Annotated in this window: 56 protein-coding genes and 1 other RNA gene (2 of these 57 cut by a window edge); 41 read left to right on the top strand and 16 right to left on the bottom strand. The window is 55.5% G+C overall.

The features are described from left to right. The 20 genes from K1718_RS27030 to truB all read left to right on the top strand — a co-directional run. Positions 1 to 22 carry the final stretch of a universal stress protein gene (locus tag K1718_RS27030; protein WP_152504023.1) on the top strand. Its footprint begins 473 nt before the window's first position, so only the last 22 of its 495 coding nucleotides appear in the window; the start codon falls outside the window, past its left edge; the stop codon is at positions 20 to 22. A gap of 210 nt (positions 23 to 232) precedes the next feature. Next, positions 233 to 790, top strand: coding sequence for a NifU family protein (locus tag K1718_RS27025; protein WP_152504022.1), 558 nt, complete (start codon positions 233 to 235; stop codon positions 788 to 790). A gap of 175 nt (positions 791 to 965) precedes the next feature. Next, on the top strand, positions 966 to 1,643 hold the full coding sequence (gene tsaB / locus K1718_RS27020) for a tRNA (adenosine(37)-N6)-threonylcarbamoyltransferase complex dimerization subunit type 1 TsaB (RefSeq protein ID WP_265680205.1): 678 nt from the start codon (positions 966 to 968) through the stop codon (positions 1,641 to 1,643). Further along, positions 1,640 to 2,128 (top strand): ribosomal protein S18-alanine N-acetyltransferase, encoded by a 489-nt coding sequence (rimI, locus tag K1718_RS27015; protein WP_152504020.1) that lies wholly within the window; start codon positions 1,640 to 1,642, stop codon positions 2,126 to 2,128. The genes tsaB and rimI overlap by 4 nt, the downstream gene beginning before the upstream one ends. Before the next feature lie 43 nt (positions 2,129 to 2,171). Further along, positions 2,172 to 2,621, top strand: a complete 450-nt coding sequence (locus tag K1718_RS27010; RefSeq protein WP_152504019.1) for a Fur family transcriptional regulator — start codon at positions 2,172 to 2,174, stop codon at positions 2,619 to 2,621. Next, complete coding sequence (gene olsA, locus K1718_RS27005) at positions 2,614 to 3,480, top strand: lyso-ornithine lipid O-acyltransferase (RefSeq protein ID WP_265680206.1); 867 nt, start codon at positions 2,614 to 2,616, stop codon at positions 3,478 to 3,480. The genes K1718_RS27010 and olsA overlap by 8 nt, the downstream gene beginning before the upstream one ends. A 127-nt stretch (positions 3,481 to 3,607) precedes the next feature. Next, on the top strand, positions 3,608 to 5,083 hold the full coding sequence (miaB, locus tag K1718_RS27000; protein ID WP_265680207.1) for a tRNA (N6-isopentenyl adenosine(37)-C2)-methylthiotransferase MiaB: 1,476 nt from the start codon (positions 3,608 to 3,610) through the stop codon (positions 5,081 to 5,083). Then, positions 5,052 to 6,233, top strand: a complete 1,182-nt coding sequence (locus tag K1718_RS26995; RefSeq protein WP_418068151.1) for a PhoH family protein — start codon at positions 5,052 to 5,054, stop codon at positions 6,231 to 6,233. Before miaB ends, K1718_RS26995 begins: the two co-directional genes overlap by 32 nt. 15 nt (positions 6,234 to 6,248) lie before the next feature. Then, positions 6,249 to 6,764 carry an rRNA maturation RNase YbeY gene (gene ybeY, locus K1718_RS26990; RefSeq protein WP_265680208.1) on the top strand — a complete coding sequence of 172 codons (516 nt, stop codon included), beginning with the start codon at positions 6,249 to 6,251 and terminating at the stop codon, positions 6,762 to 6,764. A 36-nt stretch (positions 6,765 to 6,800) separates the two neighbouring features. Further along, positions 6,801 to 8,030: a CBS domain-containing protein gene (locus tag K1718_RS26985; protein ID WP_265680209.1), complete on the top strand. Its 1,230-nt coding sequence runs from the start codon at positions 6,801 to 6,803 to the stop codon at positions 8,028 to 8,030. 94 nt (positions 8,031 to 8,124) lie between these two features. Next, positions 8,125 to 9,741, top strand: coding sequence for an apolipoprotein N-acyltransferase (gene lnt / locus K1718_RS26980; protein WP_173006208.1), 1,617 nt, complete (start codon positions 8,125 to 8,127; stop codon positions 9,739 to 9,741). Between the two features lie 192 nt (positions 9,742 to 9,933). Further along, positions 9,934 to 10,338, top strand: a complete 405-nt coding sequence (locus tag K1718_RS26975; RefSeq protein ID WP_023014432.1) for a helix-turn-helix domain-containing protein — start codon at positions 9,934 to 9,936, stop codon at positions 10,336 to 10,338. Between the two features lie 112 nt (positions 10,339 to 10,450). Continuing rightward, positions 10,451 to 11,623 carry a methionine adenosyltransferase gene (gene metK, locus K1718_RS26970; protein WP_152504014.1) on the top strand — a complete coding sequence of 391 codons (1,173 nt, stop codon included), beginning with the start codon at positions 10,451 to 10,453 and terminating at the stop codon, positions 11,621 to 11,623. Between the two features lie 69 nt (positions 11,624 to 11,692). After that, positions 11,693 to 12,379, top strand: coding sequence for a tRNA (guanine(46)-N(7))-methyltransferase TrmB (gene trmB / locus K1718_RS26965; RefSeq protein ID WP_152504013.1), 687 nt, complete (start codon positions 11,693 to 11,695; stop codon positions 12,377 to 12,379). A gap of 282 nt (positions 12,380 to 12,661) precedes the next feature. Then, entirely contained in the window at positions 12,662 to 13,255 is a 594-nt protein-coding gene (gene rimP / locus K1718_RS26960; RefSeq protein ID WP_152504012.1) for a ribosome maturation factor RimP, read from the top strand. Positions 13,256 to 13,330: 75 nt separating this feature from the next. After that, entirely contained in the window at positions 13,331 to 14,986 is a 1,656-nt protein-coding gene (nusA, locus tag K1718_RS26955; RefSeq protein WP_265680210.1) for a transcription termination factor NusA, read from the top strand. Positions 14,987 to 15,142: 156 nt separating this feature from the next. Further along, positions 15,143 to 15,778: an RNA-binding protein gene (locus K1718_RS26950; protein ID WP_265680211.1), complete on the top strand. Its 636-nt coding sequence runs from the start codon at positions 15,143 to 15,145 to the stop codon at positions 15,776 to 15,778. A gap of 29 nt (positions 15,779 to 15,807) precedes the next feature. After that, positions 15,808 to 18,537 carry a translation initiation factor IF-2 gene (gene infB, locus K1718_RS26945; RefSeq protein ID WP_265680212.1) on the top strand — a complete coding sequence of 910 codons (2,730 nt, stop codon included), beginning with the start codon at positions 15,808 to 15,810 and terminating at the stop codon, positions 18,535 to 18,537. 195 nt (positions 18,538 to 18,732) lie between these two features. Then, positions 18,733 to 19,137: a 30S ribosome-binding factor RbfA gene (rbfA, locus tag K1718_RS26940; RefSeq protein ID WP_152504008.1), complete on the top strand. Its 405-nt coding sequence runs from the start codon at positions 18,733 to 18,735 to the stop codon at positions 19,135 to 19,137. Between the two features lie 104 nt (positions 19,138 to 19,241). After that, on the top strand, positions 19,242 to 20,186 hold the full coding sequence (truB, locus tag K1718_RS26935) for a tRNA pseudouridine(55) synthase TruB (protein ID WP_265680213.1): 945 nt from the start codon (positions 19,242 to 19,244) through the stop codon (positions 20,184 to 20,186). 28 nt (positions 20,187 to 20,214) lie between these two features. Here truB and K1718_RS26930 read toward each other — a convergent pair whose 3' ends face one another. Next, positions 20,215 to 20,889 (bottom strand): phosphatase PAP2 family protein, encoded by a 675-nt coding sequence (locus tag K1718_RS26930; protein WP_152504006.1) that lies wholly within the window; start codon positions 20,887 to 20,889, stop codon positions 20,215 to 20,217. After that, positions 20,886 to 21,548 (bottom strand): hypothetical protein, encoded by a 663-nt coding sequence (locus tag K1718_RS26925; RefSeq protein WP_265680214.1) that lies wholly within the window; start codon positions 21,546 to 21,548, stop codon positions 20,886 to 20,888. The genes K1718_RS26930 and K1718_RS26925 overlap by 4 nt, the downstream gene beginning before the upstream one ends. Positions 21,549 to 21,632: 84 nt before the next feature. On the opposite strand from K1718_RS26925, the gene K1718_RS26920 reads away from it, so the two are divergent. The 3 genes from K1718_RS26920 to pnp all read left to right on the top strand — a co-directional run bounded on the left by K1718_RS26920 (position 21,633) and on the right by pnp (position 25,002). After that, positions 21,633 to 21,965: a winged helix-turn-helix transcriptional regulator gene (locus K1718_RS26920; protein ID WP_265680215.1), complete on the top strand. Its 333-nt coding sequence runs from the start codon at positions 21,633 to 21,635 to the stop codon at positions 21,963 to 21,965. Positions 21,966 to 22,266: 301 nt separating this feature from the next. Beyond that, entirely contained in the window at positions 22,267 to 22,536 is a 270-nt protein-coding gene (gene rpsO / locus K1718_RS26915; RefSeq protein WP_152504003.1) for a 30S ribosomal protein S15, read from the top strand. A gap of 336 nt (positions 22,537 to 22,872) precedes the next feature. Next, positions 22,873 to 25,002: a polyribonucleotide nucleotidyltransferase gene (gene pnp / locus K1718_RS26910; RefSeq protein WP_265682456.1), complete on the top strand. Its 2,130-nt coding sequence runs from the start codon at positions 22,873 to 22,875 to the stop codon at positions 25,000 to 25,002. An 84-nt stretch (positions 25,003 to 25,086) separates the two neighbouring features. On the opposite strand, the gene K1718_RS26905 is transcribed toward pnp, so the two are convergent. Continuing rightward, complete coding sequence (locus tag K1718_RS26905) at positions 25,087 to 27,840, bottom strand: putative bifunctional diguanylate cyclase/phosphodiesterase (RefSeq protein ID WP_265680216.1); 2,754 nt, start codon at positions 27,838 to 27,840, stop codon at positions 25,087 to 25,089. Then, positions 27,837 to 27,986: a hypothetical protein gene (locus K1718_RS26900; protein WP_265680217.1), complete on the bottom strand. Its 150-nt coding sequence runs from the start codon at positions 27,984 to 27,986 to the stop codon at positions 27,837 to 27,839. The genes K1718_RS26905 and K1718_RS26900 overlap by 4 nt, the downstream gene beginning before the upstream one ends. A gap of 317 nt (positions 27,987 to 28,303) precedes the next feature. On the opposite strand from K1718_RS26900, the gene dapB reads away from it, so the two are divergent. Next, positions 28,304 to 29,116, top strand: a complete 813-nt coding sequence (dapB, locus tag K1718_RS26895; protein WP_152504000.1) for a 4-hydroxy-tetrahydrodipicolinate reductase — start codon at positions 28,304 to 28,306, stop codon at positions 29,114 to 29,116. A gap of 29 nt (positions 29,117 to 29,145) precedes the next feature. Continuing rightward, positions 29,146 to 29,766, top strand: coding sequence for a 2,3-bisphosphoglycerate-dependent phosphoglycerate mutase (locus K1718_RS26890; protein WP_152503999.1), 621 nt, complete (start codon positions 29,146 to 29,148; stop codon positions 29,764 to 29,766). A 71-nt stretch (positions 29,767 to 29,837) separates the two neighbouring features. Here the strand turns inward: K1718_RS26890 and K1718_RS26885 are convergent, their stop codons facing one another. The 3 genes from K1718_RS26885 to K1718_RS26875 are packed head-to-tail and all read right to left on the bottom strand — an operon-like array spanning position 29,838 to position 32,526. After that, positions 29,838 to 30,839: an adenosine kinase gene (locus tag K1718_RS26885; protein WP_152503998.1), complete on the bottom strand. Its 1,002-nt coding sequence runs from the start codon at positions 30,837 to 30,839 to the stop codon at positions 29,838 to 29,840. A gap of 29 nt (positions 30,840 to 30,868) precedes the next feature. Next, entirely contained in the window at positions 30,869 to 31,759 is an 891-nt protein-coding gene (locus K1718_RS26880) for a prephenate dehydratase (protein ID WP_152503997.1), read from the bottom strand. Between the two features lie 20 nt (positions 31,760 to 31,779). Further along, a complete protein-coding gene (locus K1718_RS26875) occupies positions 31,780 to 32,526 on the bottom strand; it encodes a 3-deoxy-manno-octulosonate cytidylyltransferase (RefSeq protein ID WP_265680218.1) in 747 nt (248 codons plus the stop codon). A gap of 184 nt (positions 32,527 to 32,710) precedes the next feature. On the opposite strand from K1718_RS26875, the gene K1718_RS26870 reads away from it, so the two are divergent. The 7 genes from K1718_RS26870 to K1718_RS26840 all read left to right on the top strand — a co-directional run bounded on the left by K1718_RS26870 (position 32,711) and on the right by K1718_RS26840 (position 42,818). Continuing rightward, a complete protein-coding gene (locus tag K1718_RS26870) occupies positions 32,711 to 33,262 on the top strand; it encodes a c-type cytochrome (RefSeq protein ID WP_152503995.1) in 552 nt (183 codons plus the stop codon). A gap of 144 nt (positions 33,263 to 33,406) precedes the next feature. Continuing rightward, the gene (locus K1718_RS26865; RefSeq protein ID WP_152503994.1) at positions 33,407 to 34,843 is read left to right on the top strand and encodes a diguanylate cyclase; all 1,437 of its coding nucleotides are present in this window, start codon (positions 33,407 to 33,409) and stop codon (positions 34,841 to 34,843) included. 112 nt (positions 34,844 to 34,955) lie between these two features. After that, positions 34,956 to 36,836: an extracellular solute-binding protein gene (locus K1718_RS26860; protein WP_152503993.1), complete on the top strand. Its 1,881-nt coding sequence runs from the start codon at positions 34,956 to 34,958 to the stop codon at positions 36,834 to 36,836. Continuing rightward, positions 36,836 to 38,719, top strand: coding sequence for an extracellular solute-binding protein (locus K1718_RS26855; protein WP_265680219.1), 1,884 nt, complete (start codon positions 36,836 to 36,838; stop codon positions 38,717 to 38,719). Before K1718_RS26860 ends, K1718_RS26855 begins: the two co-directional genes overlap by 1 nt. 66 nt (positions 38,720 to 38,785) lie before the next feature. After that, a complete protein-coding gene (locus K1718_RS26850) occupies positions 38,786 to 39,910 on the top strand; it encodes a microcin C ABC transporter permease YejB (RefSeq protein WP_152503991.1) in 1,125 nt (374 codons plus the stop codon). 3 nt (positions 39,911 to 39,913) lie between these two features. Next, complete coding sequence (locus tag K1718_RS26845) at positions 39,914 to 41,173, top strand: ABC transporter permease (RefSeq protein ID WP_265680220.1); 1,260 nt, start codon at positions 39,914 to 39,916, stop codon at positions 41,171 to 41,173. Between the two features lie 13 nt (positions 41,174 to 41,186). Further along, positions 41,187 to 42,818 (top strand): ABC transporter ATP-binding protein, encoded by a 1,632-nt coding sequence (locus K1718_RS26840; RefSeq protein WP_152503990.1) that lies wholly within the window; start codon positions 41,187 to 41,189, stop codon positions 42,816 to 42,818. Between the two features lie 23 nt (positions 42,819 to 42,841). Here the strand turns inward: K1718_RS26840 and K1718_RS26835 are convergent, their stop codons facing one another. The 5 genes from K1718_RS26835 to K1718_RS26815 form a co-directional block, all read right to left on the bottom strand. Continuing rightward, positions 42,842 to 43,456, bottom strand: coding sequence for a hypothetical protein (locus K1718_RS26835; protein ID WP_265680221.1), 615 nt, complete (start codon positions 43,454 to 43,456; stop codon positions 42,842 to 42,844). 185 nt (positions 43,457 to 43,641) lie between these two features. After that, on the bottom strand, positions 43,642 to 44,850 hold the full coding sequence (locus K1718_RS26830) for a lytic murein transglycosylase (RefSeq protein WP_209007118.1): 1,209 nt from the start codon (positions 44,848 to 44,850) through the stop codon (positions 43,642 to 43,644). A gap of 70 nt (positions 44,851 to 44,920) precedes the next feature. Continuing rightward, positions 44,921 to 45,499, bottom strand: a complete 579-nt coding sequence (locus K1718_RS26825) for a histidine phosphatase family protein (protein WP_152503987.1) — start codon at positions 45,497 to 45,499, stop codon at positions 44,921 to 44,923. Next, a complete protein-coding gene (gene nudC / locus K1718_RS26820; RefSeq protein ID WP_152503986.1) occupies positions 45,499 to 46,443 on the bottom strand; it encodes an NAD(+) diphosphatase in 945 nt (314 codons plus the stop codon). Before nudC ends, K1718_RS26825 begins: the two co-directional genes overlap by 1 nt. Before the next feature lie 101 nt (positions 46,444 to 46,544). After that, the gene (locus K1718_RS26815) at positions 46,545 to 46,964 is read right to left on the bottom strand and encodes an HIT domain-containing protein (RefSeq protein WP_265680222.1); all 420 of its coding nucleotides are present in this window, start codon (positions 46,962 to 46,964) and stop codon (positions 46,545 to 46,547) included. Between the two features lie 159 nt (positions 46,965 to 47,123). Between K1718_RS26815 and K1718_RS26810 the strand changes: the two genes are divergently transcribed. The 9 genes from K1718_RS26810 to K1718_RS26770 all read left to right on the top strand — a co-directional run bounded on the left by K1718_RS26810 (position 47,124) and on the right by K1718_RS26770 (position 53,729). Beyond that, complete coding sequence (locus K1718_RS26810; protein ID WP_265680223.1) at positions 47,124 to 47,756, top strand: LysE family translocator; 633 nt, start codon at positions 47,124 to 47,126, stop codon at positions 47,754 to 47,756. Positions 47,757 to 47,842: 86 nt separating this feature from the next. Continuing rightward, an RNA gene (gene ffs / locus K1718_RS26805) (signal recognition particle sRNA small type) lies at positions 47,843 to 47,940 on the top strand. A 158-nt stretch (positions 47,941 to 48,098) separates the two neighbouring features. Beyond that, positions 48,099 to 48,359, top strand: a complete 261-nt coding sequence (locus K1718_RS26800) for a hypothetical protein (protein ID WP_265680224.1) — start codon at positions 48,099 to 48,101, stop codon at positions 48,357 to 48,359. Continuing rightward, the gene (locus K1718_RS26795; protein WP_173006206.1) at positions 48,346 to 48,744 is read left to right on the top strand and encodes a hypothetical protein; all 399 of its coding nucleotides are present in this window, start codon (positions 48,346 to 48,348) and stop codon (positions 48,742 to 48,744) included. Before K1718_RS26800 ends, K1718_RS26795 begins: the two co-directional genes overlap by 14 nt. 101 nt (positions 48,745 to 48,845) lie before the next feature. Continuing rightward, positions 48,846 to 50,789 (top strand): DNA polymerase III subunit gamma/tau, encoded by a 1,944-nt coding sequence (locus tag K1718_RS26790; protein WP_265680225.1) that lies wholly within the window; start codon positions 48,846 to 48,848, stop codon positions 50,787 to 50,789. Beyond that, the gene (locus K1718_RS26785) at positions 50,773 to 51,021 is read left to right on the top strand and encodes a hypothetical protein (protein WP_152503980.1); all 249 of its coding nucleotides are present in this window, start codon (positions 50,773 to 50,775) and stop codon (positions 51,019 to 51,021) included. Before K1718_RS26790 ends, K1718_RS26785 begins: the two co-directional genes overlap by 17 nt. Before the next feature lie 206 nt (positions 51,022 to 51,227). After that, on the top strand, positions 51,228 to 51,533 hold the full coding sequence (locus K1718_RS26780; protein ID WP_265682458.1) for a YbaB/EbfC family nucleoid-associated protein: 306 nt from the start codon (positions 51,228 to 51,230) through the stop codon (positions 51,531 to 51,533). 18 nt (positions 51,534 to 51,551) lie between these two features. Then, a complete protein-coding gene (recR, locus tag K1718_RS26775) occupies positions 51,552 to 52,160 on the top strand; it encodes a recombination mediator RecR (RefSeq protein ID WP_152503978.1) in 609 nt (202 codons plus the stop codon). 408 nt (positions 52,161 to 52,568) lie between these two features. Continuing rightward, on the top strand, positions 52,569 to 53,729 hold the full coding sequence (locus K1718_RS26770) for a hypothetical protein (RefSeq protein WP_152503977.1): 1,161 nt from the start codon (positions 52,569 to 52,571) through the stop codon (positions 53,727 to 53,729). A gap of 16 nt (positions 53,730 to 53,745) precedes the next feature. Here the strand turns inward: K1718_RS26770 and K1718_RS26765 are convergent, their stop codons facing one another. The 4 genes from K1718_RS26765 to sdhA all read right to left on the bottom strand — a co-directional run. Next, positions 53,746 to 54,579, bottom strand: coding sequence for a hypothetical protein (locus K1718_RS26765; protein ID WP_265680226.1), 834 nt, complete (start codon positions 54,577 to 54,579; stop codon positions 53,746 to 53,748). A gap of 322 nt (positions 54,580 to 54,901) precedes the next feature. Next, positions 54,902 to 55,684: a succinate dehydrogenase iron-sulfur subunit gene (locus tag K1718_RS26760; RefSeq protein WP_152503975.1), complete on the bottom strand. Its 783-nt coding sequence runs from the start codon at positions 55,682 to 55,684 to the stop codon at positions 54,902 to 54,904. Between the two features lie 50 nt (positions 55,685 to 55,734). Further along, a complete protein-coding gene (locus tag K1718_RS26755) occupies positions 55,735 to 56,586 on the bottom strand; it encodes an FkbM family methyltransferase (RefSeq protein WP_265680227.1) in 852 nt (283 codons plus the stop codon). A 12-nt stretch (positions 56,587 to 56,598) separates the two neighbouring features. Next, on the bottom strand, positions 56,599 to 57,047 hold the 3' end of the coding sequence (sdhA, locus tag K1718_RS26750) for a succinate dehydrogenase flavoprotein subunit (protein ID WP_152503974.1). 1,378 nt of this gene lie beyond the right edge of the window; the window shows 449 of its 1,827 coding nt (coding positions 1,379-1,827); the start codon falls outside the window, past its right edge — the gene reads right to left on this strand; the stop codon is at positions 56,599 to 56,601.

Raw genomic sequence — 57,047 nt, 5'->3', positions numbered from 1 at the left:
TTCCATTTCTGCCCTGGCTTGAGGCTTAGAGCGCTTGGCAGATTTTACGCCTGGAAACAGCAGCTCCCTCAGGACGTCTGCTTGACCGCGGCGTTCGAGCACCTATCTAGTTTTTAACGGTTCCAAACTGCTACGAGATGGTCTAAAAGAACTCATCGGTGTTTTGCGATATGGAGAGGCGCAGGACACCCGTTTAATTCGGGCGCGTTTCAGAAACGCAAGGACGACGATCATGTTCATTCAAACGGAAGCTACCCCCAATCCGGCCACGTTGAAATTCTTGCCGGGCAAGGTCGTTTTGCCAGAGGGCACATATGACTTCCGCTCAAGGGCAGATGCGGGCGCTTCGCCTCTGGCGGAAAAACTTTTTGATGTCCCCGGAGTTGTGGCTGTCTTCTTCGGTCACGACTTCGTCACGGTGACAAAGGACCAAACCGACTGGCAGCACATGAAGCCGGCGATCCTTGGTGTCATCATGGAACAATTCATGTCGGGCCAACCGGTCATGACGGCCGGCCAGGCAGAAGACACCGAAGAAGGTGAATTCTTCGAAGAAGGTGACACGGACACAGTGAAAACGATCAAGGAACTCCTTGAAACGCGCGTTCGTCCGGCCGTTGCCCAGGATGGTGGAGACATCACCTTCAAGGGTTTCAAGGAAGGAATTGTCTATCTTTCCATGCGCGGCGCGTGCGCCGGCTGCCCTTCTTCAACGGCAACATTGCAGCACGGTATCCAAAATCTACTGCGCCACTTTGTTCCCGAGGTTGAGGAAGTTCGACCGATCTGAACGAAATTCTCTTTCGATTTCAACGGCCCGGCCTTATCGCCGGGCCGTTTTTATTTCCGACTCGCTTTCTTTGTGGAACGCAAGCCCCCCATTGGACTTAGGCCCAAAGCTTGGCTCGACATATCTCAGGTCACGGGGTAGTGGCATAAGCAGCGAGACTTATGGTTGATCCGGTATGCGCGTTCTAGCGATAGACACTGCCCTTGCAAATTGCGCGGCCGCTGTCCTTGATGACGGCGCTGAAACCGCATGCTTTGAGGCATGTATGGAAGAAATCGGCCGTGGCCACGCAGAAGCATTGATGGACATGATTGGTGAGGTCATGGCCGAGACATCGACTGCATTTGCAGACCTGGACCGGGTCGTGGTGACTGTTGGTCCCGGCAGTTTTACAGGTCTTCGCGTTGGACTTTCCGTTGCTCGTGGTTTTGGGCTTGTGCTTGGAAAACCCGTTGTCGGGATCACGACCCTGGCCGCGATTGCGCGGGCAGCGGCACCTCAAGATGGCGGGGCGCCGATCCTGGTCGCACTGACCGGAAAGGGTGACGAAGTCTATTGTCAGGAGTTTGACGCAGACGGATTTCCTGCAGGTCAGGCCGCCGTGCGCTCCTTGCAGGATCTTGCAGGTGACTTGCCTGACCAAGTAAGGTTGGCGGGCTCGGCAGCTGACAAAATCGCCGATGGATTGGGATTGCCTCGTGAGCGTGTCTTGTCCGTGAGTGGATTTCCGGGTATCCGGGATGTTGCTGAGCTCGGGTTGACTGCGGATCCCGTTGTTTCGTCTCCTTCGCCGCTGTATTTGCGGCCCCCGGACGCAAAACCGCAAACCAGGGGAAGGATTGAGCGGCAATGAGTTTTTGGTGGTTCTGGACCCAGCCGCCGGTCGTTGAAGAGGCGCTGGACGAGGATCTGCCCAAGATTGCCGAGATTCACGCCGCATCTTTCGCACACAACTGGCACGCCGACGAATTCGGGCGGATGAAAGCGCAAGATGGTGTGACGATATTGGTTGCGCGCAGAGCCAGCCCTTATGGAACACGGGCGCCGCTTGGATTTGTTGTTCTGCGCACAGTTGCCGACGAAGCGGAAGTCATCACAATTGCGGTACAGCCCAGACAACGCGGCCGCGGCGTTGGAAAAAAGCTCATGGAAGCCTCCTTGTTCCGGCTTTACGCCGAGCGGTGCAGTCATCTGTTTCTGGAAGTGGATGCCGCGAATGAAGCCGCCCTGCTTCTCTATCGCGGGCTCGGTTTCAAAGAGGTCGGCAAGCGCAAGGGCTACTACAGTGAAAGCGGCGGCGACGGTACGGCGCTTGTCATGCGCATCGATCTTCGCTAAGCGCTGTAGCACGAAACTGCAATTGGACCTTAGGCGGCTTTTGATGACGGACGACCGGCAACCTACGCTCGCAGAGTTGTGCATAGCCAAGGGCATGCGCATGACGGAACAGCGGCGTGTCATTGCAATGGTCATCCAGGAAGCCTCTGAAGAACACCCGGACGTGGAAGAGCTCTATCGCAGGTCCGTCGCAATCGATCCGGGTATTTCCATCTCTACCGTCTATCGCACCGTAAAGCTGTTCGAAGATGCCGGCATGATCGAGCGGCATGATTTCCGCGATGGCCGATCACGCTATGAAACAGTTCCGGATGAACATCATGACCACCTGATCGATTTACGCTCCGGGCAGGTCATCGAGTTCCGGAACGAAGAAATCGAGGCCCTGCAGGAATTCATTGCAAAGAAGCTCGGCTACAAGCTGGTAGACCACAGGTTGGAACTCTATGGGGTTCCGCTGAGCGCTTCCAAGGACGACAAGGGCGATGGCTGAGATCAAGGCAGGCATCATCATTTTTCTTTTGACGGTCGTCTCGTTGGTCCTCATCCCATTGCAGTGGATTGCCATCAAATTCCGGCTGCCAGTTCAAAGGAAACTGCCCGAAATCTGGCATCGCATTGCAACCCGGCTGGCAGGCATCAAGATCAAACAGATTGGTGAGCCTTCAATCGACCGGCCCTTGCTGATCGCGGCCAACCATGTGTCCTGGGTGGATATCGCTGTACTCGGATCGCTGATGCCGCTCTCCTTCATTGCGAAGTCTGAAGTGTCTGGCTGGCCGGTCTTCGGACTTCTGGCCAAGTTGCAACGCACGGTTTTCGTCAACAGAACGCGACGCTCCGAGACGGCTCAGGTCGCCGATGAGATTGCGGATCGGATGGCGCAAGGCGATGCCATGGTGCTCTTTGCCGAAGGCACGTCCAACGACGGTAACTGTGTGTTGCCTTTCCGGTCAGCGCTGCTTGGTGCGGCCACCAGGGCTGTCGGGTCTGACGAAACGTCCAGGGTTTGGGTTCAGCCACTTTCGGTGGCCTATCAGGGTTTTTATGGCCTTCCGATGGGCCGGGCACATCGGCCTCACGTTGCCTGGTATGGCGATATGGAGCTGCCTGGTCACCTATGGGGTATTTTTTCGCGTGGTGCGCTGGACGTGATCGTTCGCTGGGGAGACCCCGTTCTGGTCGACAAGGACACTGACCGGAAAGCGTTGACCCGAAAGCTTGAGCGGGATGTGAGGGCAATGACGATTGCCTCCTTGCTTCAAAAGCCGCTCGAAAGTGAACAAACAGATGATCTCGAGGCTTTCGAGTTCTTCTCAAATGCAGAAAAAACCGGTAAAGCTGGCGCCTGAATTTCTGGTGCACCTCGTTTTGAAAGAAAAGGCGAGACTGATTTAAGCGAGCGGGAATGAAGTTCCCCCGCCAAAGGCACCGGCACTCATGACATGACGGCCTCGAAAAGATGGCCACGAGGAACGAATGACCAGCCGCCCGGACCTAGAAGCTGAAACGACCACATCTGCCGTACCCGCGTCAGAAAATGTAGCGCCCGAAGAGTTGACCAACACCCGCAAGGTTTTCGTTCGCACCTACGGCTGTCAGATGAATGTCTATGACAGTGAGCGCATGACAGACGTGCTGGCACCGGAAGGGTTTCAGGCGACCGATGATATGGAAGATGCCGACCTCGTCATCCTGAACACCTGTCATATTCGTGAGAAGGCCGCAGAGAAGGTCTATTCCGAGCTCGGCCGGATCCGCAAGGTAAAGGAAGCAAGGTCTAAGTCAGGTAAGGAAATGATGGTCGGTGTCGCGGGCTGCGTGGCGCAGGCCGAAGGCGAAGAAATTTCCAGGCGCGCACCGATCGTTGATCTGGTTGTCGGGCCGCAAAGCTACCATCAGCTTCCTGAACTGCTGTCGAAAGCCCGGCAGGGATCGAAAGTCGTCGAGACCGAGTTCGACATCGACGCAAAGTTCAATCATCTGTCGGCAAATGCGGAAAAACCGGTTCTGAAACGACCGCCTTCTGCCTTCCTGACAGTGCAGGAAGGGTGTGACAAATTCTGCACTTTCTGTGTTGTGCCCTATACGCGCGGCGCAGAAGTGTCCCGGTCTGTTGCGCAAATTGTCACAGAAGCCGAACGCATGGCGTCAGCCGGGGTTCGTGAAGTGACCTTGCTCGGGCAGAACGTAAATGCTTTTCACGGCGAAGCACAGGACGGAACCACCTGGGGCCTGGGAAAGTTGCTGCGCCGCTTGTCGGAAATCGACGGCCTTGACCGGTTGCGTTACACCACGAGCCACCCGCGTGACATGGATGACGACCTGATTGATGCACACCGGGACCTGAAGACCTTGATGCCTTATTTGCATCTGCCGGTGCAGTCCGGCTCTGACAAGATCCTGAAATCGATGAACCGGCGGCACACACGCGACGACTATTTCCGCCTGATCGACAGGATTCGGGAAGCGACACCCGATATTGCGCTGTCCGGTGACTTTATAGTCGGGTTTCCAGGTGAGACGGACCAGGATTTTGAGGACACGATGGATCTGATCCGGCGCGTCGAATACGGCTCTGCGTTTTCATTCAAATACAGTCAGCGCCCTGGCACGCCCGGAGCGACGATGGACGAGCAGGTGCCGGAAGATCTCAAGTCCGAGCGTCTTGCCCAATTGCAGGCACTTGTGAGCGAGCAGCAAAAAGCCTTTAACGCTTCCCGGCTTGGTATGACCTGCGATGTCCTTTTGGAAAAGAAAGGTCGAAATCCGGGGCAGCTTGTTGGCAAGTCTCCCTGGCTGCAGCCAGTTCAGCTGGACGCACCGGAAAGCCTGATTGGCAGTGTACAAGCGGTGGAAATCGTAGAGATCGGATCTAATTCGCTGTTCGGACGGCTGAATGCCGGGCAAGATGAACGAGACGATGCCGGCGCCATCCAGGCGAAAGCCGGTTGAGAACAGGAGACGTCATTTGACGCGCGACAGCCAATCTTCTTCCCGCAAGTCCACGGATCAATCTTCTTCCGCCGCCTCGGCCTCCGATATGACCCACATTGTCCTTGCTTTTGAAGACAACCGGCTGATCGGAGACCTGTTCGGTCAGTTTGACCAGAACCTTGCGCTGATCGAGCAGCGGCTCGGAATTGACGCCATTGCACGCGGCAATCAGGTGACGCTGAAAGGGTCGCGTGCCGGATGCGCACAGGCACGCACCGCGCTTGAGGCGATGTATCAAAGATTGTTGCAGGGTCAGGAACTTCATCCGGGTGACGTGGACGGCGCCCTGCGTATGGCGGCGGCTGCCGAAGCACAATTGCCATTGCCAACCTTGGAGCCGAAGTCGCGCCTGGCCTTTGCGCAGATCGCGACGCGCCGGAAAACAATTGTTGCTCGAACGCCAACCCAGGACGCCTATATTCGCGCCATGGATCGGGCGGATTTGATTTTCGGAACAGGTCCCGCCGGGACAGGCAAGACGTTTCTGGCTGTCGCATATGCGGCTGCCCTCCTGGAACGTGGCGACGTTGCTCGACTGATCCTTTCCCGCCCCGCCGTTGAGGCTGGCGAGCGTCTAGGCTTTTTGCCTGGCGAAATGAAGGACAAGGTCGATCCTTATCTGCGGCCGATCTATGATGCGCTTTACGAGATGATGCCTGCCGAAAAAGTGGATCGCGGGCTGCAGTCCGGTATGATCGAAGTTGCACCGCTCGCTTTCATGCGCGGCCGCACGTTGTCGAATGCCGTGGTATTGCTTGATGAAGCGCAGAACACCACGTCGATGCAGATGAAGATGTTCCTGACCCGACTGGGGGAAGGTTCCAAGATGATCGTGACAGGTGATCCAAGTCAGATCGATTTGCCTGCAGGTCAGAAATCAGGTCTGCGTGAGGCTCTGGGCCTTTTGACAGACATCGAGGCGGTTGCGCATATTCGTTTCAACGAGACCGATGTTGTTCGCCATGAGTTGGTCGGACGCATCGTCACCGCCTATGACAACGCCTCCCGAGAAGAATCTGTGGCACGTGAGCGCCGGTTCAACGAACGCAACCGCGACAATGGTCAGGATGGAGCTCCGCCAAGACCGCGTGAAGCCGCAGCGTCCTGAGAGCCGGGGCAAAGAATGTCGGGTAGCTTGCCGGAAGGGTTTCAAATCGATCTGTCGATCGAGGCGGTTGGTTGGTCAGATGAAACTCGCTTGGAAAAGATTGTCACGCGAGCGGTCGCAGCTGCATTTGCGGCGACGGACCTTGAGGTTCAGCGCGGATCTGAGGTGTCGCTTTTATTCACTGACGATGATGCGATCCGCAAATTGAACATGGAATGGCGAGAAAAGGACAAGCCGACAAATGTGCTGTCATTTCCTGGCAGTGATCCGCAAGATGATGTTTATGGACCGCTTTTGGGCGATCTTGTATTTGCTTTTGAAACCATAACGCGCGAAGCAGAAGAACTGGGAATTGAATTTGACGATCACCTTTCCCATTTGACAGTTCACGGTTTGCTGCATCTTTTCGATTATGATCATCAGGAAAATGATGAGGCTGAACTGATGGAGAGCCTTGAGAAAACCATATTGGCCACTATAGGCATTGATGACCCTTACGCTGACAGGCCACTTGTGGCGGAAGGCAGTTAAATGGCATCATGTCATGTGGCGTTCTTGTATTGATGGATGATGGACGTAAGTGAACCTGAAAGTCCTGCAAGCGAGCCCAAGGCCGCTTCCTCAGGACAGTCCCCGGAAGGGGAAGACCCGCAAGAGATGAAGCCGCAGCGATCTGCGGCCTTTCTGGATAAGCTCAAACGCGTGTTGCGCTTGGGGCGACACTCTTCGAGCCTGCGCGAAAACCTTGAAGACGAACTCGCGCGCGAGGGCGGCGATGATGCAGCCTTTTCGCCGGAAGAACGTCTGCTTCTGGGAAACATTCTTCGCCTGAGAGAATTGCGGGTCGAGGACGCCATGATCCCGCGTGCGGATATCGACGCAGTTGATTTCGATACCAGCCTCAGTCGTGTCATGGAATTGTTTCAGACAAGTGGCCACTCCCGCATGCCAGTCTACGAAGATACGCTCGATGATCCGCGTGGCATGATCCACATAAAGGATGTCATGTCCTTTATCGCGGAGCGCGGTGCGCAAAACCGCCCTGCAACTACTGTGGAAAACGGTGAGGATGCAACCGAGACACAACCTGACAGCCTCAATGGCAGTGCCCGAAATGGTCACAACAGGCCGGATCTCGACCTGTCCAGTGTCGATCTGTCGGTTTCGCTGAAGGAAACGGATCTGTTGCGGGACCTCCTGTTTGTCCCACCCTCCATGCCGGCAACGGACCTGATGGCGAAAATGCAAGCCGGACGGATCCAGATGGCGTTGGTCATTGATGAGTATGGTGGCACGGACGGGCTGGTTTCATTGGAGGACCTCGTCGAAGAAGTGGTCGGTGACATTGAAGATGAGCATGATGAGGACGAAGAATCCATGCTCGCTCTCGAGGGGGAAGGCGTTTGGACCGCTGACCCGCGCCTACCACTGAAAGAACTGGATGAAGCTCTCGGTACGCGGCTGACCGGCGGTGAAATCTCTGAGGATGTCGATACCCTGGGCGGCCTGCTTTATGTCTCGATAGGACGGGTTCCTGTACGTGGCGAATTGCTGTTTGTGCCCAAAGAGGTCCCGGGTTTTGAATTCGAAGTGATGGACGCCGATCCCAGGAGGATCAAGCGTTTGAAGATCCGTCGCCGCCGGACCGAAATTCGGCCTCAGGAGCTTCGGCGGCGCAATAAACGGAGCGACCAGGCGACTTCGGAACAAGCCCAGGGCGAGGCAACCCAAAGCGCTTCTGAACGAGATTCGGCGAAAGAACCAGCACGCAAATCCGTCTCCGGCACGAGCGGTTGATGCGTCAGTGCTTCGATATCAGGCAATAAACCCTTGACCCTCCTGCCTGGAGCCGACAAAGCTCCAATGCACTTCAAAGGGGAATAGGTTTCTGATGCATTGGTTGTCTCAACGGCTGTCCGCCCTGCCCAATTATTTTCTTTTGGCGTGGGGGTGGCAGCGATGGCTGTTGTGCATTGCCTGTGGAGCCCTTTCAGCTCTCGCGCTGCCTCCATACAATCTGCCGATTGTCCTGCTGGTTACATTCCCATGCCTGGTCTGGCTTCTGGATGGTGCCTTGGAGACGGTTCCCGGTGGGTCCCTGAGGCGCTTCCGAACCGGGTTTGGTTTGGGCTGGCTCTTCGGCTTCGGCTATTTTCTCGCTAGTCTTTGGTGGATTGGGGCAGCGTTTTTGGTCGAAGCCGAGCGTTTCGCCTGGCTGATGCCCTTTGCGGTTCTGGCGATGCCGATCGGTCTGGCGCTCTTCACCGGTATCGGAACAGCTCTTTCTGCGCTGTTCTGGAGCGACCGGTTCCGGCGCATTCTGCTTCTTGCTGCGTGTCTGACGTTGGCAGATTGGTTGCGGGGCCATGTTCTGACCGGGTTCCCCTGGAATGCATTCGGATATGGATTTTCCGGGTCTTTGACACTGTCTCAGACAGCGAGCGTGATTGGAATTTATGGTTTGACGTTTTTGATTGTCGCCATCTTTTCCGCCCCAGCAGTCCTTGCAGATACCAAACCGTTGCGACAACGGATGTCGGTTGTCGGTCTTGCGGCGACAATGCTGTTTGTTATGGCCGGCTACGGAACATACAGGCTTCAGACGATTGAGACCAAGGCCTCCGACCTGGATGTGCGCGTCGTGCAGCCGTCTATTGACCAGCAGGACAAATGGCAGCCCGAATTCAGAGATCTCATTTTCCGGACATTTCTTGATATGACTGCTGCACCGCTCGGCGGCGATGCGCGCGTTGGGCAGGAGCGCGTCGTGATATGGCCGGAATCGGCGGTACCCTTTTTGCTGACGCAGGAACCGGGCGCAATGTTCCGGATCGCGCAAGTGCTCACGGACAACACCGAGCTTGTTTTGGGCGCCGTCCGCGCCGAGGCCGGACCACGGGGAACAGAATACTTCAACAGCGTTTATGTCGTCGACGGGGACGGGGCTGTGAAGGGCATCTACGATAAGGTCAGGCTCGTTCCCTTTGGTGAGTTCGTTCCCTTCAGATCCTTTCTGGAAAGTCTTGGCATTACCAATCTTGCCGGACTTCCGGGAGGGTTCAGCCCGGGTTATCAACGCCGACCGCTCAGTGTTTCTCAGGGTTCCAGGTTTCTACCTCTGATTTGCTATGAAGCAATCTTTCCGGGAAGTGTTTCAGGGGCTGAAGACGGCCCCGATTTTCTCTTGAATGTAACCAATGATGCCTGGTTTGGTCACACTCCTGGGCCTTATCAACATTTTGCTCAGGCAAGGTTTCGGGCGATCGAAACGGGGCTTCCGATGATTAGAGCCGCAAACACTGGGATTTCCGCCATTGTTGACGGCAAGGGTGAAGTCATTCGCAAGCTTGATATCTTCGAAAAGGGAGTGATAGACGGGCAGCTTCCGCAGAGGTTAGGCAAAACTCTCTATGGGGTATTTGGCGACTTGCCCGTGCTGATTATTTCAATCGCATTGGTAGTATTTGCGGGTATCTCACAATACAACCGCGACTCGCGTATAGATTGATAAAAATTGTTTGAGTTGAGTGAAGGAAGTGTGATACAACCGTGAAATAGCCGATTGAAGGCTGCTTCATGCACCAGTGTAAAGTTGCGGGCAAACTTCGATCCTCTGGGACCTTGTGGGAGGACTTGAGAGGAGCTGTTGCAAACGAAAACGAGCGGACATTCACCGCGAGAAGAAGAAAGAGTGACGCATATGCCCAGTAAGAAGTCTCCAAATCCGATTGATATTCACGTAGGAAGCCGAGTTCGACTCAGGCGGATGATGCTGGGTATGAGTCAGGAAAAACTGGGTGAGAGCCTCGGCATCACCTTCCAGCAGATTCAGAAATACGAAAAAGGTACCAACCGGATTGGTGCAAGCCGGTTGCAGCATATTGCGACAGTTTTGAAAGTGCCGGTGTCCTTCTTCTTCGAAGATGCTCCCGGAACACCTGAAGAGGCCGAAGGCTTTGGCGAAACACAGCCAACTTCCTATGTCGTCGACTTTCTGTCGTCCTCGGAAGGCCTGTCTTTGAACAAAGCCTTCGTAAGGATTGAAGACCCAAAAGTGCGTCGTCGAATTGTCGATCTGGTCCGTTCACTGGCCGGTGACGACTAACAAAATTCGACCGCGAGCTTGACGTGGCGAAAAACTTCTAAGATTGATGCACTCGAAGCGGCGATGTCATTCGCCGCTTCAGTCATATTCATTCCCAGAAGGACGATCGCCAATGGCACGTCAGAATTACCTGTTTACATCTGAATCCGTGTCCGAAGGGCATCCGGACAAAGTATGCGACCGCATCTCCGATGCCGTCGTCGATGCCTACCTCAGAGAAATGCCGGAAGCACGCGTTGCCTGTGAAACGCTTGCCACGACGAACCGGATCGTGATCGCAGGTGAGACCCGTGGCCCGGCAAGCATTACCGGCGACTATCTGGCGCATCTTGCCCGCATGGCGGTTAAAGACATCGGCTATGAGCAAGATGGCTTCCATTGGGAAAACTGCGACATCGCAGTGCACCTGCATGCTCAGTCCGCTCATATCGCACAAGGTGTGGATGCTGGCGGCAACAAGGATGAGGGCGCCGGCGACCAGGGCATCATGTTCGGTTATGCCTGCCGTGAAACTGCCGAGCTGATGCCTGCACCAATCCTTTATTCGCACAGGATCCTTCAGCTGCTTGCCGACGCGCGCAAGTCCGGCAAAGAGCCGGCACTTGGACCAGACGCGAAAAGCCAGGTCACCGTTCGCTACGAAAACGGCAAACCTGTTGCTGCAACATCAATCGTTCTGTCGACGCAGCATCTCGACCCGGCTCTGACGTCGGAAGATGTGAAAGCGATTGTTGAACCTTACATTCGTCAGGCGTTGCCGGATGGATGGATTTCGGGCGAAACGGTTTGGCACGTGAACCCGACTGGCGCTTTTGTAATCGGCGGTCCGGACGGTGACGCCGGTTTGACAGGCCGCAAGATTATCGTCGACACGTATGGCGGTGCTGCACCACATGGTGGCGGTGCTTTCTCCGGCAAGGACCCAACCAAGGTTGACCGTTCCGCCGCCTATGCCGCGCGCTACCTGGCCAAGAACGTCATCGCTGCTGATCTTGCAGATCGCTGCACCATTCAGCTGTCCTATGCGATCGGCGTTTCCGATCCGCTGTCGGTCTATGTCGATCTTCACGGCACGGGCAATTGCGATGAGGCGAAACTGGAAGCAGCGCTTCGTGATGTGATGGGTTTGAGCCCGCGCGGCATTCGGGAGCACCTGAAGCTCAACAATCCGATTTACGAGCGGACCGCAGCTTATGGCCATTTTGGCCGCGAGCCGGACGCTGACGGTGGCTTTACTTGGGAAAAGACAGATCTGGTTGATCAGCTTCGCCCGCTCGCGGGATAAGCGCAGACCAGCTGACAAGGCAAAGAAGGAGGTCGCCGGTGAACTGCCGGCGATCTGCGTTTTAACAGAATGACTGAACGCTACGAAGGCTCCTTTTTCGGTCGGCGCAAAGGCAAGCCACTCAGCCCGCGTCGTGAAGACCTCATGGCCCGGGAACTGCCACGACTGACTGTTGATTTGACCGGTCCGGCGCCCGAGGATCTCAAAAGCCTCTTCGAAGCCGACATCGACAGGATTTGTCTCGAGGTTGGATTTGGTGGTGGAGAGCATTTGCTTCATCGCGCACGCACGGAGCCGCAAACAGGCTTCATAGGCATTGAGCCGTTTGTCGGCAGTATGGCCAAGGCGGTTGCTGCCGTGGTCGACGAGAAGCTGAAAAATGTGAAGCTCTATGATGACGACGCCGTCAATGTGCTCGACTGGTTGCCACCCGCTTCGCTGGATCTTGCTTACCAGCTTTATCCCGATCCATGGCCGAAGGTGCGTCACTGGAAACGCCGTTTCATCAATGAGCAGAACCTGAACCGCTACGCCCGCGCTCTCAAGCGGGGTGCAGAATTCCGGTTTGCCAGCGACATCGATACCTATATCGACTGGACGCTGCGGCATTGCCGTGACCATCCGAAGTTTGAATGGACGGCTGCAACGTCAAGCGACTGGAAGCAACCCTGGCAAGGTTGGCCAGGTACACGCTATGAGGACAAGGCCATTCGCGAAGGCCGTGTCGGAAGGTATCTGACCTTTCGCAGGATCTGACGCATTCACTGCATTGAAAGCGCAAAAGTCTTTGTCGCTCCAACTTCTTTGATGAATTTGGTCGGGCCTCTTGCGTTTACAATGGCTTTGGCGTTATACAGCCGGTGTTTCACCTCGAACGGCTTATCTGAGCACTTTGAGAGTGGGCCCGCCGGGGACCCGCTCTTTTTTGCTTAACTAGCGCCGGAAACCAACGAATTCGAGCAGGATTGCCCTATGTAAATCGACGATCAGGTGCATCTGATGCTCAAAAGCAGGCAACTGCTTCTTAAGGAGCCAAGTGTGAGCACACACGAACCGAGAATTGTAACGGAACAGGGCCTGGATGCTCGTGTTGCCGCAATTGTTGAGCCGGTCATTGAAGACCTCGGCTATCGTCTGGTGCGCACCAAGATCAGCGCCGCCAATGGCTGCACATTGCAGATCATGGCAGAGCGCCCAGACGGCACCATGACGGTCGAAGATTGCGAAACCATCAGCCGCGCTGTTTCGCCGGCGCTTGATGTTGAGGATCCAATCAACCGGGCCTATCACCTTGAAGTTTCCTCTCCGGGCATCGACCGACCCCTGGTGCGGGCGGAAGACTTCAACCGTTGGGCGGGACACGAACTCAAAATCGAAATGACAGTCATGCAGGAAGGCCGCAAGCGGTTCCGCGGACTGCTCTTGGGCGCGCAGGACGGCGCGGCTCAGATCCGTTTGCCCGATGCGGCCGATGGCGAAAAGGATACCGTTGATCTGCCGCTTGAAGATATTGGCGAAGCGAAACTGGTGCTCACCGACGATTTGATTACAGCTGCTCTGCAAGCGGAAAAGGCGGCATTGGCCGCCCGGAACCAGACTGAAGAGCTGGCACAGGACAACACGCCCAGCTGAGCCGAATGCTCAGAGGCCAAAGACAAACGCGCCGGATACGAGACAGGACCTACCCTGGCGCAAGAGGAGTGAAAAATGGCAATCAGCGCGAACCGGCTGGAACTGCTGCAAATTGCTGACGCGGTCGCTCGGGAAAAATCGATCGACCGGATGATCGTCATCAACGCAATGGAAGACGCAATTCAGAAGGCGGCACGCTCGCGCTACGGGACTGAAACGGAAGTTCGGGCTGAGATCAATCCGAAGACCGGCGAAATCCGTTTGCAGCGTCTTCTGCAGGTTGTTGAGGCGGTTGAAAACGTCTCCACCGAGATTGCGCTAACCGATGCACAGGCCAGAAACCCGGAAGCAAATCTCGGCGATTTTATTGCCGAGCCGTTGCCGCCGCTTGATTTCGGCCGGATCGCAGCCCAGTCCGCCAAACAGGTAATTGTTCAGAAGGTTCGCGAAGCTGAGCGCGACCGCCAGTATGACGAGTTCAAGGACCGCGTTGGAGAAGTCATCAACGGGGTCGTCAAACGGGCGGAATACGGCAACGTTATTGTGGATCTGGGACGTGGCGAAGGCATTGTTCGTCGTGACGAGCTGATCCCGCGTGAAATCTTCCGCACTGGTGACCGCATTCGCGCGTTTATCTATGACGTTCGCCGCGAGCAGCGCGGGCCGCAGATTTTCCTGTCGCGCACGCATCCGCAGTTCATGGCAAAGCTGTTTGCACAGGAAGTACCGGAAATCTATGACGGAGTGATCGAAATCAAGTCCGTTGCGCGCGATCCCGGGTCCCGTGCGAAGATTGCCGTGATTTCCAAGGATTCGTCCATTGACCCGGTCGGCGCCTGCGTCGGCATGCGCGGCAGTCGCGTGCAAGCGGTTGTCGGCGAGTTGCAAGGCGAAAAAATTGACATCATTCCGTGGAATGATGAAGCGGCGACATTCATCGTCAACGCTCTTCAGCCTGCTGAAGTTGCGAAAGTTGTTCTCGATGAAGACGCCGAACGCATTGAAGTTGTGGTCCCTGATGACCAATTGTCTCTTGCGATCGGTCGCCGTGGCCAAAACGTGCGGCTTGCATCTCAACTGACCGGTTGGGCCATCGACATCATGACGGAGCAGGAAGAAAGCGACCGTCGTCAGAAAGAATTCCTGGAACGCTCACAGCTGTTTATGGAAGCGCTCAATGTTGATGAGATGGTCGGTCAGCTGCTTGCAACTGAAGGCTTTACGTCGGTTGAAGAAGTCGCCTATGTGGAAATTGAAGAAATTTCCATGATCGAAGGCTTCGACGACGATACCGCCGTTGAAATTCAGGCGCGTGCCCGTGATTATCTCGGCGAACTGGAAGCCAAGCAGGACGAAGAACGTATTGCGCTTGGTGTTTCTGATGAGTTGCGCTCGATTGATGGCCTGACAACAGCTATGCTGGTGGCTCTCGGTAAGGACGATATCAAGACCATCGAGGACTTTGCAGGCTGTGCTGCTGACGACCTGGTTGGTTGGACCGAACGCAAGGATGGTGAGACCAAGCGTTTCGAAGGTGCCCTTTCCGACTTCGACGTCTCTCGCGCCGATGCAGAAAACATGGTGATGTCCGCTCGTCTCGCGGCAGGCTGGATCACTGAAGAAGAGCTTGCGGCACAGGCAGCCGAAGCCGAAGAAGTCGAAGAAGAAGTTGTCGAAGCTGTTGAAGTGCCGGCAGAAGAAGCCCCGGCCGGTGCGATCCTGAACGGGTAAGGCTAAGGGACAGGCTCGGACGGAGTTGCTTGTGGTCAACGGACCGCTTCTGCATCGCTCCAGCTCCGGTGAAGATGTGGACGGGTCGATCTGAACGGTTTTGTAAAGACCGAAAACATGGCCGACCTGAAGGAGTGGCCCTGAAGGAGTGGCAAGGTGCCCAGGAAGAATGAGCCGACCGAACGGCAATGCGCCGTCACCCGGGAGGTTCAGCCGATCAGCTCGCTGATCCGGTTCGTGCTTGATCCCGGTGGCCGGGTTGTACCGGATCTGAAGCGGGTGCTTCCCGGGCGTGGTGTTTGGGTAACGGCTTCGAACGAAATTGTTGCCGTTGCCGAAAAAGACCGGAAGAAGGTTTTCGGCAGGGGGTTTAAAGGTGAAGCCCGTGTCGAACCGGGACTGGCGGATCTTGTTGATGGGCTCATGGAACGATCTGCGTTGCAGGCATTGTCCATGGCTCGCAAGGCCGGTGAACTGGTGACCGGATTTGCAAAGGTTGAAGCGGCTCTGCGGCGGGATCCCGTCATAGGGCTTATCCACGCCTCGGACGCTGCAGATGACGGGGTGCGGAAGCTGGCAGCAGTGGCTGCCGGCCAAGAGGAACTTGCAAACGGATGCCAAATCGTCCGTTTGTTCGATTCGGACCAATTGGATTTGGCATTGGGCCGGTCAAATGTGATACATGCTGCACTGCTTGACGGGCAGGCGAGCGAAAACTTCTTGGCGCGGGTGCGCGAATTGGAGAGTTTTCGAGCACCAACCGCGGTTGGCAGCGAAACGAGCAACGCTTGACAGGGCAGTTGCGCAGGACTGAAGGCAATATGAGCGATACGAAGAATCCAGGCGACAAGACAATCAGCGTTGAGCGTGGCAAGACGCTTGGCCTCAAGCGCGGGGGTGGCGACCAGGGAACTGTTCGGCAGTCCTTTTCGCATGGCCGGTCCAAAGCCGTCGTCGTGGAAAAGAAAAAGCGTCGTGTTGTGATCCCAGGCCAGGAGCCTAAGCCGGAAGCTCCGGCACCGGCAACGCAACGCCTTGAGAAATCGGGTGAAGAGCCACGCAAGCCGCAGCAGCCTGATCCTCAGGCAGCAAAGCAGGCCCGGCGCTCTGCGTCCGGTCAGCGCCAGAAAGGCAACGGCAACGTTCTGCGGACCTTGACCAAGGAAGAAGCAGCTGCACGTGCAGCGGCTCTCCAGATGGCGAAGGTGCGCGACGAGGAAGACCGCATTCGGCGCGAGGAAGACGAAAAACGCAGGGCTGCAGAAGCCGCCAAGCGTCAGGCGGAAGAAGAAGCGCGTGCAAGCGCCGAAGCTGAAGAGCGTGCCAAGCAGGAGGCGGAAGCCGCCCGTGTGGCCGCTGAAAAGGCCAAGGAAGCGCCTGCAGTCGAAGAAGCCAAGCCCGAAGCGGCTGCTGCTCCGGCAAGTGAAGCGCCCGCCCAGGCAAGAAAACCTGCCGGTCGCAAGCCGTCGCATGCCGATGGCGGCAGACCGCCAAGCCTTGATGACATGGGCAAGCGCAAAGAAGCCCCTGCGGCACGTCCCAAGCCTGCCCGTGAGGCAAGCGAAGACGACAGCCGGAACAACAACAAGGGTCTTCGTGCAGTCAAGCGACCCAAGCAGGCTCCGACACCGACGACGCGTCCGCGTGCTGGTGAAGACCGCCGCCGGTCCAAGCTCACGATTTCTGCGGCAACAGGAGGTGACGATGGACAGCGGGCACGTTCGCTGGCATCGATGCGCCGCCGCCAGGAAAAGGCGAAGCGTGGCCAGCAGCAGGTGGTTCGCGAGAAGATCTCGCGGGAAGTCACTTTGCCGGAAGCCATCACCATCCAGGAACTTGCCAACCGTATGGCTGAGCGTGCAGTGGATGTGATCAAGCTTCTGATGAAGCAGGGCCAGATGCTGAAGATCAACGATGTGATCGATGCTGACACGGCTGAACTGATCGCCGAGGAAATGGGCCACACGGTCAAGCGTGTGTCAGAAGCCGACGTGGAAGAAGGCCTGTTCACCCAGGAAGACGATGCGGCAACGCTTCAGCAGCGCCCACCGGTTGTCACCATCATGGGCCACGTTGACCACGGTAAGACGTCGCTGCTTGATGCCATCCGCAAGTCCAAGGTCGTTACCGGGGAAGCAGGGGGTATCACCCAGCATATCGGCGCTTACCAGGTCGATCAGGATGGTCAGAAGATCACGTTCATCGATACGCCTGGTCACGCTGCGTTCTCGCAGATGCGTGCCCGCGGTGCGAAGTCGACGGATATCGTGATCCTGGTTGTGGCCGCCGACGACGGTGTCATGCCGCAGACCAAGGAAGCGATTGCGCACGCCAAGGCCGCAGACGCGCCTATCATCATCGCGATCAACAAGATCGACAAGGAGGGCGCTGATCCGAACCGGGTTCGTACCGAGCTTTTGAGTGAAGAGCTGGTGACCGAATCCATGGGCGGTGACGTGATCGATGTCGAAGTTTCTGCGCTCAACGGGACCAACCTCGACAAGCTGCTTGAAATGATCCTGCTGCAGTCGGAAGTCCTGGAATTGCAGGCCAATCCGGATCGTACTGCTGAAGGCATTGTTATCGAAGCGCAGCTCGATCGTGGCCGTGGACCGGTTGCAACCGTTCTGGTTCAGAAGGGTACACTCAAACCCGGTGACATCCTTGTGGCTGGTGCCGAATGGGGCCGGGTCCGTGCGATGCTCGACGAGAATGGCAAGCAGGTAAAGGAAGCAGGCCCCGCCAAACCGGTGGAAGTTCTGGGTTTCCAGGGCACGCCGGCTGCTGGTGACATGGTTGCTGTTGTCGAAAACGAAGCCCGTGCTCGCGAAATCACTGACTATCGTCAGCGTCAGATTCGTGAAAAAGCCTCTGTGGTTGCGTCCGCTGCTCGCGGCTCGCTCGAACAGATGATGATGAGTGCACAGAACACCGGCAAGAAGGAATTCCCGCTGGTTCTCAAGGCGGACGTTCAGGGTTCTGCCGAGGCGATTGTTCATGCGCTCAACGAGCTGGGCACTGATGAAGTTGGTGCAAGGATTCTTCTGTCAGGCGTCGGTGGCATCACCGAAAGCGACATCACGCTGGCAGCGGCATCCAAGGCTCCCATCATTGGCTTCAATGTACGTGCCAACAAGCAGGCTCGCGAAGCTGCCTCGCGCGATGGCATCGAGATCCGTTACTACAATGTGATCTATGACCTAGTCGATGACATCAAGGCTGCCATGTCCGGTCTCTTGTCGCCGGAGCGCCGCGAGACGTTCCTCGGCAATGCGGAGATCAAGGAAATCTTCCACATCTCCAAGGTTGGCAAGGTTGCGGGCTGTCTGGTTACCGAAGGCGTGGTCGAGCGTGGCGCAAATGTCCGTCTCATCCGCGACGATGTGGTTATCCACGAAGGCGAATTGGGCACGCTCAAGCGCTTCAAGGATGAGGTCAAATCGGTCGAGTCCGGTCAGGAATGCGGCATGAACTTCGTCAAGTATCAGGACATGCGTCCGGGCGATGTTATCGAATGTTTCCGGGTTGAGCAGATCGCACGCACGCTCTGAGAGTCGGAAACGTTTAAAATTTTCTGGGCGACATTGGCGCTTGCCGATTGTGAGTTCGGAAGTCGGACAAAAGAGCGCGCGAAAGCGCGCTCTTTTCAATTGAGCGCGTGAACCGCGCAGGATATGCGACAGGCCCCGGAACATCGTGCGGCATTCAAGCGCAAACCGGGAAGACTGGCGGATAGGACCAGAACAATGGCAAAGCAACACAGACAGGACAGCAGGGGCCCATCGCAGCGTCAATTGCGCGTAGGCGAAACGGTTCGCAAGGAACTGTCAGACATCCTTACGCGTGGTGAATTTTCAGATCCGGAGTTGGACGGTGTAATCGTCACGATTCCGGAAGTTCGCATGACGCCCGACCTGCGCTTGGCAACCTGCCTGGTGATGCCGCTCGGTGGAAAGAATGCCGAAAATGTCGAAAAGGCACTCAACCGCAGTGCGAAGTATCTTCGTGGACAGGTTTCTCGCAGGCTGACCATGAAATACATGCCCGATTTGCGCTTTGTGCTCGACACCCGGTTTGATGATGACGACCGCATCGGGTCACTTCTTCATTCTCCGGACGTTGCCCGGGACCTGGACGACGAAAGCAACTAGATACCGACAGTCCCCGGTCACGACGGAAGCTCTTCAAGGCTCGGGCATGCTCGGACCGACGGGTGCTCATGGGGCTTTGACGTTTTTCTATGACAGAGCAAAAAATGGCACGGCAAAAACAGGTCAAAAGAAAAAAGAATGCCATCAATGGCTGGCTGGTCCTGGACAAGCCCTACGGCATCACCTCCAACGAGGCGCTGGGTAAGATAAAACGCATCTTCTCGCCGCAAAAAGTGGGTCACGCAGGCACTTTGGATCCAAGGGCTTCCGGTCTGTTGCCTGTTGCGTTTGGTGAAGCCACGAAGACGGTTCCATTTGTGATGGATGGCCGCAAGGTCTATCGATTTGAAGTGACCTGGGGCGCTGAAACCGACACTGACGATACCGAAGGCGAGGTTATTGCCTCATCTGACGTTCGGCCGACCGAGGATGCGATTGCTGCTGTCCTTAGCGAATTTACCGGAACGATCATGCAGGTCCCACCCAAATTCTCGGCAATCAAGGTTGCCGGTGAACGGGCCTATGATCTGGCGCGTGAAGGTGAGGCTGTCGCGTTGGAGGCCCGACCGATTGATGTTCACCGTCTCGATCTTGTCAGCTGCCGGGATGATAACCGCGCAATTTTCGAGGCTGAGTGTGGCAAAGGAACCTATGTACGCGCGCTCGCAAGGGATCTTGGCCGCAGGCTGGGCACGCGTGGGCATGTCACGGAATTGCGCCGGTTGCTTGTCGGCCCCTTTGGGGAAGGCGATCTGATCAAGTTCGACGAGATCCTGGAAGCGGCCGAGGATTTGCAGGACAGCGAAGATGTTCAGGAACTTGTCGCTGAATTTGTTTTGCCGGTCCGCGACGCAATGGATGAACTGGTTGAGGTCTCGGTCTCACTCGACGATGCAGCGAAGATCCGTAAAGGAATGGCAATTATCCTGCGCGGCCGGGACGCTCCGCTGAATACGGACGTTGCCTTTGCCAGCCACGCCGACGTGCCTGTCGCGATCGGCACGATTGAAAAAGGCCGTTTTCAGCCGACCCGTGTGTTTCATTTGTGATCCCTTGAACGGACTTTATGGTAACCCGTCATTGTTCGCGAGGTTTCCCGGTTTTTGAATTTATCTGAAGCGCAACGGTTGACGCGATCAGCAGGCCGGCAATCGTGTCCGACAGCCAGTGAACATCGCCGTTGATGCCAAACACAGTTGCAGACGCGACCCAGACAAACCAGCCCCAGGCACATAGCGCCAACCAGCGATACGGCGTGGACCAGGCCAGAACCAATGCAACAGCACCATTTGTTGCGGTGTGGCCCGACGGCCAGCCTTCGATCAGACTGGAAAATCCGCTTTCCAGAACGCCGAACCGAAAAACTTGTGACTTGGCCAGTGTGCCAATTGGATGAATGGCTTCCGGGTGAACCCGGGAGCTCACCCCTTTGAGAATCGAGACGATAATGAGCGTTGCCGAGAATGCTGTAAATGTCGTCTTCGCAAGCTTCGTTTCGCCCGTGAACACCAAAACAGCAGGCACGAGCAGTGGCATTACGAGGCCGGCAAGCATCGGAAATGCAGACCAAAACAGAGACGTGTTCGGTTCCTGCAGGCGCGCAAGATCATTGATGGCTGCATCAATGCCAAGCTGTGCGAGAAGGAAAGTCACACCGGCTGCAACAAGGCAGGTCAGATACACCCGCAAAGTCATGACTTCCCTTAAGACACCTCGCAGAATGTCGGTTGCCAAGCCAGCAGCTACAGTCATTTGAGTTTGATCATCGGTTGTTGGAGGCCGACAAGAGGCCTGTTTTCAGGGAAATAGAACCCGGTTCCATCGACATGTTTTGCGCCCATGAACAGCATGTTCGGTGTGTCTTCGCGCACGTATAGAAGATCGTGGTCGACCACATGCTTGCTGCCTTCAACATATTTCAGAAGGACGCAGAGCTGTCCAAGAATGTCACGGCGTTCACCGACAACGAAAGCCCCGGTGCCGCAGGCGGCCTGAGGCAGTTGGTTCAGTTGCGCCGCCATCGGCGGCGCTAAAACGGTGAGTTCAAGTTTCCGGTCAAGCACATAATCCTGAGACCAAGCGCCTTCGACCGCAGGATTTGCGTCATGCCAAACCAGACTTCCGGCGAAGTCGAATGCAATGGCTGGGCTTTTGCAGCCAGCGTCCGCGAAAACAGTAATGGTGGCAGCAAACTTGCCGTCGGCATCAAAGGAAAACTCCCGTCTGAGATAAGTGGAAGTTGGCGCAAGACCTGGGTCTTGCAGGTTTTGCTGCGGCCTTAACTCACAGGATATGGATGACCAGGAACCAATGATACGGCGTTTTAGACCATCCAGCGAAGTGTCGTTGGCAAATGCCGGTAAGGGTAGCCCGGACAGAATGGCCAGAAGGCAAAGGTTTCGGAAAGCCATGGTCATCTCCAAGATTTGACGATGACAACCGAGTATGAGCATAAGTGAGTTAGTGGCAACTAGTCATTATTTTGTGAGATAGTCATGAAAATCATACCAATGGCTCCAGATCCGCAATCCGGTTGTCCGGTGACCTATTGCCTGTCGAAGATCGGAGGCAAGTGGAAACCGGTCATTCTGTTCTGCATTTTCAATGGGATAAACAGGTTTGGCGCTATGCAGCGGGCAGTCCCGAATATCACCAAACAAATGCTGACCAAACAATTGCGAGAGCTGGAATCGGACGGAATGATTTCCCGAACCGTCTTTCCGGAAGTTCCGCCACGTGTCGACTATGCGCTGACGGACCTGGGCACATCGGTCTTGCCGGTTGTTGAAGCAATGAAATCCTGGGGCGAAGCGAATGGTGCGAGCTGAATAGCGATACCTGGGCTCACCAATCGGCGTTGGCCGGTGGCGCAACCGCGATACCTCAAAAAGAAGCTGTCCGCAGTCTTGGAAAATCACAACCTGGCACCTGACTTACAGGAAAAGAAAACTCTGGATTTCCTGGCGGTTTTCTGCCATATACCGCCGCCATTGAGTACTAAGGCTCAATTCGTCCGAAAGGATCCTTTGCTGAACGACATCTCGGCTCTGGAGACATTCGGATCAGGCCGGTTTCCGGCAGTTCAACGTGTCCGGTCAACGGACCACCACTCTTTGAAAGGAAAGAGCGATGTCGATTACTGCAGAGCGCAAAGCTGAGCTCATGAAGGAATTCGCAACCAAAGAAGGCGACACCGGATCTCCGGAGGTCCAGGTTGCAATCCTTACAGAACGGATCAACAACCTGACCGAACACTTCAAGGACCATGGCAAGGATAACCATTCCCGCCGCGGCCTTCTGAAGATGGTTGCGCAGCGCCGGTCTCTTCTGGACTACACGCGCGGCAAAAGCGAAGAGCGTTACAAGTCGCTCATCGAGCGTCTTGGCATTCGTCGCTAAGAAGACTGAATTCGGTAAACGCGGTGGGGTGAATTCCCGCCGCGTTTTTCTTTGGAGACACCTTCGGCAGGCACAGATGTACAAATTGCCGCTGGGAGATCCACCAATCGGCTCTTGAGCGTTTCCATTTGTTGATAAACGCTCTATAGAAGCCTCGTGACACGTCATGGGGCAGGATTGCCGGCTTCTTTCCACAAAAGTGGCGAAAGCAGCTCGTTGTCTTGCCCGTGGCCTGTCCACCGGTAACCGGCCCATCCGGGGCCGACCGGGAATGTGCCCGTTTCGCCGTGCTGTACCGAAAGCAGCCGGCAGCGGGCAAACTTGCAAGGACAGATGATGTTTGACATTCATCGTGTAGAAGTCGACTGGGGCGGACGTCCGCTCATTCTCGAAACGGGCAAGGTTGCCCGTCAGGCCGATGGCGCCGTCATGGCGACCTACGGTGAAACAAAGGTTCTGGCGACAGTCGTTTCCGCCAAGGAACCGAGGCCTGGTCAGGACTTTTTCCCGCTTACGGTGAACTACCAGGAAAAGGCATTTGCCGCTGGTAAGATCCCTGGAGGCTTCTTCAAGCGTGAAGGCCGCCCATCTGAGCACGAAACTCTGACCTCACGCCTGATCGACCGGCCGATCCGGCCGTTGTTTGCTGATGGCTACAAGAACGACACGCAGGTCGTGATCACCGTTCTGTCCCACGATCTGGAAAATGCACCGGACATTCTGGCTATGGTTGCGTCTTCCGCAGCCCTCACCCTTTCCGGTGTTCCGTTCATGGGCCCGATCGGCGGCGCGCGTGTTGGCTACATCAACGGCGAATACGTCCTCAACCCACTGGTTGACGACATGCCGGAATCGTCTTTGGATCTTGTTGTCGCAGGCACCAACGACGCAGTTCTGATGGTTGAATCGGAAGCCAAGGAACTCGACGAAGACACCATGCTTGGTGCCGTGATGTTCGGTCACAAGGGTTTCCAGACCGTGATCGACGCCATCATCAAGCTGGCTGAAACCGCTGCCAAAGAACCGCGTGAGCTGGTCTTGCCGGACCATTCCGAGCTCCTCGCCAAAATCAAGTCTATGGTCGCCGGTGAAGTTGCCGAAGCTTACAAGATCACGTCCAAGACCGAACGCAAGAATGCGGTTGACGCTGCCAAAGCCAAGGTGGTTGAGGCACTGATCAACAATGCCGCTGAGGGCGAAGCCGTCGAATCCAACGTTCTGGGCGAACAGTTCAAGAAACTGGAAGCTGAAGTTGTCCGTGGCAACATTCTCGACACGGGTTCACGTATCGATGGTCGTGACCTGTCGACCGTCCGTGCAATTTCTTCTGAAGTCGGCATCCTGCCGCGCGCACACGGCTCGTCCCTCTTCACCCGCGGTGAAACGCAGGGCCTGGTGGTTGCCACCCTTGGCACCGGTGAAGACGAGCAGTTCATCGATCTGTTGGAAGGCACTGTGAAGTCTCACTTCATGCTGCACTACAACTTCCCGCCTTACTCCGTCGGCGAAACCGGCCGCATGGGCTCTCCGGGACGCCGCGAAATCGGCCACGGCAAGCTGGCCTGGCGGGCGATCAATCCGATGCTGCCTCAGCATCATGAGTTCCCGTACACCATCCGCATTGTCTCTGAGATCACTGAATCCAACGGTTCGTCGTCCATGGCAACCGTTTGCGGTACATCCCTTGCGATGATGGATGCAGGCGTGCCGCTCAAGTCACCTGTAGCGGGCATCGCAATGGGTCTGATCAAGGAAGGCGATCGCTTCGCTGTTCTGTCCGACATTCTCGGTGATGAAGATCACCTTGGCGACATGGACTTCAAGGTTGCCGGTTCCGAACAGGGCATCACTTCCCTGCAGATGGACATCAAGATCGACGGCATCACCGAAGAGATCATGAAAGTTGCCCTGGCGCAGGCCAAGGACGGTCGTATTCATATCCTTGGCGAGATGTCCAACGCCATTACGGAAGCCCGGTCAGAGCTCGGCGAGCACGCACCGCGCATTGAAGTGATGAAGATCCCGGTCGACAAGATCCGTGAAGTTATCGGTTCCGGCGGCAAGGTCATCCGTGAAATCGTTGAAAAGACCGGTGCGAAGGTCAACATCGAAGACGATGGCACCGTCAAGATTGCTTCTTCCGATGGTAAGGCTATCAAGGCAGCCGTCAACTGGATCAACTCCATAGCCGCTGAACCGGAAGTCGGTGTGATTTACGAAGGTACTGTCGTGAAATGCGTTGATTTCGGCGCATTTGTGAACTTCTTCGGCGCCAAAGACGGCCTGGTTCACATTTCCCAGCTTGCTCCGAGAAAAGTCGGCAAGGTCACCGATGTGGTCAAGGAAGGCGACAAGGTCTGGGTCAAGCTGATGGGCTTTGACGAGCGTGGCAAGGTTCGCCTGTCCATGAAAGTCGTTGACCAGGAGACCGGCAAGGAAATCGAGAAGAAAGAAGAAGCTGAATAAGCCTTCTTGAGAGCTTGAATAGTAGAAGCGGGGGCCGTTCGGCCCCCGTTTTTTGTCTGCCTGATGAATTTTTGCTCGGTGTGATCAACCGGCCTCGGCTGCGACCTGATCAGTCCCGTTCATATTGACGAGATATCCGTGAAAATCGACACCGGCCATTGGCCGGGCGAAATGGTATCCCTGGATCAGCTGGCAACCGAATGACAGGATCAGATCACACTGTTCCAGCGTTTCAGCCCCCTCGCAGACCACGTTGATCCCAAGTGAACGCGCCATAGAAATGATGGCCTGGACAAGCGCCTGATCGTCCTGGTCCTGCTCTAGGTCCATAACGAAGGCGCGGTCCACCTTCAGCGTGTCTATCGGCAGGCGTTTCAGATAGCTGAGCGAGGAATAGCCGGTTCCGAAATCATCAAGGGATATCCTTATTCCCAGTGAGCTGATCGCGGTCAGGATCTCCACCGGGTTGGTTCGCTGATCGTCAAACATCACGCTTTCGGTTATTTCCAGACACAGATGTGCAGGATCCATGTCGGTGTCATGGAGTATGTCGCGAAGTCGGGTCAGGAAGTCCTCTTCACGGCATTGGCGTGGTGAGATGTTCACACTGATGCTTTCCAGCTTCATTCCATTGCGATTGCAGGACTGAAAGAAAGTGCAGGCTTCCCGGAGCACCCACTCGCCAAGGGGAACGATGAGACCGCATTCTTCGGCCACCTGAATGAACTCTGTCGGTGGAACGACGCCCAGCTTGTTGTCCGTCCAGCGTGCCAGCGCTTCACAGCCAACGACTTTGTTCGAGGCATAGTCAACAATCGGTTGGTAATTGAGGTGCAGCTCGTCATTTTCAATTGCACGCCGCAATGACGCTTCCACAAGACCTGCACGGGCAGTCTGTTCATTCATCCGGGTGGCAAAGAACCTGTAACTGGTGCCGCTCTCTGCCTTTGCCTGGTGCATGCTGGTGTCGGCCTGTAACAGCAGGACTTCATCGTCGTCACCGTCATTTGGCGCAAGCGTTATGCCAAGGCTGCCGGACAGCACGACACGAGTGCCGTCTTCGAGTTCAATCGGGTCGCTGATATCGGTCAGGATCTCCTTTGCAATCCTTTCGATTTCCCAGCGGTCCTCAGGGTCGGACAGGATAATGGCGAATTCGTCGCCGCCCATGCGCGCAACTGTCTGGTCCGGTCCCATTGTCTGTGTTAGCCGGGAGGCAACGCTTTCGATCACCCGGTCGCCCGCCTTCGGTCCATAGGTCTCATTGACCATCTTGAAGCGATCGATATCGAGGATCATCAATGCTGTCAGAACGCCGTCATGCCGGTTACGCTGCAAGCTTTGCCGCAACCGGTCCAGAAGAAGGCGTCGGTTGGGCAATCCGGTCAGAATGTCAAAATTGGCATTCTTGGTTGCCAGTTCTTCCTGACGTTTGCGCTCACTGATATCCGTGATCGTTACATAAAGGGCGTTCTCGCCGCGCCATTCCGTGAGACGAACGTGCTGTTCGAACCAGACTGTGTGCCCGTCTCTATGTTGCCCTTTGACATCATATACGCGTGGCGCGCCGCCGCTTCCGCGCATCTTCAGATAACTGCGCAGGCGGTCATGTTCTTCAGGTGCATAAAACGTCAGAAGGGGTGTTCCCACCAGCTGTTCGGACGTGCCGGGCTCATACCCGAGCATCTTCAGGAGAGCGTCATTTACATATAGGACGCGCCGGTTGGAATGCACCAAAACGCCGTGCAGCGAACCGTCGATCATGTCCTTGAACTGGGCATCCCTGTTCCTGACAGTTTCAAAGGCCGTCTGGAACATTGCAGACAGTTTGTTGAACTCGGAAATCAGTCCGGCCTGAGGAGCGGAAACCAGGCGATCCTGGCGCAAATTCATGGCATACCGCATCAGCCGGCCGAGGCTGGCGCTGGTTATCCTGTTGACCAGCAGCGCCGCACACAGCGCCAGCAAAACGGTATAGACGAGAAACGGTAGGAACAGCTGGCTATAGGTTGCCTTGACATTCTTGAGCGTGTCAATCGGCTGCTTGATAATGGCGGACAACATGTGTCCGTCAAGATCGGCGATTAGCGGCGCAATGACGAAAAGCTGATCATTTTCAAGTAGATACTGAACATCCTCTGATCCGGTGGTCACCCTGTGATGCAGTGTGTCGCTCATTAGCTCACCGATGCCGGCAACGATGTGATCGTCATGAGCGAATGAAATGTCATCGACCTGCAGGTTCTTGGCAAGCACACCTGGAAGCGAAAATGAACTGGTGACCGACGTGCCCCCAAAGACCCGGCCAAGAAGTTGCCCCGTATCCGGATCGATCACCAGGATCGACAAGGCAGCCGTAACTTCCATCGGGTCAGTATGGTGGTTGGAATAGGTGATCCAGATATCGGGAGGCATGGCCTGACGAACATCAAAAGGCAACTGATCCGTCAGGTCGATCAGGCCGAGGCTGCTTTTGACCCAACCTTTTTCATCGGGAAGATCGATCAGCAACAGGTCGAGAACAGCACTGGTCATGCTTTGCGATGCCTGTTCTACAATTGCCTTTGCCGCCGCTTCGTCCTTTTCAGCCAGTGCGTTTTGAAGCGCGGGGTCGCTTGCTACCGTGCGAATGCGCCCTTCGAGTTGGTCCAAATGTTGGTTGAAAACAAGACGCGCCAGCGTCGCCTTCGACTTGGCGCTGCGCGCAACTTCGTATTCTGCGATCGACAGACTTCCCATATAGGTGACCCAGAACAGGGCTATCCCCGTGCCGACCAATCCGATGGCGAAAAGCGCCATGACAAGGCGACTGAATGGAAATGAAAACCGACCCTTCAATGCGGCTCTCCGCGGGCGCTGGGAGTGTGACCGAGAGTTTGCGCAACAAGAAGACCTGCCTGGTTGAGTGGGATCAGGCTGTCATGGCCAAAGGCGATATTTCCAGATCTGGAGCGCCCTCGAAGCCCCGGCGTCAATTTGGTCACATCATTCTTCATTGGTTCTCAGACCATCCGAATACACCATCATGAAATCTTTGATTGGATTTCACAATTGTAAGATTAAGCAATCGGAAGCATCACTGTAATCGCTCAAAGTTTATCTTACGTGAATTGAAGGAAAGATTTTAGTCAACAAAAATACGGGAATTAACTTAGTCTTGACTGTGAAGTTCGAGTTCTAATCCTAGTAATATTTACAAGGAATTATACGGAGCTGCACTGCCGTCAAGCGCCATATCAAGCGTTTGCCTCCCTGTGCGAAACTGCTATACCCCCTTCGAAAGTTGATTGAGGGGTTCGTAATGGCGCAGATGCGTTTGGTGGTCGTCGGAGCTGGTGGCCGAATGGGTCGGGCCTTGACACGCGCCATAACCGAAGCACCGGGTGCAATGGTGGTCGCGGCAGTCGAGCGGGAAGGCGCTGATTGTCTGGGAAAAGACGTCGGAGATCTTGCAGGTACCGAGACACTTGGTGTGCCCGTCACCGACGATCCGCTGACCGCTTTTGCCAAGGCGGACGGCGTTCTCGATTTTACCGCACCTCCAGCCAGTCTCTATTTTGCCGAACTGGCCGCTCAAGCCCGGATCGTCCACGTCATTGGCACGACCGGCTGGGCGGAGGGGCAGGACGAACCTCTTCGTGCCGCAGCGCGACATGCGCGCATAATCAAGAGCGGCAATATGAGCCTGGGCGTGAATTTGCTTGCCAGCTTGGTGCGCAAGGCCGCCGCTGCGCTGGATTCCGACTTCGATATTGAAGTCCTGGAAATGCACCATAAACACAAGGTTGATGCGCCGTCAGGGACGGCCCTGCTGCTTGGTCAGGCCGCGGCCGAAGGACGTGGGCTCGATTTGGGAACCCACTCGGTGCGCACGCGAGACGGTATCATGGACCCAAGGCAAACGGGCAATATCGGCTTTGCTACCCTGAGAGGGGGATCGGTTATCGGCGAACACTCCGTGATTTTCGCCGGTGAAGGTGAAAGGATCGAACTGTCTCACAGAGCTGAAGACAGGCAGCTATTTGCGCGCGGTGCCGTGAAGGCAGCGCTATGGGGCTTTGATCAAAAGCCCGGATTTTATTCCATGGCCGACGTTCTCGGCCTGGACGACTAAAATTGAGATCGAAGCTTAAGGAGCACGGCATGGATCGCCTTCTTGTGCTTGTCCGTCACGGACAAAGCGAATGGAATTTGAAGAACCTGTTTACCGGCTGGAAGGACCCTGGCCTGACCGAACAGGGAGTTGCCGAAGCTCACAAGGCCGGACAGCAGCTCAAGGATTTGAAGCTGGAATTCGATCTCGCTTTCACCTCGGTTCTGTCGCGTGCGCAGAAAACGCTCGATATTATTCTGGATGAGCTCGGACAGACCGGTCTGGAAACGTTCAAGGACCAGGCGTTGAATGAACGGGACTATGGCGATCTGACAGGCATGAACAAAGATGAGGCCCGTCAGCAATTTGGTGAAGACCAGGTCCATATCTGGCGCCGCTCTTATGATGTACCGCCTCCTGGCGGCGAGAGCCTCAAGATGACGGCAGAGCGGGTGCTTCCATACTACAAGGCTGAAATTCTGCCGCGTGTGTTGGCTGGCAACCGGACAATTGTCGCTGCCCATGGAAACTCGCTCAGGTCCTTGATCATGGAGCTTGAAAACCTCAGCCCGGAAGAGATCCTGAAACGCGAGCTTGGAACCGGCACGCCGATCATTTATCGGCTCGATGAAAACGGCGGCGTTGTCAGCATGCAGGATCTTGCCGACTGACGCCTCGCTTTTCAGCAAAATGCCAGGACGGCAAAATTAGAGGGGCGATAGTGATCGCCCCTTTGTTTTTTCTAGACTTCGAAACCGCTTTGTGCCGCAAGGTTTTTCAACGGGCGTTCCGGGCGTGCGCCAACGTGACTGATGACACTCGCAGCGCATAGGCAGCCCAGCTCAGTCGCATCGGCGATCTTGTAGTCGCGTGCGAGGCCAAACAGGAAACCGGACGCAAAGAGATCACCGGCACCTGTCAGGTCCACAACGTTGGCAACGTCCTTCGCGTCAACTTTCACGGTTTCATCCCGGTCGAAAGCCATTGCGCCTTCGGAGCCGAGCGTCAGGGCTGTCAGTGCGCCGTTTTCCTTGGCGGCACTGATGGCCGTGTCCAGATCGCCGGTTTGGTAGAGCGCCTTGAGTTCGTGCTCGTTCGCAAACAGAAGATCGACAACGCCGTCGGACAGAAGCGATTGAAATTCGTCACGGTAACGGTCAACGCAAAAGGAATCGGAAAGCGTCAAGGCGACCTTGCGATTGTTCAGATGCGCAACTTCAGCCGCTTTAAGGAACGCTTTCTTGGCCTCTTCTGGATCCCAGAGATAGCCTTCCATGTAAGTGACCGCAGCTGCGGCAACGACTTCTTCGTCCACATCGGCCGGGCTGAATTCGGTGCAGGCGCCAAGATAGGTGTTCATGGTGCGCTCACCATCGGGTGTGATCAGGATCATCGAGCGCGCAGTCGGCTTCCACTCCCGCAGGCGCGGTGTGTTGAAATAAACGCCTGTTCCGTTCATGTCGTGAGAGTAGCTGTCGCCCAGTTCGTCTTCTGCCACCTTGCCGAAATAGGCAGGACGTCCCCCAAGAGACGCAATACCGGCTGCCGTATTGCCGGCGCTGCCACCGGAGACCCTGACGGTTTGCCCCATCTTGTTGAAGAGACGCACTGCTTCTTCGGTATCGATCAGACGCATTGACCCCTTGATCAGGTTTTCCTGGAGAAGAAAATCTTCTTCAACATGTGCAAACACATCGCAAATGGCATTTCCGATGCACAGGGCATCAAATCTGGTTTCGGTCATATTGTCCTCTGATAGCGCCAGGGGTGACGTTAGGAATTTGGATTGGGTCTGAGGGCGCGGTTGGCCTCAGGTTCTTTGATCTTTTCCCGGAACGGGCTGGCGCGGTAAACCCCGAGCATGTTCAGCTCCGCGCAGAAGAAGGCCAGCTCCTCAAGGGCGAGGGCCACCGCCGGGTCTTCCGGGTGCCCTTCCACATCTGCGTAGAACATGGATGCAAAGAATTGGCCTTCGAGCTGATAGGATTCCAGCTTTGTCATGTTGACCCCGTTGGTCGCAAACCCTCCGAGCGCCTTATAAAGCGCAGCCGGTACGTTTCGAACACGGAAGATGAACGTGGTGATAACCGGTTGGCCGTTATGCGCGGCCTCCATCTTGTCACGGGAGAGGATAACAAACCGTGTCGTGTTATGCGCAGCGTCTTCAACATTCTCGCGCAAGATGTCGAGATTGTAGATCTCGGCAGCCATTTCTGGCGCGAGTGCGCCGACGCTTGGGTCATTCAACTCGGAAATCTGCCGCGCCGAACCGGCCGTATCACCACCAACTACGGCGGTCAGACCGAGTTCCCGGATGACATTGCGGCACTGTCCAAGCGCATGAATGTGGCTTTGAACCTTCTTCAGATCTTCCACACGGGCACCCTTGGGCGCCATCAGCTGAAACCTGATCGGCATGAAATACTCGCCAATGATATTCAGATCGGATTTCGGCAGAAGGTGATGGATGTCTGCGACACGGCCAGCGACAGAGTTTTCGATCGGGATCATGGCAAGGTCCGCCGAACCATCCGCCATTGCGGAAAAGCAGTCCTCGAAGGTCGCGCAAGGGATAGCCTCGTAATCGGGATAAACGCTCCGGCAGGCCATGTGGGAGTTGGCGCCGGTTTCTCCCTGAAACACAATTCTTTTTCTATCTGACATGGGTAAAAAAGCCTGACTTTCTAGAATGTTCGGTAGGCTGCGCGTGCGCGCTCAAGATCTTCCGGGGTGTTCACGTCCATGGGTGCGCTGTCAATGACGGACACATCGATCCGCATGCCTGCCTCGAGCGCACGCAACTGCTCCAGCTTTTCGCGAAGCTCCAGCGGGGACGGCGAAAGGGCGACAAACTTTGCCAGGGCGGACCGCCGATAGGCATAAATCCCGATGTGGTGATAGTGCGGGCCTTCGCCGCTTGGAGCAAGTGCTCGGGTGAAGTAAAGCGCCCGGTGATGCCCTTCACCGTTTGGGGTCGTGACAGCCTTGACGAAGTTCGGGTCGTCTCTGAAGTCCGGGTTCGTGAACTCCGTCATGATGGTTCCGATCTGGACGTCAGGAACGGTCAGCGGAGCAAAGGCTGCCCGAATCGCTTCGGGTGCAATCAGGGGCACATCGCCTTGAACATTGAGCACCACTTCAAATTTTTCGTCCGGATCAACCAGTCCGACAGCTTCATGAATGCGGTCCGAGCCGGACGCATGATCGACACGTGTCATCACTGCCTGCCCCCCATGGTCCTGGATGGCATCGAAAATGTCTTTGTCGTCACAAGCGACGGCGACTGGGCCGATATCCGCATTCTGGGCTTGCTCGAGAACACGCACAATCATTGGTTTTCCGCAAATGTCGGCAAGCGGTTTGCGCGGAAGGCGTGTTGCCGCAAGACGGGCGGGTATGATCACAAGAGCGGCAGTCAATCGGGTCTCCATTCGGTCGGACGGGCAGAAAAGGCACAAAAAAACCTTGCCGCGTCCGTTTGTCGTATCAGATGCCCTTTTAAAGCTATGGACAGCAAGGTCAAAAAATTTGTAGGTTCCGGCAAAATTCGAAAAGCTGATAGGGCTCGCAGTGTCACTGCGGGCTCGGACGCGTATGAGCTTGGAGCCGGAGAGAATGGATTCCTTCACGCTGAACAAGATCGCCGGTGCGATCCTGATGGTCCTGATTTTGACAATGGGTGTTGGTATTGTCTCCGACATCATCTTCCACCCGACAATCCCCGGCAAACCGGGCTATGAGATTGTCGTGGCATCCGCGGAAGATTCCACTTCTGAAGTTCAGCCTGAGCCGGACGTTGTGCCGATTTCAGAGCTGCTACTCGCAGCCTCGGCCTCCGAAGGTGAGAAAGTCGCCAAGAAATGCGCCGCTTGCCACACGTTTGATGACGGTGGAGCCAACAAGGTCGGTCCGGCACTTTGGGATGTGGTCGGTCGCAAGCCTGGCGGCGTCGACGGTTTCGGATACTCTGCCGCCATGAACGAATACGGTGCGGCCAACGCCGAGTGGACATATGAAGGCCTTGAGTCCTTCCTGGCTTCCCCGAAGAAATACATCCCTGGCACGTCAATGGGTTTTGCCGGCCTTCGCAAGCCGGAAGAGCGGGCCAACATGATTGCTTACATGCGTGAGCTCTCTGCTTCGCCAAAGCCACTGCCGACAGAGTAAAACACCCATCGTCGCACTGCTATCTGTTGAAAATTCTGGAAGAGCCGGGCCTGGAGCCCGGCTTTTTTGTTGGAACTGGGCGAAAAATTAACAAATCTGACGTCACGTTATATGCTACGCGGGCGAAGGTCGGGTGTGGGCCGCATGGGCATAAGTCTAACGAGAGATCTGCTGGGCAAAACAAATGGAGCGGTTGCCGCCTCCATCGTTGCTGTCGCGTGTTTCCTCGTCGGAATTGCCGTGACAGCGCATGTGGGCCAGCTCGTACGCAACGAACTCGTTTCCCAACACAAGCGCGAAGTGATCGCCAACTTGTCTGAAGTGCACGCTCGGCTTGAAGGTGAATTGAGCCGCACGGTCGCCTACGGCTTTGGATTGAGATCGGTGGTCTCCCAGGACACCGATGCACCATTCGACATGGCAGACTATCGTGAAATTGCGATTGACCTGATCGAGGAAAACCCGTCGATACGTTCCATCGGTCTTGCACCCAACAACATTCTGCGAGCCGTCTATCCATTTGAACCGAACCAGGCCGCCATTGGTCTCAACTACCGAATGAACACCGCCCAGTGGCCTGCGATACGCAAAGCCATGCTCACCCGGGAGGTTGTCATTGCCGGGCCGCTTGAGCTCGTTCAGGGCGGGCGGGCTCTCGTGATCCGTATTCCCGTTTTTCCGGCGTCTTTCCCGGGCCAGGCCACAAAGGACCGGCCCTACTGGGGTGTCGTGACGCTTGTCCTGGACGAAGCAGGTTTGATGGCGTCAGCCGGGATCAGGGAAAGCGTCGATGGACTTCGAATGGCGCTTCTCAACAAGAACGCCGTAAACAGCCAGTCTGCGGTGATATTTGGTTCTGCGGCGATTGAGAACCTCGATTTTGTATCTCTGCCACTTCATCTGCCCGGGGGACTGGATTGGGAGCTGATCGCCTATCCGGAGGCCGGTTGGTCCAATATGGGCAACAAGGTCTGGATCACCCAACTGGTCGGAAGTTTCCTGTCTCTGGTCTTTGCAGCAATGGCGTTTCTTCTGATCAGTGAGGTCTACAAGGTCCGGTCAATGGCATTGCATGACCCCTTGACCGGGTTGGCCAACAGGCGGCTCCTTGAAGACCGGATGATGCAGCTCGCCGCCATGTGCGAACGCAGCGGTTCCGGTTTCGAGATTTTTTATGTCGATCTGGATGCCTTCAAGCCGATCAATGACAGTTACGGGCATTCGGTTGGTGACCGGTTGCTGGTGGAGGTGGGTCAACGGCTGCAGAACCAGGTTCGCAGGACTGATACGGTCGCACGCGTCGGCGGCGATGAGTTCATAGTCCTGACCCCTGGAAACATGCGCAGGCAGGAACGTAAGTCCTTTCTCACCAGACTGTCCGACCACGTGTCGCGCGCTTTTGAGTATTCGGGAGCACGGATTGACGTCAAGGCAAGCATTGGAACGGCAAGCTATCCAGGGGATGCAGCAACTGTCGAAGACCTACTAAGAGTTGCTGACGGTCGAATGTACGCTCAGAAGGCCAAAACTAAGCAAAATTCACAAGACGCTCCTAAGAAGGGAGTGATCCAGGCCGGTTAAATTTCTGTCATCTTGCCAACCAGCTGGTGACGTTTGGTCAGTGCGTCCCTACACTGTTTACATAAGGTCCGGTGATTTGGACCTGGGAAACAGGAAAGGGACGGAAAAGCCCATGGTGTTCAATTGGTGTTCTATCAGGCAGACCGCAGCAGGAATGGTGCTGGCGGGAGCCTTGTCTGCTACGGCATTAGGTACTGGTCCGGCACAGGCAGAAGAACCCGAATGGCAACATGCTGCTGCTTTGAACGGTACGCCGAAATATGGCCCGGATGCCCCTCATTTCGACTATGTAAATCCAGACGCGCCGATTGCAGGGACAGTTCGCCTGGCGAGCCGCGGTGGGTTCGATACCTTCAACATCCTGGCTCAAAAGGGCAATATTGGCCCTGGCGTCCTGATCATTTACGAAAGCCTGATGGAGCCGTCTCTCGACGAAGAGGACATCAGTGCACAGTATGGTGTTCTGGCAGACGCGGTCCGTTATCCTAAGGACTATTCCTGGGTCGAATACCGTCTCAATCCCGATGCCAAATGGCACGATGGCATGCCCGTGACACCGGAAGACGTCGTCTGGTCTTTTGAAAAGGCAATTGAGCTCGATCCACAGCGCAAGTTTTATTTCCAGAATGTCACGAACACTGAAATCGTAGATGACCGGGTCATCCGCTTCACTTTCGATTCATCTGGCAATCGTGAACTGCCGAAAATCATGGGCCAGCTCACCATTTTGCCAAAGCACTGGTGGGAGGGCACAGACAGCAAAGGCGAGCCGCGCGACATCTCCAGAGCAACGCTTGAACCGCCGCTGGGCTCTGGCCCCTACCGGATCAAGGATTTCACGGCCAACCGGCAGGTGAACTACGAACGGGTCGACGATTATTGGGGCAAGGATCTGCCCATTCGGGTCGGCACCTACAATTTCGACGAAATCCGCTACATCTCTTTTCTCGATGATGCAGTTCAGTTCGAAGCCTTCAAGGGCGATCAATACGACTATCATCTTGAGCGCAGCTCAAGCCAATGGGCAAAGCGCTACAATTTTCCTGCGATCGAAGATGGTCGTGTTGTCAGGGAAATCTTTCCCGACAGGTCTTCCGGCGTCATGCAGGGCTTTTTCCTGAACCAGCGCCGGGAAAAATTCCAGGACCCGGACGTGCGTCGAGCACTCAACTTTGCCTATGACTTCGAAACCACAAACGAGATCGTCTCGGCAAACCTCCTGAAACGCGTCAATTCCTATTTTGCAGGTACGGAGCTTGCTTCATCGGGGCTTCCCGAAGGCAAGGAGTTGGAGATCCTGGAAGAGGTTAGGGGCGAAGTTCCGCCGGAAGTATTCACTCAGGAATACACCAACCCTGTTGGTGGAAACCCGCAAAACGTCCGGGCGAACCTGCGCGAGGCTGTAAAACTTCTGCGCAAAGCGGGCTATGAACTGAAAGACCGCAAAATGGTCGACCCCGACACCGGTGAGCAGCTCAGCATCGAGTTCCTCTATCGGGACAAGGCCAGCGAGCGGACGCTGCTGCCTTATGCCAAGAACCTTGAGAGCATCGGCATCAATCCGATTTTGCGGCTCGTGGATACGTCCCAGTTCATCAACCGTGTACGTTCGCGCGATTTTGATACTGTCGTTTTGGCGATCGGTCAGTCGCTCTCGCCCGGAAACGAGCAACGGGAATACTGGGGAACCACATCTGCCGACAATCCGAGTTCGGCCAATTATGCGGGCATCAAGAACCCAGCAATCGACAAGCTGATCGACAAGGTTATCTTTGCAGAAGACCGTGAGACACTGGTGGCTGCTACGCACGCGCTGGATCGCGTGCTCTTGTGGAACCACTATGTGGTGCCGCAATTCTATTCCGATGAAACGCGAACCGCGCGCTGGAACCGCTTTGCACATCCGGAAAAGATGCCTGAGTTCAGCACCGGATTTCCAACGATCTGGTGGTACGATGAAGAGCTGGCAGCCAAGACGAAGGCGATCAAGTGATGAAGAAGTGTTTGTCTCCGACACGCCGTCAAATGCTTCAACTGTCCGGAGCGGCAATAGTTGCGGCTTCGACACCCCTTTCGGCAAAAATGGCTCTTGCGGCACCAAAGGGCCCAAGGCACGGCCTGTCGGTTTTCGGAGACTTGAAATATGGGCCGGATTTCACCCACTTTGAGTACGTCAACCCGGAGGCGCCGAAAGGGGGAGCCTTCTCGTTTCAGGCGCCCTATTGGTACTTCAATCAGAATGTACAGACCTACAACACGTTCAATTCATTCATCCTGAAGGGCGACGCGCCCCCTCGGATGGAGCTTTGTTTCGACACGCTTATGGTCCGAGCCTACGATGAGCCGGATGCTGTCTATGGGCTGGTAGCCGAAACAGTCGAAGTTTCTGAAGACGGCAACAGGTTCACATTCAATCTTCGGCCGGAGGCACGGTTCCATGACGGGTCCAAGCTGACTGCCGAGGATGTCGCGTTTTCCATAATGTTGCTGAAAGCCGACGGACATCCTCTGCTGAGCCAGCCGCTGGGCGTCCTCAAGGATGCAGAAGTGCTGGGCGAGCACCAAGTTGCGTTTCAATTTGATGGAACGCAGGCGCGGAGTTTCCCCCTCGCGGTAGCTGCCGACTATCCGATCTTCTCCAAACGCTACTACACCGCTTACGATTTCAAGCAGTCAACGCTGACCCCTCCATTGTCATCCGGTCCTTACAAGGTCGGCAGGCATGCGGTCGGTCGATATGTCGAGTATCACAAGGTTGAAAATTACTGGGCAAATGATCTTCCGGTCACAAAAGGTCAGCTCAACTTCTCAACCATCCGACTGGAATTCTTCCGGGAGCGACAAGTTGCTTTCGAAGCCTTCAAAAAAGGCGATGTTCTGTATCGAGAAGAATTTTCATCCAAGAATTGGGCAACGGAGTATAATTTCCCGGCTGTCGAGGATGGCCGTGTCGTGCGCCGTGACTTCCCGGATGGCCGTCCATCTGGTGCACAAGGGTGGTTCTTCAACACGCGCCGGGAAAAGTTCAAGGACCCGAGAGTTCGCGAGGCTCTGGGATATGCCTTTGATTTCGAGTGGTCCAACGAGAACCTCTTTTACGGGCTTTACAAACGTACCAAGTCGTTCTTTGAAAACTCGGACATGAAAGCTGAAGGTTTACCATCGGCAGCTGAACTGGAGTTGCTGGAGCCTTTCCGGGATCAAGTGCCGGAGACCGTGTTCGGTGAGCCGATAACTCCGCCGGTCAGCGATGGTTCAGGCTTTGACCGAAAGCTGTTGCGCCGTGCCAGCCAGTTGCTGAAGGAGGCAGGCTATGAGCGTGATGGTCCGCAGCTGATTGGGCCGGACGGCAAGCCGTTTGAAGTTGAATTCATCAACAACACGACTGCCTTCGAGAGGATCACGAATCCGTTGTTGAAGAACCTGGAACGGCTCGGCATCAAGGCCAACTTGCGCATTGTCGATCCGGCCCAGTACCAGGCCAGACTGAACGACTATGATTTTGACATTGCAAGCCGCCGGTATTCGCTTGCGCCAACTCTTTCCGACACTATCCGCGAACTGTGGGGATCAAAGGCAGCTGCAACGCCAGGAACCTACAACACCGCCGGTATCTCAAGTCCTGTTGTCGACGCCTTGATCGACAAGGCAATCGCGGCTCAGTCTCGCGAGGAAATGAACACTGCAGCCAGTGCTCTGGACCGTGTCTTGCGCTCGGGATTTTACTGGATTCCCCAGTGGTACAAGAATGTCCACAATGTCTCTCTATGGGATGTCTATGGCTTTCCGGAAGAAACGCCGCGTTATTTCTTCCCGGTTGAAGAACTCTGGTGGATAGATCAGGAAAAGGCGCAAAAACTCGGCAAAGGCGGGTAATCTTTCCGACAGTGACACCTCCGGCCCGCTTCAGAAGGCCAAAGATAAAGGGAATGCACGTAATCCATGGGCGCCTATATTCTCCGCCGATTGCTGCTCATGATACCGACGCTGGTCGGAATCATGGCCATAAATTTCGTGATAATCCAGTTCGCGCCGGGAGGCCCGGTTGAGCGTGTCATAGCGCAGCTTCAGGGGACCGATGTTTCGGCCACCTCACGGATTAGCGGCGGCGGCAGCGATATGCTCGGAGGGGGGAACGATTCCTCCGGTGGCAGCGGCGCTGCATCGGCTGACGCGGTCAGCTCCAAATATCGCGGCGCTCAAGGTCTTGATCCGGAATTCATTGCCGAGTTGGAAGCGCAATTCGGCTTTGACAAGCCGCCATTTGAGCGGTTCCTGAATATGCTCTGGAACTATGCGCGGTTCGATTTCGGCGAGAGCTACTTCAGGGACATTCGAATTATTGACCTGATTGCCGAGAAACTGCCCGTCTCGATTTCTCTCGGTCTCTGGATGACACTGATCTCCTACCTTGTGTCGATCCCGCTCGGCATCCGCAAGGCCGTGAGTGACGGATCTCGCTTCGACGTGTGGACATCCGGTGTCGTGGTTGTCGCCTACGCCATCCCGGGGTTTCTCTTCGCTGTTCTCCTGATCGTGCTGTTCGCCGGCGGATCCTTCTGGGACATCTTCCCGCTGAGAGGCCTGGTGTCGGACAATTGGGAATCTCTGTCCTGGCCAGCCCGGATTGCGGACTATTTCTGGCACTTGGCGTTACCACTCACAGCCATGGTGCTGTCTGCATTCGCAACAACGACGCTCCTGACCAAGAACTCCTTCCTGGACGAAATCCGTAAGCAATATGTCATCACTGCCAAGGCCAAGGGATTGAACGAAAGTCAGGTGCTTTACGGGCATGTGTTCCGCAACGCGATGCTGATCGTCGTTGCCGGTTTCCCAGGCGCATTCATCTCTTCATTCTTTGCCGGCTCTTTGCTGATTGAGACAATCTTCTCGCTCGATGGTTTGGGTCTGCTTGGATTTGAATCGGTGATCAACCGCGACTACGCCGTCGTCTTTGCAACACTCTATATCTTCTCGCTGATGGGACTTCTGGTGAACCTCATTTCCGATCTCACCTACACCTGGATCGATCCCCGGATCGATTTCGAAAGCAGGGAGGTCTGAGCCATGTCATCCGATCATAGCAACGACACAGGTGGCAGCTTCGATATCGGCGATTCCCGAAGCGAGGCAGTGGCCTACGAGCCGGCGATAGAAGCAGCTTTTGTCGAGACGGATCACGGACCGGTCACCGAACACAACGACACTGCGGACCTCGTTCCCTATACCGCTTCACGTATTTCGCCCATCAATCGCCGCCGTCTGCAGAATTTCAAGGCCAACCGAAGGGGCTTTTGGTCGCTTTGGATTTTCCTGGTGCTGTTTTCAATGGCGATGCTGGCGGAATTCCTGACCAATGAACGCCCCATTTTGGTGTCCTACAAGGGTGAACTGCTCGCACCTGTATTCGTGGATTATCCTGAAGAAAAATTCGGTGGTTTTCTGGCCGTAACAGACTACAGGGACCCCTTCATTCAGGAAGAAATAGCAGCCAATGGCTGGATGCTCTGGCCGCCCGTTCGCTATAATCATCGGTCTGTGAACCGTAACATTCCGGTTCCTGCCCCGGCGCCGCCGTCCTGGACCATGAACAAGGAAGAACGCTGCGCGCGCTACCCGATGGGAGCCGAGGATCCGAATTGCGTCATAGGCAACTGGAACTGGCTCGGCACCGATGATCAGGGCCGTGATGTGCTGGCCCGCATGGTCTATGGGTTCCGGATTTCCGTCCTCTTTGGCCTGGCCCTGACTCTCGCGTCTTCTGTCATCGGCATCGCTGCCGGCGCTGTTCAGGGCTATTATGGTGGCTGGGTCGATCTCGGTTTCCAGCGCTTTATCGAGATCTGGACCGCAATACCGACCCTTTACCTGATCCTGATCGTCTCTTCGTTCCTGGTGCCGGGGTTTTGGACTCTCTTTTTCATACTGCTCGCCTTCTCCTGGGTGGCGCTGGTCGGCGTTGTCAGGGCCGAATTCCTGCGAGGTCGAAATCTGGAGTTTGTGTCCGCGGCAAGAGCGCTCGGGGTGTCCAATCCGGTCATCATGTGGCGGCACCTGCTCCCGAATGCGATGGTGGCAACGCTCACATTCATGCCGTTTATCCTGAATGGCTCGATATCGACCCTTACGGCGTTGGACTTTCTCGGGTTCGGGCTGCCACCCGGATCGGCTTCGCTTGGTGAATTGTTGGCCCAAGGAAAGAACAATCTTCAGGCCCCATGGCTAGGCATAACCGGCTTTGTGGTGATTTCGCTCATGCTCAGCCTCCTGATCTTTATCGGCGAAGCCGTGCGCGATGCATTCGACCCGCGCAAGAGCCTGGGCTAGGGAGGAAATCACAATGACAAACGAAACCCTCCTTTCGGTCGAAGACCTGTCCGTTGCCTTCACGCAGGGCAAACGCCAGACGCTCGCCGTCGACCGGATCTCCTTTGATCTTAAAAAGGGTGAGACCGTTGCTTTGGTCGGCGAGAGCGGGTCCGGGAAATCTGTCTCCGCCCAATCGGTGCTGCGTCTGCTGCCCTATCCGACCGCATCGCATCCTTCCGGGAAAATCATGATGGAAGGCGTGGATCTGCTTCAGGCAAGCGAAGAAAAACTTCGCGAAGTGCGCGGCAACGGCGTCTCGATGATCTTTCAGGAACCGATGACGTCTCTCAATCCGCTTCATTCAGTGGAAAAGCAGGTCTCTGAAATCCTGAAAATTCACCGCGGCATGAGTGATGCAAAGGCGCGTGAACGTGTTCTTGAGCTGTTGAACCAGGTCGGCATCAGAGAGCCGGAAAAACGCTTGAAATCCTATCCGCACCAGCTATCGGGCGGCCAGCGCCAGCGCGTCATGATCGCCATGGCGCTCGCCAACGAGCCGGATCTTCTGATTGCAGACGAGCCGACCACGGCGCTGGATGTGACGGTTCAGGCTCAGATCCTGGAACTTCTCAAGGATCTTCAAAAGAAGCAGGGCATGGCCATGCTTTTCATCACTCATGATCTGGGCATTGTGCGTAAGTTCGCCGATCGGGTCTGCGTGATGACCAAGGGCAAGATTGTCGAACAGGGGCCGGTTGCCGATATTTTCGACAAGCCGCAACACGACTATACGAAACACCTTCTGGCGGCCGAACCAAAAGGCGAACCTCCGGCAACCGACAAGGACAAGCCGATTGTGGTTCAGGCCGACAATCTGAAAGTCTGGTTTCCCGTCAAGCGCGGTCTGCTGCGAAAGACTGTAGATCACATCAAGGCCGTTGACGGTATCGACGTCACAGTACGCGAAGGACAGACCCTCGGGATTGTAGGCGAGAGCGGATCCGGCAAGACGACGCTCGGACTGGCGATCCTGCGCATGATATCTTCCACCGGCCGCATCGCGTTCAACGGCAATGAGATCCAGACCAACTCCTGGAAGGAAATGCGGCCCCTCCGGCGGGACATGCAGATCGTGTTTCAGGATCCCTTTGGCGCATTAAGTCCGCGCATGTCCGTTGCCGACATTGTAGGCGAGGGCCTTCTGGTTCATTTCCCGAACATTTCCCCCGAAGAGCGCGACCGAAAAGTGGCCAATGCTTTGGAAGAAGTTGGCCTTGATGCGTCCACGCGCCACCGTTATCCGCACGAGTTTTCCGGTGGTCAGCGGCAGCGGATTTCAATCGCCAGGGCCATGGTCCTGGAGCCCAAATTCGTGATGCTTGATGAACCGACATCGGCGTTGGACATGAGTGTGCAGGCACAGGTCGTCGATCTCCTGAGGGACCTGCAAAAAGCTCACGGTCTCGCTTACCTGTTCATTTCTCACGATTTGAAGGTCGTTCGTGCGCTCGCCAACGAAGTTGTCGTGATGCGCCAGGGAAAGGTTGTGGAATCCGGCCCGTCAGAGCAGATATTCGACGCTCCCCAAACCGACTACACAAAGGCGCTGATGGCTGCAGCCTTCCGCCTGGAGACGGCTCCGGAAGGCGTGGTTGGTGTTTGAACCAACAACGCCTTATATCCAGATCAGCGACAGGGTTTGATCGGGTCGTGCTGTTCAGCGCCTTGTTTTGTAGGCACGTTTCTCAAGTCATAGTCCGAAGCAAGGACAACGAACTCTGGCAGCTCAGACGTTTTCAGATAGGTTGAGATCAACATTTGCCCATTGTCTTCCGGATCGACTTTGCACCCGGCAACATCGATCATCAACGATCCGCTGATGGCCTTCCGTTTCGATTCCGGCATTGAAAGAAACTTGGCCTGCAGGGAGCGTAACTCGTCGATCTGGGCTCCGGGAATTCGAAAAATCGAAACCGTTTCATCGTGATCGCGTTGGAATTGTGAAGCGGATTCCTTGGGCAGCGACGTTCTTGTCAGAAAAATCTCTTTCTGTTTCAAAACACGCCCGGACGATTTCTCGCGCATGACGACCTTCATGCGGGCTCCATTCGTCGGCACTTTCAGCCTCTGTGAATGTTGGACGGCGATCAGGAATTGCTCCGGATCGGTCTTGGCGGGATTGAACGCGTCAAGGTCCACGCCATGGGCAAGGCCGGTTTTACCCAGGGACACCAAAACGGCAATAAACAGAGATTTCAGGCACGACGACAGGATCGCGCGCTGGAACATTAGTCCAAACATTCGAGGAACTCCACTTTGCTAATGGAGTTCATTAATTATCGTAAAACAATAAAAAATAAAAGCAAAAATTCATAACTCACTTTCGCGGCACTATGCGAGCCGCGCATGCAACTCAAAAGCACGCCGCCCTTCGAAAAGTCGGGTGAGCCATATCAGCTGAAGGTTGGCAGTTGGTTCTTGGGTCCTTAACCGACCCAGCACGTCGCAAAAAAACCGTTCTTTTCCTGGTCTTTGCCGATCGAACGCCGCGTCTTGAAGCCGATCAAACCATCGGCGCCACCGACATCATGCCCAAGGCCTTCCAGCCGTTGTTGCAGGTTCCGAACCGCGCCACGAGTGGTTTCTTTCATTGGCTTCCATGCGCCTGCAAACGCCTTGTTGCTGCCATAGCGGTCGGCAAGGTGTCCAACAAACAAAGCATAGGTATCGCTCTCGTTGTACTCTTTGATCACATAGAAATTCTCGGTCGCAATGAAGGCAGGTCCATACCGACCTGCCGGCAGCAGAATGTTCCCGGGCTTGTTCAATTCATGATCGGGGAAAGGTCGCCCGCTGACACGTTTGACACCTTCTCGCACAAAGGCAGAAATTTTTTGCCGGTTGTCCGGCCCTTCGCGTGTGCAAGAGACGTTTTCAGGCAGGACGACTTCATAGCCCCAGTCACGGCCCTTTGCCCAACCATGTTCGGCAAGATAGTTCGCGATCGAAGCCATGGTGTCGACTTGTGATGTCCAGATATTGCGCTTGCCGTCACCGTCGAAATCGACGGCATATTTCAGATAGGACGAGGGCAGGAACTGCGGCTGGCCCATGGCTCCACCCCAGGAACTTTTCATCGCACGTCTTGAAATGTCGCCGTTCTGCAAGATCCTGAGTGCGGCGATTACCTCCCCTTTGAAAAACTCCGGGCGCTGACCCATAAAGGCCTGAGTGGCGACCACCCGAAGGGCATCGTGAGGAATTTTGGCTCCGCCATAACCCGATTCACGCGCCCAGATCGCCAGAATGATCCGCTTGGGAACGCCATATCGCGCCTCGATTCGCTGAAGTGCTGAGGCGTGTTTCTGCATAAGGCGGCGCCCGCCAGGCACAAGTGAATTGAATTGGCTGTCTCTGAAGTAACGCGAAGGCGTTCGAAACTCCGCCTGGAAATTGATTTTCGGAGGTGCGCCCTTGCCACCAGGGCCAACCAGGCCCGGAAGTGACGTATCCGGAGTGAGACCGGACAACTCCCTGTCGAGTGTCGCCTGTGAAACACCGGCTTTTCGGGCGGCCGGAATAATTTCGCTCTGCAGAAATTGCCGGAACTGGCTGTCATATTTGCCCGCTGTCGCCGGCAATGATTGACTGCCGAAAATCAGGAGGGCGGCGAACAAAAACGACAAGGGGCGGATCACAGGCAGGCTCCACGGTCTTAAAACAGCGCCGCAGCCTATCACGATCCGAGCCCGGGACCGACCGTCTTTAGAGTTCTGTCCAGCCCAAATGCCGCCCTTCTTGGGTGCTCAGCCAGTCTTTTTCGAAACGATACCAGCAACCGCCGCGTTTCTGGTCAAAGTGCCTTGAGATCGGCGTTGCCATCAAGTGGCACATCAACAGCGTTCCGACAGCGCCGTGACCGGTAAAAAGCACCGGCTGGTCATCCGGAATATGTCGCAGCGCGCTACGGACGCCGTTCACGATGCGATCCTGAGCGTCAATAGCTCTTTCCCATCCTCGAATTGACGCAGCAGGGTTGGCAAAAAAAGCATCCGCTGTCTCCTCAAATTCCTCGGGGGGAAGAAAGCCGGTGGCGCTGCGGTCGTTTTCGTGCAGAAACTGCAAGACACGGTGAAAAACATTCATGCGGCCCGAAAACACCTGCGCGGTTTCAACAGCCTTGACCTCGGCGCTGGAGATCACCTGTTTGATCTCTTTGGCAAAGGGCAAAAATGTCGCTTTGCCTGCCCGTTCACGGCCAATGTCGGACAGGCCCCATTCGGGAACGGGGACGTCGGGATCAATTTTCACTTCAGGATGGGTCAGGTAAACGCACCAGGTCATCAGATTACTCCATCGAGCCAGCCAATGATGAGCTCATAGGCGATCGAAATAGACGGCGGTATCTTGTGTTCTTCAGGGTGAGTGCCGGCGACCATTTGCCGGACTTCCTCACGGCTGCACCACTTGCAGGCTTCCAATTCGTCATCTTCAATTTCGATATCGAAAGTGGTCGCGGTGCCGACGCACCCGAGCATCAGGTTTGCCGGAAATGGCCAGGGTTGATTGGAGATCAGCTGGACCTCACCCACCACAATTCCTGATTCTTCCAGCGTTTCGCGCCGCACCGCCTGCTCGATGGTTTCCCCAGGCTCCATGAAACCGGCAAGTGTGGTGAAAATTCCTTCAGGAAGCCGTGCGGGCCGACCAAGCAAGGCACGATCACCATCGGTGATGAGCATGATCACGCAGGGATCGGTGCGCGGAAAATGCGGCGCACCGCAGGTTGGACAATCGCGCCGGTATCCGGCTTCTGCCATGATTGATTGTTCGCCGCAGCTGGAACAAAAGCGGTGTGTACGATGCCAGTGTATCAGTGCTCTTGCCTGTGCCAACGCGCCAAGGTCTTCCGGTGACAGAAGGTTTTTCAGCGCCAGGTTCCTCAAGTCGATCGATTGCAAGCCCGGTCGCTCAGACAGATCTTCGTCAGAGTGTGGAATGGTGGTTGCAAACACGGCTTGGCCGTTTTCAGGTCTTAGCCCGAGAAACACCATTTCCCCGGTTTCGGCGCCCAGAGCAACAGCTTCGGCAAGGCTGTGGCCAATGGATTGGATGTCATCGCCCCTAAAGACAAGCGTCTTGTCCGTCGACAGGACGAACTGCGTATCCGGTCTTTGCAACAGCCCTTCAATATAAGCTTTGTCACCCCGTCTCGTGGATTGCCGGTCGAGTGTGTTGCCAAGAAAACTCATCTCCATCGGTTGGAGACCGGCAGCAGGCGCGCGCATCTAGTATTCCTTGAAAAGGTAAGGGCGGGTTGGTCGATGCCTGACACTAAGTCGGTGGTTGGGAGCTGTCCAGCGCAGGGTCTTTTCGTTACCTGTTCTAATTAAGCTTTAGCATCGGCCAGAGCACGCCGGAGATCTGCAATCAGGCTATCCGCTTTCTCAGGTTCATAGGAAATTGAAGGTACAGCGCCCCAGACCGGTCCTGGCCAGGCGGCATCCGTTCTAAAGCGGGCAATCACATGAACATGCAATTGAGAAACCTGGTTGCCGAGCGCTCCTACATTGAGCTTTTCGCAGTCCGTGGCCATCCTCAGGGCCGTGCTGGTCACCGCAATTTCTCGCATCAGCTGTTGTTGGTCTTCAGCGGTAAGGTCAATCAGCTCCACAAGATCGGACCCCCGGGGGATCAGCATGAGCCAGGGATAATTTGCGTCTTTCATCAGCCGAACCTGGGACAGCGGCAAATCTTCAACGAAAAAACTGTCGCCTTCCAGACGGGGATTGATGGCAAAAGAGGACATGATTTTGATCCGTGAACACTGAGACGGGGTTGCGCAATCCGCAGGCGAGCACGTCCCGGATTGCAATTCAACACCATAGAGCTAGATTGCAGATCATGTGAACCGGTCTTCCGCATTCTCTGCCTGGAAGACTCTGTTATCAGTCACTGGGCCTTTGTCATGTCATTGGAAACACTTTTAAGTTTTACGCTTGTTGCAGCATTACTGGTCATGTCTCCGGGGCCAAACGGAGTGCTGATAGCCAAGACGGTTCCAACATCAGGGCGAGCTGCAGCTTTTTCGAATGTCGGCGGTTTCGTGTCTGCGTTTTTCTTGCATGGTTCGCTCTCAATTCTAGGGATCTCCGTGATCCTGGTGCACTCGGCCGAAGCCTTCTTTGTCGTCAAGATGGTGGGTGCGGCTTACCTGTTCTGGATTGGCTTGAAAGCATTGCGCGATGCGCTTTCCCGCAAGGCGATCGCTCCGACTGTTCAACCGGCGCGTAACAAACGCACGCTGGTCCGGGCCTTTGGCGAGGGCTTCCTCACAAATGCGCTCAACCCGAAGGTTTCAATGTTTTATTTGGCAGCCTTTCCGCAGTTCATTCCAGCCGGCGAGGGTGCGATTGCCGCGTCCATGATGCTTGTCGCCACGCATTCCCTGATCAACGCGCTCTGGTTCGGAGCCATGATCATGCTGCTTGCGAAAGTCAGCCGAGCGGCGGGAAACCCCTCGTTTCAGCGATGGCTCAAGGGAGTAACCGGTTTGGTATTCATGGGATTTGGACTGAAGCTGGCAACGCTTCGCCCCTAGCTCTTGGTTTCGATGGAATTCATCGTCGAAAAAACATCTTTCCAGCCCTTGCCAAACCCCTGGGGGCATCTGATATAAGGCGCTCGGGAGGTTGGTGGTGGACGAGCCACTCGCCAACCGGGTCAGATCCGGAAGGAAGCAGCCCTAACGAGCCTCGGCACGGGTCGCCGTGCCAGCCTCCCACCCATTTCAGCCACAAGATGGCTGCAGGCAACACCGCCCTTTGGAGCGGTGTTTTTTTGTGCCTGGTCTTCCTTGGTCCCCCATCATTTCTGCAAGTTCACGCTCAAGCGGTGTATGAGGCATGTTGACAACATGTGTACCTTGGTACCAAAATAACAAATGAACAAAAAAATCGAACGCGTCCAGACAGGTGTTCGTCTGGAAAAGAGGCTTCTCAAGGTTCTAAAAGGCCTTGCGGAACATCTTGATATTTCATTGGGGGATCTGATTGAAGGCATGGCGCTCCATTGCTTTGAAAACGAACCGCCCTTCTCAGCAGAAACACTCGGCAAAATCGAACAGCTTAAAAACGTCTACGACCTGGAGCTTTCGGCAGAGGACAGCCACAAATTAAAGGAAGAGGCACGTGGTGACAGATAGGGACTATCGGCTACTGGCTGATTGTTTTGAGGCGGAAACACTCGATGCACGCGGCTTCAGCCACGTCGACCACATTGGTGTCGCCTGCCAGATTTTGCAGAGATACGATTTTTTGGACGCAGCGCGCACCTATTGCAGGGCCCTACAGGGGATTGCCGGCAAGGCAGGTGCGCCGGACAAGTTCAATCTGACCGTTACGCTCGCCTTCTTGAGCCTTCTGTCAGAGCGAATGGCGTCAACCACCCATGAAACCTTTGGTGAATTCATGGAGAAAAACACTGATCTAATGTCCAGGTCCGTGATGGGAAACTGGTACTCGCCAGACCGTTTGAACAGCAGAAGTGCCAGGACCGTTTTCCTGATGCCGGACCGTTTCAACGCTTGAACCCACCATCAAGTTGGCTTGACGTGAGGTGCGACCTTCACACACAGAAATCTTTTTAATAAGCCGTCCATATTTGCGAAAAAGTCGCTATTGTGCGGCTCATGGATGAGACAGGTTTTCCGGAAGAGGGAGCCAGCGAAGCTCCCGGTCTGATCAGCGACAGCAGTGTGGTGCAACCCGCCACCCAGGATGGCGCTTATCGTGTGCTTGCGCGAAAGTATCGACCCAAGACCTTTGAGGATCTGGTTGGTCAGGAGCCAATGGTTCAAACGCTGGAAAACGCGTTTGATACAGGCCGGATTGCCCAAGCCTGGATGCTGACAGGTGTGCGGGGGGTCGGAAAAACGACAACAGCGCGCATTCTGGCGCGGGGGCTGAACTATGAGGTGCCGGGTGTCGCCGACCGGCCGACAGTCAAGCTCGATCAGGAAGGCACCCATTGCAAGGCGATTATGGAAGGACGCCATGTAGATGTGATCGAGATGGATGCCGCGTCCCATACCGGCATCAACGACATTCGCGAAATCATTGACGCCTCCCGATACCGTCCAGCCACAGCGCGTTACAAAGTCTACATCATCGACGAAGTGCACATGCTGTCCAATGCGGCTTTCAACGGTCTGCTCAAGACCCTTGAAGAACCGCCGGAGCACGTGAAGTTCATTTTTGCGACCACCGAGATTCGCAAAGTTCCGATCACGGTTCTCTCCCGGTGTCAGCGCTTTGATTTGCGCCGGATCGATCAGTCGAAACTTATTGGCCTCCTGAAGCGGATCTCCGACGCGGAAGGCATTCAGATCTCGGATGAGGCATTGATGCTGATCGCCAGAGCAGGTGAGGGGTCTGCTCGCGATTCGCTATCTTTGCTGGATCAGGCGATGGCGCATGGTGGGGGCGCAATCGAAGCCGGTGATCTGCGGCAGATGCTTGGTCTGGCCGACCGGGCAAGAGTTATTGACCTCTTCGGGCACTTGATGAGCGGCGACATTGAAAAGGCGCTTGCAGAACTTCAAGCGCAGTATGATGTCGGTGCGGACCCGGCCATCGTCCTGACGGATCTGGCTGATTTTACCCATCTGGTGACGCGCATGAAGGTGGCGCCAAAGGCCGCGGACGAAGCTTCGGTGACAGAAGCAGAGCGTGCGCGTGGCCGTGAATTTGCTGAAAAGATTTCCGTGCGGCTATTGTCCCGCGCCTGGCAGATCCTGCTGAAAGGCGTGCAGGAAGTACAGGCGGCGTCGAAGCCATTGGCAGCCGCAGACATGGTTCTTGTACGATTGGCCTATGCTGTCGACCTGCCGGATCCAGGCGACCTGATGGCGCAGATCAAGAATGGGCAAAATCCGCTCGCGGGTGCGGCCGCTCCCAGAGGCACAGCTCCTTCGGGAGGTAGCGGCGACCCGGGCGGCGGTGGTGGAACGGCGATGGCCGTTGCAGCCTCACATGGTTCAGGACCTGCCGGAAGCGGGCCCACCATGCAGGCAAGGCCGGTACAAGCCTTGGGGCGGCCTCAACTTGCCGCAATCGAAGGCGGTATGCCGAAGTCCGACACGCAGCCAATGGCTGCCCCCGAGCCACAGGTACAGGCAGAGCCTGCTTACAGCCTGAAAAACCTGCATGACTGTGTCGCGCTGGCGTCGGAAAAACGCGATATTCCGATGAAGGTCGCCATCCAGCGTCAGATGCGGTTGGTCAAGTTCGAACCGGGCAAGATCGAAATTCAACCCACAGAAGATGCACCTGCCGATATCGCGGGCGAATTCGGTCGAAAGTTGCTGGAATGGACTGGCCAGAGATGGTTCGTGGTTGTCTCCCGCAATCAGGGCCGTCCAACCATTCATGAAGAGCAGGAAGCCAACCAGCAACAACTGCTGTCGGACGCCAAGTCTCATCCAACCGTCGCGGCCTTGCTATCAGCTTTTCCCGGGGCCAAGGTCGTCGACGTGAAGGTACAGGTATCGGAAGAGGACGAAGCTGCTCTGGCAGATCCGATGGTTTCAGACCCCCTTTTAGGCGAGGCGCTCGGCGATGACGAAGACGATTGACGGAACCGATGATCTCGCGGCCAAAACGGTGAGAGATCAGAAGATCAAATGGAATTTCATCTTCTTCTTCGTGACCGGGTTCGTCACGTTCCTGTCCATGTTTGTCATTTCCAAAAGCGGCATCGACGACTTCACCAAATTCCTCGTTGTACTGACGATTATCAGTGTTTTCTTCTTCGTTGCGCTCTATCTCATTGCGAGGATTTTCTATCTTTGTTTCAAGGAGGCGTAGAAGCTGTTTCGGGTTGCTCGAATGCAGGTAAAAGCGGATCAGTGAAGCATCCCCGGACTTGATGCTGCCCACACTCCAGCCGATATGTGGGCAGAGAGTTGGGGCTGGTAATTCATTGAACGTTCTTCTAAACGCTATCGTCAAATGAAGGTCGCCGGTTCGGCGCACATGCTTATTCAAGGAGAGATCCCGTGGACTTCCTCAAGATGATGAAACAGGCCAAGCAGATGCAGGAACAGATGGGTTCCCTGCAAGAGCAGATCGTCGACATTGAGGCGGTGGCCTCGTCCGGCGGCGGCCTTGTCACTGTGACACTCAACGGGAAGGGTGAGCTCAAAGGCCTGAAGATCGATCCGTCGATGTTGAAGGAAGAAGAAGCTGAAATTCTGGAAGATCTGATCATGGCAGCTCACACGGAAGCCAAAGCCAAGGTTGAGATCCTGATTCAGGAAAAAACCCAAGAGCTCATGGGTGGACTGGGTTTGCCCGCCGACATGAAGCTGCCGTTCTAAGAAACGGGCGGGCATCACATGGCGCAGAAAAGTGTCGCGGGGCCGGAAATCGAGCGGCTGATTCAGCTGCTCGCAAAACTGCCGGGCCTCGGACCACGATCGGCGCGCCGCGCTGCACTTCATCTCATCAAGAAAAAGGACCAGCTGTTGGTCCCGCTGGCAGAGGCCATGGGTGTCGCGGTCAGCGAAATCGGTATTTGCAGCACATGCGGAACGGTCGACACGTCGGATCCCTGCACTATCTGCGCCGATCCCAAACGCGATCAGTCGGTTCTGGTCGTTGTCGAAGATGTTGCAGACCTGTGGGCTCTGGAACGCGCCGGAGCTGTCAACGCCCGCTACCATGTACTTGGCGGCACTCTCTCTCCGCTTGACGGGGTCGGTCCGGACGATCTCAACCTGGCGACCCTGATAGATCGCTGCACAAATGAGCCGTTGAGCGAAATCATCCTTGCGATCAACGCAACGGTTGAGGGCCAGACGACAGCCCACTACATCATGGATCAGCTTTCACATCTTGAGGTCAATGTCACCAGGTTGGCACACGGAGTGCCGGTTGGTGGGGAACTCGATTATCTGGATGAAGGTACACTTGCACAGGCGCTGAAGGCCCGAACGCAATTCTGAAATATGCGGGCTTTCTCCAGCTGTCATTCGTCCTGTCCGGAGGCCCGGCTTTCGTGTCCAAAATAGCTGTTATCAGCGTGCAATCAAAAAAATCGAAGCTGCATTATTGAGCAGCGTGAAAGACAACTGGAGCAACCAGGCTGTATTCACGATTTTTTGTCCAGGATTTTAAGATTTTCTCTTCAGTTACAATTTTTATCGGTGTCTTGGAGGCTTGTGTTTCGGCGCGAAATCTGATCTTTTTTCAGTATTAACGCCTGATGAGTGGAAGTCTGTTGTTATTGAAAGGCTGTTACTTCTGATTTCACTCCACGCATAAGGTTTAAGTGGATTTTTCTCTACTTTTTCTTGTGAGGAGCATGCCAGAGTTTTCTGGCAGATCTGGTGATCATTTTTTGAGGTTTCTTGGTGAGCAAAAACACATTCGCGGATGTTTGGGCCGGATTTACGGTCGGTGGTGCAAACGCTTCATTTATCCTCGGCGGCTCGGGGACGGCATGCGCCCTGTGGAGCCTTTCAGGAAAACGGGACCGGCTGGATGCGCTGATCGTCGGCGCAAGAGTGGGTGCAATGGCTCAAGCGCATCTCGACGCACCCTCGCTTGTTTTTATGCGCGGTGTTCGAGATTTCGAACACTTCAAGTCGCTGAGTCTCAGCGATGGTGGTTATGACTGGCAAGCGTCGCTGGGTACGGAGTGGATTTCAAAAAAGAAAGTCGAAATGGCTGCAGGCCTCACCACCTTGATGCCTAAGCTCAGGCCCATCATCAGTGCTTACTTAAAGAACCAGGAAAACATCGAGCAGATCGCGGGTTCGAACGAATTCAAGACCGCGTTCAACATCCTTGTTGGCGAGTCGGAAAACATACTCGACAAGGATTATCTGAAAAATCGCGATCCTCAGAAGTACTACATTTTTCCGTGCCTTCCGAGTCTTGGAGCAGGTGTCGGGTTCTGGTACGAAAAGACAAAGCTGATCCCGTTTGGCACACAAAACGCTTGGTATTACGCAAAGCCCAAATGGCGCTTGACGCCATCCTCGGGCAATGAACTCATCTTGCAGATCGAAGGCATTCCAGAACCGGACGGCACTGACTTCAACGTGGCCATACGCATTGATGAATGGGGATATGATCCTCGGATCCGTTTCAAGCAGGAAGAAGTCAAATTCAGCGGGTCTAATCCGAAAGATCCGCGGAACATCACCAAGAAGGACCGAACGGGAGAGCTTTTGCCAGCGACGGTGCAACTGGGACGAATGAAGGCGTCTTCAAGAACGACAGCTGCCATGATCCCCAGCCGCCAAGGCCGGACCATCGGGTTCGGATTGGTTCTGACAAACTCTCAAACAGCCGGTGTCTACGAGCAAGGCTATGCCATTGGTGGCTCGGTCGCCAAGCGGGATCTCGACTACAAGACGATCAAGATCGGTGTTGATATCATCAAGGGGGGCTATCCGGTCTGGCAGTCCAGGGAATACGTCAAGGTCTCAACCGACACGCACGGTGAAATCGCCGGACTGGCGATCGACAAATCCGATCTCAAAGGCAAATGGGACTGGCGAGAGTAGTTCTCGGCGTATTCAATCAGTTTGAGCCGGCAAAAATCGGAATGGATTTTGTAATCACCACTTTGCTGGTCGTATAGGATCCCTTCGGGCGGATTTTCCAATAGGCGCGGTCCCGTTGGCTGGACTTGGGCTCCTGCACAATTTCATAAACCCGGTCAAAGTCGACACCCTTCTTTGAACTGGCCGATTGCGCCACGTAGAGGGTGCTGCCGTATTGTTCCCAGCACTCCACGATAGCGATGTGTGACTTGTTCCCGGGATTTCGACGAACCTTCGCATTACCGCCTTCAACATCGGCCCAAAGGATGGCGTTGTCATACTTGATATCATCGACGGATCTGGCAACATCGGCAATGAATTTGTACTTCGGAATATATGTCACCATCTTTTGAAATTGGCCGAGAGCGATCAGATAGCTACTGACGAAGCCGACGCAGTCCATGCCGAAATTTGCCCAGGCCCATTGCGGCAACTCGCCAATAGTTTTGAATTTGCTTTCGACAGCGAGGCAACACAGCAGGGAAATTTCCTCCGGCAAGCCCTGGCCAGCAAAACAGGAGACGACGCGGGCCTGACAGGTGCGGGTCCATTCTCCTGCTTGTTGATAGGCGCTTCCTGGCTGGTCGCAGAATTTTCGGACAACCCTGAGAAGCGCGTTGCATTCGGCTTTGCGTGCACTCGTGTAGTTGGATCGGTATCCATTCACCGCCACCCGAATAACCGAGCTGCCGACGGGGACAGGCAAAGACTTGTAATGACTGCCATAATCTGCGGGGTACATATTCGAGTGGTGTTGAAAGAACGAGGTTTGCAGATAGGACAGTGCGGGATGTTTCCAAAATTCCTGCATGGGTTTCAGCCTTGAGTGGTTTGCTGGAACAATTTGGCCCACATCAAGTGTCTGCTTTGACGAGGCTGGCGTAACTATCTGAATTATAAGTATTTTGACGTTTTTCTAAGCAGTGACTAACTATCACGGCACACGACTAATTTTGCTGTGACTGCAATCACAGCTTCATCGAATAAAGGCTTGAATATTGCTCCGATGGGAACGTATCAACGCCCTAATGCGGTTTTCGCTCACCGGAGCAGGACGCAACACAACATCGGTGGTCCGCAAACAAAAAGGCCGTCCATTGGACGGCCTTTAAAGTTCAGGTAGTCAGCTAAGGTCAGACCCGCCGTTCCACCATCATTTTCTTGATTTCGGCGATTGCCTTTGCCGGGTTCAAGCCTTTCGGGCAGGCTTGGGAGCAGTTCATGATCGTGTGGCAACGGTACAGTCGGAACGGGTCTTCCAGATTGTCGAGCCGCTCGCCTGTTGCTTCATCGCGGCTGTCAATCAGCCAGCGATAGGCCTGAAGCAGAATGGCCGGGCCGAGATACCGGTCACCGTTCCACCAATAGCTCGGGCACGACGTGGAGCAACAAGCACACAGAATGCACTCATAAAGGCCGTCCAGCTTGACGCGGTCCTCATGGGATTGGCGCCATTCCTTTTCAGGTGCTGGCGAAACGGTCTGCAGCCAGGGTTCAATGGATCGGTGCTGGGCATAGAAACGTGTCAGGTCCGGCACCAGGTCCTTGACCACTGCCATATGTGGAAGCGGGTAGATCTTGACCACATCTCCGGCAATTTCATCTGTACCCTTGGTGCAGGCCAAGGTGTTGGTGCCATCGATATTCATCGCGCAGGAACCACAGATGCCTTCACGGCAGGAGCGTCGGAATGTCAGCGTCGGGTCGATCTTGTTCTTGATATAGATAAGTCCGTCCAGAACCATCGGCCCGCAATTGTCCGCGTCGACAAAATACGTGTCGACACGCGGGTTGCGTCCATCATCCGGATTCCAACGATAGATGCGGTATTCACGCAGGTTGGTCGCCCCCTCCGGCTTGTCCCACACCTTGCCTTCCGTCACCTGAGAGTTCCGAGGAAGCGTCAGCTGAACCATTTGTTACTGCTCCGCGTTGGGCCCGGTTCGCGTCCTGGGCCTGAGTGTCTTCAAGCTTCTTCTTTAAGCTCAAGGACCATGTTGTCATTCGTCTGGCCGGTGATCTCGTACCCTCGGTCTGCCAATTCGCTCAGACAGTCCTCGGTCCAATAAGGCCGGCAATTCGTTTCAAGCAGGATCACGCGGGGCCAGAGTGGCTTGTCCGCGTGCCTCAGGAAGGGGAGCACCACCCGGTCTTCGAACCCTTCAACATCCACTTTCAGGAGGTCGATTCTCTCAAGTCCCTGGTCGTCCGCGATAGCGGTCAACGGCCTGACCTTGACGAAGGTCTTTGACCAGTCACCAGCCCATTCGCCGCTGGTCAAATCCTTCACAAAGGTGGCGAACCCGCAATTGCTGGGTTCATGCCAAAGCGGCAACGTGTCTTCGCGCGGACCGACAGCTGAATTGATTACCGTGATACCGTCCAGAGCATTGGCGAAGACATTGAAGCTGAGCTTGGAAGCCGTTTGAGGGTTGGCTTCTATCGCGACAACCTTGGATCCATGACGAGCGGCAAAAATCGCGTAGGAACCGATATTTGCTCCAACGTCGACGAATGTTTTGCCGGGTCCAAGCAACGGTTCGATCAGCTTGTGTTCTTCGCGTTCGGGCAACCGCCCCTTGGCCAGTATCTTACGGTCGTCGTAGTTCTCACCCGGATAGATCCGGAATTTCAGGCCGTCAGCCTCCAGGTCATAAGGTCCTTTGAAAACCCTTGCGACCAAGGCGCGAATACGCTTGCGCAATCCCCGGGACAGGTCGTGCCGGTCGGCCAGACGCCAGGCGGCACGAACCAGCCGCTCGGCCCTGTAGGTGCCGAACGGACTGCTTGTGTCCAGGAGAGTTGCCGCCTCGCTCAACGTGCTGCTTCCTTAGTAGACGCGCGCCTTTGGCGCGATCTTCTTCGGGTCGATCCCGCCTTCGTCATGCGTGGTCAGCGGGTCCAGAACCACAGGGCGGTAGTCCAGTTTGACCTCGCCCGCGTCATTGACCCATGCCAGGGTGTGTTTGCGCCATTCTTCGTCGTTCCGTCCGGAGAAAGGACCGTCCTTGAAGTCCTCGCGCGCATGCGCACCACGGCTTTCCTTGCGGGCTTCCGCGCCATAGACCGTGGTGATGGCGTTGGCCATCAGATTTTCCAGTTCCAGCGTCTCCACCAGATCGGAGTTCCAGATCAAAGACCGGTCGGTGACTTTCAGGTCTTTCATTTCGCCCCAGATCTCGCTCAGGCGAGTGCACCCGGCTTCAAGACTTTCCTGCGTCCGGAAGACGGCAGCGTCTTCCTGCATGGCACGCTGCATCTTGTCGCGAAGATCGGCCG

The organism is Roseibium porphyridii, assembly GCF_026191725.2.
GTDB classification, from domain to species: domain Bacteria; phylum Pseudomonadota; class Alphaproteobacteria; order Rhizobiales; family Stappiaceae; genus Roseibium; species Roseibium porphyridii.
The sequence above is the reverse complement of the archived record's forward strand: the minus strand, read 5'-3'. Positions and strand labels throughout refer to the sequence as shown.

Coding starts and splice junctions, on each gene's coding strand:
- K1718_RS26925 (WP_265680214.1), bottom strand. CDS start 21,548: ATGGCTTTCCGAAACCTTTGCCTTCTGGCCATTCTGTCCGGGCTACCC.
- K1718_RS26780 (WP_265682458.1), top strand. CDS start 51,228: ATGATGAAACAGGCCAAGCAGATGCAGGAACAGATGGGTTCCCTGCAA.
- K1718_RS26760 (WP_152503975.1), bottom strand. CDS start 55,684: ATGGTTCAGCTGACGCTTCCTCGGAACTCTCAGGTGACGGAAGGCAAG.
- K1718_RS26845 (WP_265680220.1), top strand. CDS start 39,914: ATGTCATCCGATCATAGCAACGACACAGGTGGCAGCTTCGATATCGGC.
- K1718_RS26975 (WP_023014432.1), top strand. CDS start 9,934: ATGCCCAGTAAGAAGTCTCCAAATCCGATTGATATTCACGTAGGAAGC.
- dapB (WP_152504000.1), top strand. CDS start 28,304: ATGGCGCAGATGCGTTTGGTGGTCGTCGGAGCTGGTGGCCGAATGGGT.
- miaB (WP_265680207.1), top strand. CDS start 3,608: ATGACCAGCCGCCCGGACCTAGAAGCTGAAACGACCACATCTGCCGTA.
- truB (WP_265680213.1), top strand. CDS start 19,242: ATGGCACGGCAAAAACAGGTCAAAAGAAAAAAGAATGCCATCAATGGC.
- metK (WP_152504014.1), top strand. CDS start 10,451: ATGGCACGTCAGAATTACCTGTTTACATCTGAATCCGTGTCCGAAGGG.
- trmB (WP_152504013.1), top strand. CDS start 11,693: ATGACTGAACGCTACGAAGGCTCCTTTTTCGGTCGGCGCAAAGGCAAG.
- K1718_RS26995 (WP_418068151.1), top strand. CDS start 5,052: ATGCCGGCGCCATCCAGGCGAAAGCCGGTTGAGAACAGGAGACGTCAT.
- K1718_RS26985 (WP_265680209.1), top strand. CDS start 6,801: ATGATGGACGTAAGTGAACCTGAAAGTCCTGCAAGCGAGCCCAAGGCC.
- tsaB (WP_265680205.1), top strand. CDS start 966: ATGCGCGTTCTAGCGATAGACACTGCCCTTGCAAATTGCGCGGCCGCT.
- K1718_RS26785 (WP_152503980.1), top strand. CDS start 50,773: ATGACGAAGACGATTGACGGAACCGATGATCTCGCGGCCAAAACGGTG.
- K1718_RS26815 (WP_265680222.1), bottom strand. CDS start 46,964: ATGTCCTCTTTTGCCATCAATCCCCGTCTGGAAGGCGACAGTTTTTTC.
- K1718_RS26920 (WP_265680215.1), top strand. CDS start 21,633: ATGAAAATCATACCAATGGCTCCAGATCCGCAATCCGGTTGTCCGGTG.
- K1718_RS26810 (WP_265680223.1), top strand. CDS start 47,124: ATGTCATTGGAAACACTTTTAAGTTTTACGCTTGTTGCAGCATTACTG.
- infB (WP_265680212.1), top strand. CDS start 15,808: ATGAGCGATACGAAGAATCCAGGCGACAAGACAATCAGCGTTGAGCGT.
- K1718_RS26825 (WP_152503987.1), bottom strand. CDS start 45,499: ATGACCTGGTGCGTTTACCTGACCCATCCTGAAGTGAAAATTGATCCC.
- olsA (WP_265680206.1), top strand. CDS start 2,614: ATGGCTGAGATCAAGGCAGGCATCATCATTTTTCTTTTGACGGTCGTC.
- K1718_RS26880 (WP_152503997.1), bottom strand. CDS start 31,759: ATGTCAGATAGAAAAAGAATTGTGTTTCAGGGAGAAACCGGCGCCAAC.
- K1718_RS26930 (WP_152504006.1), bottom strand. CDS start 20,889: ATGACTGTAGCTGCTGGCTTGGCAACCGACATTCTGCGAGGTGTCTTA.
- rpsO (WP_152504003.1), top strand. CDS start 22,267: ATGTCGATTACTGCAGAGCGCAAAGCTGAGCTCATGAAGGAATTCGCA.
- K1718_RS26875 (WP_265680218.1), bottom strand. CDS start 32,526: ATGGAGACCCGATTGACTGCCGCTCTTGTGATCATACCCGCCCGTCTT.
- K1718_RS26850 (WP_152503991.1), top strand. CDS start 38,786: ATGGGCGCCTATATTCTCCGCCGATTGCTGCTCATGATACCGACGCTG.
- K1718_RS26800 (WP_265680224.1), top strand. CDS start 48,099: ATGAACAAAAAAATCGAACGCGTCCAGACAGGTGTTCGTCTGGAAAAG.
- lnt (WP_173006208.1), top strand. CDS start 8,125: ATGCATTGGTTGTCTCAACGGCTGTCCGCCCTGCCCAATTATTTTCTT.
- pnp (WP_265682456.1), top strand. CDS start 22,873: ATGTTTGACATTCATCGTGTAGAAGTCGACTGGGGCGGACGTCCGCTC.
- K1718_RS26840 (WP_152503990.1), top strand. CDS start 41,187: ATGACAAACGAAACCCTCCTTTCGGTCGAAGACCTGTCCGTTGCCTTC.
- rimI (WP_152504020.1), top strand. CDS start 1,640: ATGAGTTTTTGGTGGTTCTGGACCCAGCCGCCGGTCGTTGAAGAGGCG.
- K1718_RS26865 (WP_152503994.1), top strand. CDS start 33,407: ATGGGCATAAGTCTAACGAGAGATCTGCTGGGCAAAACAAATGGAGCG.
- K1718_RS26790 (WP_265680225.1), top strand. CDS start 48,846: ATGGATGAGACAGGTTTTCCGGAAGAGGGAGCCAGCGAAGCTCCCGGT.
- K1718_RS26860 (WP_152503993.1), top strand. CDS start 34,956: ATGGTGTTCAATTGGTGTTCTATCAGGCAGACCGCAGCAGGAATGGTG.
- K1718_RS27010 (WP_152504019.1), top strand. CDS start 2,172: ATGACGGACGACCGGCAACCTACGCTCGCAGAGTTGTGCATAGCCAAG.
- K1718_RS26885 (WP_152503998.1), bottom strand. CDS start 30,839: ATGACCGAAACCAGATTTGATGCCCTGTGCATCGGAAATGCCATTTGC.
- nudC (WP_152503986.1), bottom strand. CDS start 46,443: ATGCGCGCGCCTGCTGCCGGTCTCCAACCGATGGAGATGAGTTTTCTT.
- K1718_RS26855 (WP_265680219.1), top strand. CDS start 36,836: ATGAAGAAGTGTTTGTCTCCGACACGCCGTCAAATGCTTCAACTGTCC.
- recR (WP_152503978.1), top strand. CDS start 51,552: ATGGCGCAGAAAAGTGTCGCGGGGCCGGAAATCGAGCGGCTGATTCAG.
- K1718_RS27025 (WP_152504022.1), top strand. CDS start 233: ATGTTCATTCAAACGGAAGCTACCCCCAATCCGGCCACGTTGAAATTC.
- K1718_RS26835 (WP_265680221.1), bottom strand. CDS start 43,456: ATGTTTGGACTAATGTTCCAGCGCGCGATCCTGTCGTCGTGCCTGAAA.
- K1718_RS26890 (WP_152503999.1), top strand. CDS start 29,146: ATGGATCGCCTTCTTGTGCTTGTCCGTCACGGACAAAGCGAATGGAAT.
- nusA (WP_265680210.1), top strand. CDS start 13,331: ATGGCAATCAGCGCGAACCGGCTGGAACTGCTGCAAATTGCTGACGCG.
- K1718_RS26765 (WP_265680226.1), bottom strand. CDS start 54,579: ATGCAGGAATTTTGGAAACATCCCGCACTGTCCTATCTGCAAACCTCG.
- rbfA (WP_152504008.1), top strand. CDS start 18,733: ATGGCAAAGCAACACAGACAGGACAGCAGGGGCCCATCGCAGCGTCAA.
- ybeY (WP_265680208.1), top strand. CDS start 6,249: ATGTCGGGTAGCTTGCCGGAAGGGTTTCAAATCGATCTGTCGATCGAG.
- K1718_RS26870 (WP_152503995.1), top strand. CDS start 32,711: ATGGATTCCTTCACGCTGAACAAGATCGCCGGTGCGATCCTGATGGTC.